Annotated in this window: 54 protein-coding genes (2 of these 54 only partly in view); 35 read left to right on the top strand and 19 right to left on the bottom strand. The window is 71.4% G+C overall.

Features of this window, described 5'->3' with window-relative positions; genetic code table 11:
• The 8 genes in view from glmS to tsaD are tightly spaced (at most 58 nt apart) and all read left to right on the top strand, a layout consistent with a single transcriptional unit that may run on beyond the window.
• A protein-coding gene (glmS, locus tag F1734_RS18850) for a glutamine--fructose-6-phosphate transaminase (isomerizing) (protein WP_017679652.1) crosses the window boundary here: on the top strand, window positions 1–1,383 show its 3' portion. The gene continues 483 nt to the left of window position 1, outside the view; 1,383 of the gene's 1,866 nt are visible here — the last part of the coding sequence; the start codon falls outside the window, past its left edge; its stop codon occupies window positions 1,381–1,383.
• Between the two features lie 20 nt (window positions 1,384–1,403).
• A complete protein-coding gene (locus F1734_RS18845) occupies window positions 1,404–2,852 on the top strand; it encodes a bifunctional ADP-dependent NAD(P)H-hydrate dehydratase/NAD(P)H-hydrate epimerase (protein WP_040272370.1) in 1,449 nt (482 codons plus the stop codon).
• Window positions 2,853–2,910: 58 nt separating this feature from the next.
• On the top strand, window positions 2,911–4,095 hold the full coding sequence (gene alr / locus F1734_RS18840; RefSeq protein ID WP_010595575.1) for an alanine racemase: 1,185 nt from the start codon (window positions 2,911–2,913) through the stop codon (window positions 4,093–4,095).
• Window positions 4,092–5,150, top strand: coding sequence for an alpha/beta fold hydrolase (locus F1734_RS18835; RefSeq protein WP_010595574.1), 1,059 nt, complete (start codon window positions 4,092–4,094; stop codon window positions 5,148–5,150). Before alr ends, F1734_RS18835 begins: the two co-directional genes overlap by 4 nt.
• Window positions 5,143–5,628 carry a tRNA (adenosine(37)-N6)-threonylcarbamoyltransferase complex ATPase subunit type 1 TsaE gene (tsaE, locus tag F1734_RS18830; RefSeq protein ID WP_010595573.1) on the top strand — a complete coding sequence of 162 codons (486 nt, stop codon included), beginning with the start codon at window positions 5,143–5,145 and terminating at the stop codon, window positions 5,626–5,628. The genes F1734_RS18835 and tsaE overlap by 8 nt, the downstream gene beginning before the upstream one ends.
• Before the next feature lie 30 nt (window positions 5,629–5,658).
• Complete coding sequence (tsaB, locus tag F1734_RS18825; RefSeq protein WP_017679650.1) at window positions 5,659–6,363, top strand: tRNA (adenosine(37)-N6)-threonylcarbamoyltransferase complex dimerization subunit type 1 TsaB; 705 nt, start codon at window positions 5,659–5,661, stop codon at window positions 6,361–6,363.
• The gene (rimI, locus tag F1734_RS18820; protein ID WP_010595571.1) at window positions 6,360–6,854 is read left to right on the top strand and encodes a ribosomal protein S18-alanine N-acetyltransferase; all 495 of its coding nucleotides are present in this window, start codon (window positions 6,360–6,362) and stop codon (window positions 6,852–6,854) included. Before tsaB ends, rimI begins: the two co-directional genes overlap by 4 nt.
• On the top strand, window positions 6,851–7,891 hold the full coding sequence (tsaD, locus tag F1734_RS18815; protein ID WP_010595570.1) for a tRNA (adenosine(37)-N6)-threonylcarbamoyltransferase complex transferase subunit TsaD: 1,041 nt from the start codon (window positions 6,851–6,853) through the stop codon (window positions 7,889–7,891). The genes rimI and tsaD overlap by 4 nt, the downstream gene beginning before the upstream one ends.
• Window positions 7,892–7,920: 29 nt before the next feature.
• Here tsaD and F1734_RS18810 read toward each other — a convergent pair whose 3' ends face one another.
• On the bottom strand, window positions 7,921–9,441 hold the full coding sequence (locus F1734_RS18810) for an Hsp70 family protein (protein WP_225223063.1): 1,521 nt from the start codon (window positions 9,439–9,441) through the stop codon (window positions 7,921–7,923).
• Between the two features lie 697 nt (window positions 9,442–10,138).
• Here F1734_RS18810 and groES point away from each other — a divergent pair.
• Both groES and groL read left to right on the top strand, forming a co-directional pair.
• Window positions 10,139–10,441: a co-chaperone GroES gene (gene groES, locus F1734_RS18805; protein ID WP_003938034.1), complete on the top strand. Its 303-nt coding sequence runs from the start codon at window positions 10,139–10,141 to the stop codon at window positions 10,439–10,441.
• A gap of 86 nt (window positions 10,442–10,527) precedes the next feature.
• A complete protein-coding gene (gene groL, locus F1734_RS18800; RefSeq protein WP_048773469.1) occupies window positions 10,528–12,144 on the top strand; it encodes a chaperonin GroEL in 1,617 nt (538 codons plus the stop codon).
• A gap of 111 nt (window positions 12,145–12,255) precedes the next feature.
• On the opposite strand, the gene F1734_RS18795 is transcribed toward groL, so the two are convergent.
• Window positions 12,256–12,549 carry a WhiB family transcriptional regulator gene (locus tag F1734_RS18795; protein ID WP_010595567.1) on the bottom strand — a complete coding sequence of 98 codons (294 nt, stop codon included), beginning with the start codon at window positions 12,547–12,549 and terminating at the stop codon, window positions 12,256–12,258.
• Window positions 12,550–13,049: 500 nt separating this feature from the next.
• On the opposite strand from F1734_RS18795, the gene F1734_RS18790 reads away from it, so the two are divergent.
• The 3 genes from F1734_RS18790 to F1734_RS18780 all read left to right on the top strand — a co-directional run bounded on the left by F1734_RS18790 (window position 13,050) and on the right by F1734_RS18780 (window position 15,652).
• Window positions 13,050–13,892: a hypothetical protein gene (locus F1734_RS18790; RefSeq protein WP_010595566.1), complete on the top strand. Its 843-nt coding sequence runs from the start codon at window positions 13,050–13,052 to the stop codon at window positions 13,890–13,892.
• Window positions 13,893–14,013: 121 nt separating this feature from the next.
• Window positions 14,014–14,592 (top strand): sigma-70 family RNA polymerase sigma factor, encoded by a 579-nt coding sequence (locus F1734_RS18785; RefSeq protein ID WP_010595565.1) that lies wholly within the window; start codon window positions 14,014–14,016, stop codon window positions 14,590–14,592.
• Window positions 14,585–15,652, top strand: a complete 1,068-nt coding sequence (locus tag F1734_RS18780) for an anti-sigma-D factor RsdA (RefSeq protein WP_010595564.1) — start codon at window positions 14,585–14,587, stop codon at window positions 15,650–15,652. The genes F1734_RS18785 and F1734_RS18780 overlap by 8 nt, the downstream gene beginning before the upstream one ends.
• A gap of 84 nt (window positions 15,653–15,736) precedes the next feature.
• Here the strand turns inward: F1734_RS18780 and F1734_RS18775 are convergent, their stop codons facing one another.
• Window positions 15,737–16,147, bottom strand: a complete 411-nt coding sequence (locus F1734_RS18775; RefSeq protein ID WP_003938028.1) for a DUF5319 domain-containing protein — start codon at window positions 16,145–16,147, stop codon at window positions 15,737–15,739.
• A 276-nt stretch (window positions 16,148–16,423) separates the two neighbouring features.
• On the opposite strand from F1734_RS18775, the gene guaB reads away from it, so the two are divergent.
• The 4 genes from guaB (at window position 16,424) to guaA (ending at window position 22,733) form a co-directional block, all read left to right on the top strand.
• Window positions 16,424–17,947: an IMP dehydrogenase gene (guaB, locus tag F1734_RS18770; protein ID WP_029540128.1), complete on the top strand. Its 1,524-nt coding sequence runs from the start codon at window positions 16,424–16,426 to the stop codon at window positions 17,945–17,947.
• An 87-nt stretch (window positions 17,948–18,034) separates the two neighbouring features.
• Window positions 18,035–19,174 (top strand): GuaB3 family IMP dehydrogenase-related protein, encoded by a 1,140-nt coding sequence (locus F1734_RS18765; protein WP_010595561.1) that lies wholly within the window; start codon window positions 18,035–18,037, stop codon window positions 19,172–19,174.
• Window positions 19,175–19,379: 205 nt separating this feature from the next.
• On the top strand, window positions 19,380–21,113 hold the full coding sequence (locus tag F1734_RS18760) for a GMC oxidoreductase (RefSeq protein ID WP_017679645.1): 1,734 nt from the start codon (window positions 19,380–19,382) through the stop codon (window positions 21,111–21,113).
• A 48-nt stretch (window positions 21,114–21,161) separates the two neighbouring features.
• Window positions 21,162–22,733 carry a glutamine-hydrolyzing GMP synthase gene (gene guaA, locus F1734_RS18755; protein WP_010595559.1) on the top strand — a complete coding sequence of 524 codons (1,572 nt, stop codon included), beginning with the start codon at window positions 21,162–21,164 and terminating at the stop codon, window positions 22,731–22,733.
• 60 nt (window positions 22,734–22,793) lie between these two features.
• Here the strand turns inward: guaA and F1734_RS18750 are convergent, their stop codons facing one another.
• Both F1734_RS18750 and F1734_RS18745 read right to left on the bottom strand, forming a co-directional pair.
• Entirely contained in the window at window positions 22,794–23,030 is a 237-nt protein-coding gene (locus F1734_RS18750; protein WP_010595558.1) for a hypothetical protein, read from the bottom strand.
• Complete coding sequence (locus F1734_RS18745; RefSeq protein WP_203010886.1) at window positions 23,023–24,369, bottom strand: PspC domain-containing protein; 1,347 nt, start codon at window positions 24,367–24,369, stop codon at window positions 23,023–23,025. The genes F1734_RS18750 and F1734_RS18745 overlap by 8 nt, the downstream gene beginning before the upstream one ends.
• Before the next feature lie 133 nt (window positions 24,370–24,502).
• Here F1734_RS18745 and F1734_RS18740 point away from each other — a divergent pair, with 133 nt between their 5' ends.
• Window positions 24,503–25,777 carry an ATP-binding protein gene (locus F1734_RS18740; RefSeq protein ID WP_010595556.1) on the top strand — a complete coding sequence of 425 codons (1,275 nt, stop codon included), beginning with the start codon at window positions 24,503–24,505 and terminating at the stop codon, window positions 25,775–25,777.
• Window positions 25,774–26,436: a response regulator gene (locus F1734_RS18735; RefSeq protein WP_010595555.1), complete on the top strand. Its 663-nt coding sequence runs from the start codon at window positions 25,774–25,776 to the stop codon at window positions 26,434–26,436. Before F1734_RS18740 ends, F1734_RS18735 begins: the two co-directional genes overlap by 4 nt.
• A gap of 7 nt (window positions 26,437–26,443) precedes the next feature.
• On the opposite strand, the gene F1734_RS18730 is transcribed toward F1734_RS18735, so the two are convergent.
• From F1734_RS18730 to F1734_RS18720, 3 genes are read right to left on the bottom strand one after another with little or no spacing between them, the layout of a single operon-like run.
• Complete coding sequence (locus tag F1734_RS18730; RefSeq protein ID WP_010595554.1) at window positions 26,444–26,929, bottom strand: hypothetical protein; 486 nt, start codon at window positions 26,927–26,929, stop codon at window positions 26,444–26,446.
• Window positions 26,926–27,993 (bottom strand): DNA polymerase III subunit beta family protein, encoded by a 1,068-nt coding sequence (locus F1734_RS18725; protein ID WP_017679643.1) that lies wholly within the window; start codon window positions 27,991–27,993, stop codon window positions 26,926–26,928. Before F1734_RS18725 ends, F1734_RS18730 begins: the two co-directional genes overlap by 4 nt.
• A gap of 39 nt (window positions 27,994–28,032) precedes the next feature.
• Window positions 28,033–29,226 (bottom strand): serine/threonine-protein kinase, encoded by a 1,194-nt coding sequence (locus tag F1734_RS18720; protein WP_026137517.1) that lies wholly within the window; start codon window positions 29,224–29,226, stop codon window positions 28,033–28,035.
• Window positions 29,227–29,389: 163 nt separating this feature from the next.
• Between F1734_RS18720 and F1734_RS18715 the strand changes: the two genes are divergently transcribed.
• From F1734_RS18715 to F1734_RS18705, 3 genes are read left to right on the top strand one after another with little or no spacing between them, the layout of a single operon-like run.
• Window positions 29,390–30,175, top strand: a complete 786-nt coding sequence (locus F1734_RS18715) for a hypothetical protein (RefSeq protein WP_026137516.1) — start codon at window positions 29,390–29,392, stop codon at window positions 30,173–30,175.
• On the top strand, window positions 30,172–31,740 hold the full coding sequence (locus F1734_RS18710) for a DNA polymerase Y family protein (RefSeq protein WP_140188718.1): 1,569 nt from the start codon (window positions 30,172–30,174) through the stop codon (window positions 31,738–31,740). Before F1734_RS18715 ends, F1734_RS18710 begins: the two co-directional genes overlap by 4 nt.
• Before the next feature lie 15 nt (window positions 31,741–31,755).
• A complete protein-coding gene (locus F1734_RS18705; RefSeq protein ID WP_026137515.1) occupies window positions 31,756–32,511 on the top strand; it encodes an alpha/beta fold hydrolase in 756 nt (251 codons plus the stop codon).
• 23 nt (window positions 32,512–32,534) lie between these two features.
• On the opposite strand, the gene F1734_RS18700 is transcribed toward F1734_RS18705, so the two are convergent.
• Window positions 32,535–32,837 carry a nucleoside triphosphate pyrophosphohydrolase gene (locus F1734_RS18700; protein WP_017679640.1) on the bottom strand — a complete coding sequence of 101 codons (303 nt, stop codon included), beginning with the start codon at window positions 32,835–32,837 and terminating at the stop codon, window positions 32,535–32,537.
• A 32-nt stretch (window positions 32,838–32,869) separates the two neighbouring features.
• On the opposite strand from F1734_RS18700, the gene F1734_RS18695 reads away from it, so the two are divergent.
• The 6 genes from F1734_RS18695 to F1734_RS18670 all read left to right on the top strand — a co-directional run bounded on the left by F1734_RS18695 (window position 32,870) and on the right by F1734_RS18670 (window position 37,568).
• Window positions 32,870–33,970, top strand: coding sequence for an HNH endonuclease (locus tag F1734_RS18695; RefSeq protein WP_017679639.1), 1,101 nt, complete (start codon window positions 32,870–32,872; stop codon window positions 33,968–33,970).
• Between the two features lie 29 nt (window positions 33,971–33,999).
• The gene (locus F1734_RS18690) at window positions 34,000–34,467 is read left to right on the top strand and encodes a DIP1984 family protein (RefSeq protein WP_203011895.1); all 468 of its coding nucleotides are present in this window, start codon (window positions 34,000–34,002) and stop codon (window positions 34,465–34,467) included.
• A gap of 505 nt (window positions 34,468–34,972) precedes the next feature.
• Window positions 34,973–35,455: a hypothetical protein gene (locus F1734_RS18685; protein ID WP_010595545.1), complete on the top strand. Its 483-nt coding sequence runs from the start codon at window positions 34,973–34,975 to the stop codon at window positions 35,453–35,455.
• A 118-nt stretch (window positions 35,456–35,573) separates the two neighbouring features.
• Entirely contained in the window at window positions 35,574–36,095 is a 522-nt protein-coding gene (locus F1734_RS18680) for a hypothetical protein (RefSeq protein ID WP_010595544.1), read from the top strand.
• 2 nt (window positions 36,096–36,097) lie between these two features.
• On the top strand, window positions 36,098–36,691 hold the full coding sequence (locus F1734_RS18675) for a YdeI/OmpD-associated family protein (protein ID WP_010595543.1): 594 nt from the start codon (window positions 36,098–36,100) through the stop codon (window positions 36,689–36,691).
• Window positions 36,692–36,695: 4 nt separating this feature from the next.
• Window positions 36,696–37,568: a sucrase ferredoxin gene (locus tag F1734_RS18670; RefSeq protein ID WP_026137513.1), complete on the top strand. Its 873-nt coding sequence runs from the start codon at window positions 36,696–36,698 to the stop codon at window positions 37,566–37,568.
• A gap of 58 nt (window positions 37,569–37,626) precedes the next feature.
• Here the strand turns inward: F1734_RS18670 and F1734_RS18665 are convergent, their stop codons facing one another.
• From F1734_RS18665 to F1734_RS18640, 6 genes are all read right to left on the bottom strand, one after another.
• The gene (locus tag F1734_RS18665; protein ID WP_203010884.1) at window positions 37,627–39,606 is read right to left on the bottom strand and encodes an SDR family oxidoreductase; all 1,980 of its coding nucleotides are present in this window, start codon (window positions 39,604–39,606) and stop codon (window positions 37,627–37,629) included.
• 32 nt (window positions 39,607–39,638) lie between these two features.
• Complete coding sequence (locus tag F1734_RS18660) at window positions 39,639–41,762, bottom strand: MMPL family transporter (RefSeq protein WP_048773463.1); 2,124 nt, start codon at window positions 41,760–41,762, stop codon at window positions 39,639–39,641.
• Between the two features lie 57 nt (window positions 41,763–41,819).
• Window positions 41,820–43,403: an ABC transporter permease gene (locus tag F1734_RS18655; RefSeq protein WP_237658102.1), complete on the bottom strand. Its 1,584-nt coding sequence runs from the start codon at window positions 43,401–43,403 to the stop codon at window positions 41,820–41,822.
• Entirely contained in the window at window positions 43,400–44,317 is a 918-nt protein-coding gene (locus tag F1734_RS18650; RefSeq protein ID WP_048773460.1) for an ABC transporter ATP-binding protein, read from the bottom strand. Before F1734_RS18650 ends, F1734_RS18655 begins: the two co-directional genes overlap by 4 nt.
• Before the next feature lie 10 nt (window positions 44,318–44,327).
• Window positions 44,328–45,863: a multicopper oxidase family protein gene (locus F1734_RS18645; RefSeq protein ID WP_048773459.1), complete on the bottom strand. Its 1,536-nt coding sequence runs from the start codon at window positions 45,861–45,863 to the stop codon at window positions 44,328–44,330.
• Window positions 45,864–46,036: 173 nt separating this feature from the next.
• Entirely contained in the window at window positions 46,037–46,744 is a 708-nt protein-coding gene (locus F1734_RS18640) for a ScbR family autoregulator-binding transcription factor (RefSeq protein ID WP_010595535.1), read from the bottom strand.
• Window positions 46,745–47,119: 375 nt separating this feature from the next.
• On the opposite strand from F1734_RS18640, the gene F1734_RS18635 reads away from it, so the two are divergent.
• The 5 genes from F1734_RS18635 to F1734_RS18615 all read left to right on the top strand — a co-directional run bounded on the left by F1734_RS18635 (window position 47,120) and on the right by F1734_RS18615 (window position 53,048).
• The gene (locus tag F1734_RS18635) at window positions 47,120–47,698 is read left to right on the top strand and encodes a carboxymuconolactone decarboxylase family protein (RefSeq protein ID WP_010595534.1); all 579 of its coding nucleotides are present in this window, start codon (window positions 47,120–47,122) and stop codon (window positions 47,696–47,698) included.
• Window positions 47,695–48,558, top strand: coding sequence for an RNA polymerase sigma-70 factor (locus F1734_RS18630; protein ID WP_010595533.1), 864 nt, complete (start codon window positions 47,695–47,697; stop codon window positions 48,556–48,558). Before F1734_RS18635 ends, F1734_RS18630 begins: the two co-directional genes overlap by 4 nt.
• A gap of 77 nt (window positions 48,559–48,635) precedes the next feature.
• The gene (locus F1734_RS18625; RefSeq protein WP_203011894.1) at window positions 48,636–51,896 is read left to right on the top strand and encodes an error-prone DNA polymerase; all 3,261 of its coding nucleotides are present in this window, start codon (window positions 48,636–48,638) and stop codon (window positions 51,894–51,896) included.
• Window positions 51,897–51,907: 11 nt separating this feature from the next.
• Entirely contained in the window at window positions 51,908–52,747 is an 840-nt protein-coding gene (locus F1734_RS18620) for a DUF4349 domain-containing protein (RefSeq protein ID WP_203010883.1), read from the top strand.
• A complete protein-coding gene (locus F1734_RS18615; RefSeq protein ID WP_010595530.1) occupies window positions 52,740–53,048 on the top strand; it encodes a rhodanese-like domain-containing protein in 309 nt (102 codons plus the stop codon). Before F1734_RS18620 ends, F1734_RS18615 begins: the two co-directional genes overlap by 8 nt.
• 35 nt (window positions 53,049–53,083) lie before the next feature.
• Here the strand turns inward: F1734_RS18615 and F1734_RS18610 are convergent, their stop codons facing one another.
• The 3 genes from F1734_RS18610 to F1734_RS18600 all read right to left on the bottom strand — a co-directional run bounded on the left by F1734_RS18610 (window position 53,084) and on the right by F1734_RS18600 (window position 54,624).
• Window positions 53,084–53,284, bottom strand: coding sequence for a hypothetical protein (locus tag F1734_RS18610; protein ID WP_010595529.1), 201 nt, complete (start codon window positions 53,282–53,284; stop codon window positions 53,084–53,086).
• Between the two features lie 229 nt (window positions 53,285–53,513).
• Window positions 53,514–54,035, bottom strand: coding sequence for an isopentenyl-diphosphate Delta-isomerase (idi, locus tag F1734_RS18605; RefSeq protein WP_040272413.1), 522 nt, complete (start codon window positions 54,033–54,035; stop codon window positions 53,514–53,516).
• Window positions 54,036–54,159: 124 nt separating this feature from the next.
• Window positions 54,160–54,624, bottom strand: coding sequence for a tRNA (cytidine(34)-2'-O)-methyltransferase (locus F1734_RS18600; RefSeq protein ID WP_203010882.1), 465 nt, complete (start codon window positions 54,622–54,624; stop codon window positions 54,160–54,162).
• Between the two features lie 163 nt (window positions 54,625–54,787).
• On the opposite strand from F1734_RS18600, the gene F1734_RS18595 reads away from it, so the two are divergent.
• Together F1734_RS18595 and F1734_RS18590 are read left to right on the top strand one after the other, a co-directional pair.
• Window positions 54,788–55,642: a bifunctional methylenetetrahydrofolate dehydrogenase/methenyltetrahydrofolate cyclohydrolase gene (locus F1734_RS18595; protein ID WP_010595526.1), complete on the top strand. Its 855-nt coding sequence runs from the start codon at window positions 54,788–54,790 to the stop codon at window positions 55,640–55,642.
• A 4-nt stretch (window positions 55,643–55,646) separates the two neighbouring features.
• On the top strand, window positions 55,647–55,949 hold the full coding sequence (locus F1734_RS18590) for a DUF3017 domain-containing protein (RefSeq protein ID WP_124258299.1): 303 nt from the start codon (window positions 55,647–55,649) through the stop codon (window positions 55,947–55,949).
• 36 nt (window positions 55,950–55,985) lie between these two features.
• On the opposite strand, the gene metX is transcribed toward F1734_RS18590, so the two are convergent.
• Window positions 55,986–56,353, bottom strand: the 3' end of a protein-coding gene (gene metX, locus F1734_RS18585) for a homoserine O-acetyltransferase MetX (protein WP_043822148.1). The gene runs 760 nt beyond the window's last position; the window shows 368 of its 1,128 coding nt (coding positions 761–1,128); its start codon lies off the right edge, out of view; the stop codon is at window positions 55,986–55,988.

Below are 56,353 nucleotides of genomic sequence, written 5' to 3'. Positions count from 1 at the left end.
GAGGGGGCGTTCACGCTGGTGTTCACCCACGCCGAGCATCCGGGCACGATCGTGGCGGCGCGCCGGTCGACGCCGCTGGTGGTCGGGGTCGGGGACGGGGAGACGTTCGTGGCCTCGGACGTGGCGGCGTTCATCGAGCACACCCGGCACGCGGTCGAGCTCGGGCAGGACCAGGTGGTGGTGATCACCGCCGACGGGTACCGGGTGTCGGACTTCGACGGGGACACCGACGTGGCGACCCGGCCGTTCGAGATCGACTGGGATCTGGCGGCCGCCGAGAAGGGCGGCCACGACTACTTCATGCTCAAGGAGATCGAGGAGCAGCCCGCCGCGGTGGGCGACACGCTGCTCGGGCACTTCGCCGGCGGTCGCATCGTGCTCGACGAGCAGCGGCTGTCGGATCAGGAGCTGCGCGATGTGGACAAGGTGTTCGTCGTCGCCTGCGGCAGTGCGTACCACTCGGGTCTGGTGGCCAAGTACGCGATCGAGCACTGGACGCGGCTGCCGGTGGAGGTGGAGCTGGCCAGCGAGTTCCGGTACCGGGATCCGGTGCTGGACCGGTCGACGCTGGTGGTGGCGATCTCCCAGTCCGGGGAGACCGCCGACACCCTCGAGGCGGTGCGGCACGCGAAGGATCAGAAGGCGCGGGTGCTGGCGGTGTGCAACACCAACGGCGCGCAGATCCCCCGGGAGGCCGACGCGGTGCTCTACACCCGGGCCGGGCCGGAGATCGGGGTGGCCTCGACCAAGGCGTTCCTGGCGCAGGTCGCCGCGAACTACCTGGTGGGGTTGGCGTTGGCGCAGGCCCGCGGCACCAAGTATCCGGACGAGGTGGCCCGCGAGTACGCCGACCTGGCCGCGATGCCGCACCTGATCGCGCGGGTACTCGAGACGGTCGAGCCGGTGCGGCGGCTGGCGCGGGAGCTGGCGTCGTCGTCGACGGTGCTGTTCCTGGGCCGGCACGTGGGGTATCCGGTGGCGCTCGAGGGTGCGCTCAAGCTCAAGGAGCTGGCGTACATGCATGCCGAGGGCTTCGCCGCGGGCGAGCTCAAGCACGGTCCGATCGCGCTGATCGAGGACGGGCTGCCGGTGATCGTGGTGATGCCGTCGCCGAAGGGGCGGGCGGTGCTGCACTCGAAGTTGCTGAGCAACATCCGGGAGATCCAGGCCCGGGGCGCGCGGACGGTGGTGATCGCCGAGGAGGGCGACGAGGCGGTGCGGCCGTTCGCCGACCACCTCATCGAGATCCCGGCGGCGCCGACGTTGCTGCAGCCGCTGCTGTCGACCGTGCCGCTGCAGGTGTTCGCCGCCGAGGTCGCCCAGACCCGCGGCTACGACGTCGACAAGCCCCGCAACCTCGCCAAGTCCGTGACGGTGGAATAGCGACCCCGGCGGGAGACCCGATGCGCAGCTACTACCCGTGTGAGCAGGTGCGGGCGGCGGAGGCGCCGCTGCTCGCAGCCCTGCCCGAGGGCACGTTGATGCGTCGTGCCGCGTTCGGGCTCGCCCGGATCGCGGCGACGGAACTGCATGCGCGCACCGGTTCCGTCGCCGGTCGGCACGTGAGCCTGCTCGTCGGATCGGGCGACAACGGCGGCGACGCCCTGTGGGCGGGCGCGTTCCTGCGTCGCCGCGGGGTCGCGGTCACGGCGCTGCTCCTCGACCCGGAGCGGGCCCATCAGGCGGGGGCCGCGGCGCTGCGTGCCGCCGGGGGACGCCTCGTGCCGGCCGATCCCGGGCGGATCGGTGACCCGGATCTCGTGCTCGACGGAATCGTCGGCATCTCGGGCCGGGGCCCGCTGCGCCCGGCGGCCGCGGCGGTCGTCGAGCAGATCACCGCGCCGATCGTCGCCGTGGACACCCCCAGCGGCGTGGACCCGGATACCGGTGCCGTGGACGGACCGGCCGTCACCGCGGCCGTGACCGTCACGTTCGGTGCGTACAAGCCTGTCCACGTCCTCGCCCCGGCCCGCTGTGGGCGGGTCGAGCTCGTCGACATCGGTCTCGACCTGTCCCCGGCGCACCTGGTGGCGGCCGAGCCGGCCGAGATCGGCGCGATCTGGCCGGTGCCCGGCGCCGACGACGACAAGTACAGCCAGGGCGTCGTGGGCATCGTCGCCGGGAGCGCCCGGTTCCCGGGTGCCGGCGTGCTCTGCGCCGGCGGGGCGGTGGCCGCGACGTCCGGCATGGTCCGCTACGCCGGCAGCGCCGCGCCCGTCGTCCTGGCCCGGTTCCCCGAAGTGGTGGCCGCGCCGTCGTTCGCCGAGGCGGGCCGCGTCCAGGCGTGGGTGATCGGGCCCGGCGGCGGCACCGATCACCAGGCGGCCGACACCCTGCGCGAGGTGCTGGCGACGGATCTGCCCGTCCTCGTCGATGCCGACGGGCTGACGCTGCTGTCCCGGCAGCCCGAACTGGTCCGCGGCCGACACGCCCCGACGCTGTTGACCCCGCACGCCGGGGAGTTCGCGCGGCTCACCGGCCGCCGGCCCGAGCCGGACCGGGTGACGGCGGTGCGAGCCCTGGCCGCCGACTGGGGAGTGCACGTACTGCTCAAGGGCCGCTCGACGCTGATCGCGAACCCGGCCGGGCACGTGTTCGTCAACGAGGCCGGCGGGTCGTGGGCCGCCACCGCCGGGGCGGGCGACGTCCTGTCCGGGATGATCGGGGCACTGATGTCCGCCGGTATGGCCCCGGACCTCGCCGCCGCGGCCGGTGCGCGGGCCCATGCGTTCGCGGCGGACACGGCCGCGCGCGGGGGCGTCGACGGCGCCGGGGCGCCGACGTCGGCGAGTGCGATCCTCGACCGGGTGCCCACGGCAGTACGCCGTCTGCGGGGCATGGCCGAATCGTGACCCGACACCGTCGACCGTGCTGCGGGCCACTTCGCCCGCAGTGGCAGGATCGGGACCCATGACCACGGCCGAACCCCGACCCCGCAACCACCTCCACCACGACCTGCCGCAGGCCGAGGCGCTGATCGACCTCGACGCCGTGGCCGAGAACGTGCGGCGGCTGCAGGAGTTCGCCGGGGAGGCGGCGGTGATGGCCGTCGTCAAGGCCGACGCATACAACCACGGTGCCGTCCCGGTCGCGCGGGCCGCCGTGGCCGCCGGGGCGCGCGAGCTGGGGGTGACGACCCTGACCGAGGCACTCGAACTGCGTCGCGCCGGGATCGACGTGCCCGTGTTGTCCTGGCTGCACACCGTCGACGCCGATTTCGCACCCGCGATCACCGCCGGCGTCGAGTTGGGGGTTTCGTCGACCCGGCATCTCGCGTCGATCGTTGCCGCAGCTCGGGAAACGGGCGTGACCGCGGTGCTCACCGCGAAGATCGACACCGGACTCAACCGCAACGGCGTGGCACGCGACGAATGGCCGGAATTTCTGCAGGACCTGGGCCGGGCCCGCGCCGAGGGCGCGATCCGGCTGCGCGGCGCCTTTTCCCATCTCGCACACGCGGACGAACTCGGTCACCCCGAGATCGACTGCCAGCGGGACCGGTTGCGCGAGGCCGTCGCGGATCTGAGCCGCCACGGCATGAGACCCGAGGTGGTGCACCTGTCGAACTCGGCAGCCACTGTCACGCGTCCTGACCTGCGTTTTGACATGGTCAGACCGGGTATAGCGATGTACGGGTTGTCCCCGATCCCCGAGGTCGGGGACTTCGGGTTCCGGCCCGCAATGACGTTGCGAACGAGGGTGGCGCTGGTGAAGAAGGTGCGTGCAGGGTCCGGGGTGTCGTACGGGCATCGCTGGGTGGCGCCCGTCGACACCACCGTGGCCCTGTTGCCGATGGGCTACGCCGACGGAATCCGGCGCAATCTCAGCGGCCGCTTCGAGGTGCAGCTCGGCGGACGTCGCCGCCCTCAGCTCGGCCGCGTGTGCATGGACCAGGTCGTGGTCGATCTCGGACCGGACGGGGACGGAGTAAAAGAAGGCGATACCGCGTTCTTCTTCGGTGACGGTCGTCACGGCGAGCCTGTCGCGCAGGAGTGGGCAGACCTGCTGGACACCATCAATTACGAGGTGGTCACCGGCGTGGGCGGGCGCACCGTCCGCACCTACGTCGGTGGCGGAGGAGGCGAGCGGCGATGACGCTGTTGGGCAGTCTGGGACTGTTGGGTGCGAGCCTGGCCACGCTCGGCTCGAACGCGGGACTGTACGCGGTGCGCACCGCGGGCCTGCCCGCGCACGAGATCTACGGCGAGGAAGACTTCGATGCGATGCTCGCGCTGCCCAAGCGCACCGTCCGCACCGAGGACGGCGTCGAACTCGCCGTGCGCGAGGTCGGCTCGGCTCTGGCGCCGCTGACGATCGTGTTCGTGCACGGGTACTGCCTGCGCATGCAGTCCTGGCACCTGCAGATGCGGCACCTGCAGGAGCGCTGGGGCAAGGACGTGCGGATGGTGTTCTACGATCAGCGCGGCCACGGGGAGTCCGGCGCGCCGAGGTCGAAGTCCTGCACCATCGCCCAACTCGGCCGCGATCTGGGGACGGTCATCGACACGGTCGCCCCCACCGGCCCGGTGGTCGTGGTCGGGCACTCGATGGGCGGAATGACGACCATCGCGCTGGCTGCGCAGCGCCCGGAACTGTTCGACCAACGCATCGTCGGCGTCGGACTGCTCGCCACCACCGCGGCCGGCCTGACCAAGACCGGCATCGGCCGCAACCTCGAGAACCCGGTGATCGACGGATTCCGGCACCTGGCCCGCACCGCGCCGGGCTTCGTGCAGTACACCCGCGGTGCCGCCAAGGCGATCATCGCGCCGATCCTGCGCGCGGCGTCCTACGGGACCGTGGTCAGCCCGAAGCTCGTCGAATTCTCCGACCGGATGCTGGCGGAAACCTCGGTGCTGACCATCGTGAACTTCCTGCGCACCCTGGAACTGCACGACGAGTCCGCGGCCCTGCCGGTGCTGGGTCGGGTGCCCGCCCTCGTGCTGTGCGGGGACGCCGACATGATCATCCCGTTCTCCGGCTCCGAGGAACTCGCGGCGGCACTCCCGGACGTCGAGCTCAAGCGGGTCCGCGGCGCCGGGCACCTGGTGCAACTCGAATTCCCCGAGGTCGTCGTCGGTGCGCTCGACCGGCTGATCCAACGCGGGTTCGCCCACGACGCCGGCAGGAGGCGCGCCGCAATTGGGTGACGATCTCGCCGCCGGCACGCACACCGAGCGCAGCGCCGAGCTGCCCACGGTCGAGGACACCGAGGCACTGGGCCGGCGCCTGGCAGAACAGCTGCACGCCGGCGATCTCGTAGTGCTGGACGGACCGCTCGGCGCCGGGAAGACCGCCCTGACCCGTGGCATCGCGGCAGGCCTCGGGGTGCAGGGCCGGGTCACCTCGCCCACCTTCGTCATCGCCCGCGAGCATCGCCCCGGCGGTCGCACCGAGGGCGAACCCGTGGGCATGATCCACGTCGACGCCTACCGCCTCGGGGACGGACCGAACGCCCTCGACGAACTCGACGCTCTCGACCTCGACACCGACCTGACCGCCGCCGTGGTCGTCGTGGAATGGGGTGAGGGACTGGTCGAGGCGCTCACCGAACGGCACCTGCGGGTGCGGCTGCGCCGCGAACCGGACTCGGACGTGCGCACCGCCACCTGGTCCTGGGTGGGGTGACCGCCGCGCTCGGCGGTACTCTGGATACTCGTGCTCGTTCTCGCCGTGGATACCGCCACCCCCGCCGTCACCGCAGGTCTCGTCCGGGTGGACGACCGCGGTGAACCAGGGACCGCCGGCATCGAGACGCTGGCCGTGCGGGTCACGGACGATCCACGCGCCCATGCCGAGGTACTGACCCCGCAGATCCTCGAGTGTCTGTCGTCCACCGGGCGCACGCCGGCCGATCTCGACGCCGTCGTCGTCGGTGTCGGCCCGGGGCCGTTCACCGGGTTGCGCGTGGGCATGGCGACCGCCGCTGCCTTCGGCGACGCCCTCGACGTGCCGGTGTACGGCGTGTGCAGTCTCGACGCGATCGCGGCCGACGTCCTGGGTGCGGACGCCGACGGTACGGGGCCGGGAGCCGGCGAGAGTGCCGGTGATCTTCTCGTCGTCACCGACGCTCGTCGCCGCGAGGTGTACTGGGCGCGGTACTCCGGCGGCGTCCGCCTCGAGGGGCCGGGGGTGTGCAGGCCGGCGGATCTGAAGGCGGAGCCGTCGCAGCGGATCGCGGGATCCCGCCCGCACGTCGACCTGTTCGAGCTGCCCGCGCATTCGGTGGCCACACCCTCCCCGGCAGGGCTGGTCGCCGTGGCCGTCGCGGACCTGCTCGCCGGGGTGGAGCCCGAGCCCCTGGTGCCCCTGTACCTGCGCCGCCCGGACGCGGTGGAGACGGCGGACCGGAAGAAGAAATGACCACCCACGACCCTCGTCCCCTCGTCGACGCGCTGCAGCCGTCCGACGTCGCCCGGTGCGCTGAGCTGGAACGGATCCTGTTCCCCGGTGACGACCCGTGGAGCGCCGACGCGTTCCGTGCCGAGCTGGCGGCACCGCAGAACCACTACGTCGCCGCCCGGGACGAGGAGGGCCGGCTCATCGGCTACGCCGGTCTCGCGCGTCTCGGCACCGCGGTTCATCCGGAATCGGAGGTCCACACCATCGGGGTGGACCCACGACAGCGGCGCCGCGGCGTCGGTGGCGCGTTGCTCGCCGAGCTGTTGCGGACGGCCGACGCCTGGGGCGGTCCCGTGTTCCTCGAGGTGCGCACCGACAACGACGCAGCGATCGCGCTGTACCGCCGGGAGGGTTTCGAGATCGTCGGGACGAGGAAGCGGTACTACCAGCCGAGCGGGGCCGACGCGTACACCATGTGCCGGCCGGACCGGCGGAAGGAGTCACAGTCGTGATCGTGATGGGGATCGAGAGTTCCTGCGACGAGACGGGCGTGGGCATCGTCCGGTGGGTCGGCGACGGCACGCTCGACCTGCTCGCCGACGAGGTGGCCTCGAGCGTCGACGAACACGCCCGCTTCGGTGGCGTCGTCCCGGAGATCGCGTCCCGCGCGCACCTCGAGGCGATCGTTCCGACCATGCGACGGGCGCTGGCTGCCGCCGGTGTCACCAAGCCCGACGCCGTGTGCGTGACGATCGGGCCAGGTCTCGCCGGCGCACTGCTCGTCGGTGTCGCGGCAGCCAAGGCGTATGCGGCGGCGTGGGACGTGCCGTTCTACGCGATCAACCATCTCGGTGGGCACGTCGCCGTGGACACCATCGAACACGGACCGATGCCACCGTGCGTGGCGCTGCTGGTCTCCGGCGGGCACACCCACCTGCTGCACGTCGAGGATCTCGGCCGTCAGCCGATCGTCGAGCTGGGCACGACGGTCGACGACGCGGCCGGCGAGGCGTTCGACAAGGTCGCCCGGCTGCTCGGACTCGGTTTCCCGGGCGGTCCCGCGCTGGACCGGGCCGCACAGAACGGTGACCGCACCGCGGTGGTGTTCCCGCGGGGGATGACGGGGCCGCGCGACGCCCGGCACGACTTCTCCTTCTCCGGGCTCAAGACGGCTGTCGCGCGGTTCGTCGAGGCGCGCGAGCGCTCCGGCGAGCCGGTCCCGCTCGAGGACGTGGCGGCCGGTTTCCAGGAAGCGGTCGCCGACGTGCTGACGATGAAGGCGGTGCGGGCCGCGCAGGACGTGGGCGTGGACACGCTGGTCCTCGGCGGTGGAGCCACTGCCAATTCCCGCCTGCGTGAGCTCGCCGAGGAGCGCTGCGCGGCCGCCGGGATCGCGCTGCGGGTGCCGCGGCCGCGCCTGTGCACCGACAACGGGGTGATGATCGCCGCGCTGGGAGCGCATCTGATCGCCGGGGGCGCCCAGCCCTCCGCGCTCACCGTCGGCACCGATCCCGGCCTGCCGGTCGAGATCGCCCAGGTGCCTGCCTGACCCGACGCTGCGGTGATCGGCGGGCGCGATCAGGCGGCCGGTGACGGTTCGATGAGAGGCGGTGACGTGCTCGTCGCCTCCTCCGCCGGGGCCGCGGTCGAGGAGGTCTCGGTCGTCGTCTCGGGTGGTGCGAACTCGGACGGCGGCGCGGACGTCGTCGAGCTCGGTGTCGTGCTCTCGGACGGCGTCGTGCCGGGCAGCGTCGGCAGCGGGACGGTCGGCAGCGGAACGCTCGGGAGGGTTCCCGGCAACTGCCACGGCCGGTCGGTGCCGGGGACGTCCGCAGGCGACTCGGGCCGCTCGCTCGTCGTCGATTCCGGTGTGCTGGGCGGCGTGGTCGTCGCCGGCGTGGTCGTCGACGACTCGGGCACGGTGGGAGTGGGATAGGGCACCGGCGTGTCCGTGCGTGCGTAGCCGTTGTCGGCAGCTGTCGTGGTGACGGCGGCGTGGGGATCCTCGGAGGGGATCTGCGTGTGTCCGGTGTCGGGGACGGCCGCCGCCGGCTGGGTCGTGGCCTGGCCGCTGGTCCCGGCGGGGGACACGGCGGTGTCGTCGGACGCGATCTGGTCGGTCGCATAGCCCGCGACGAGCGCACCGATCACGAGCGCCCCGGCGAGGGCACCGGAGACCTTGCCGCCGGGGGTGCCCGCCGTCGGGGTCGAGGCACCTACCGACGGATAGGAGGACAGTCGTGACGACGCGGCGAGCAGCGCGGCGCCGTGGGCCGCGGCGGTGGCCGGTTCCGGCACCACCGCGACGGGGCCGGCGAAGGCCGAGGTCACGGCGTCGGCCAGAGCCGGCATCGCCGCTGCGCCGCCCACGAGCGCCAGCATCTGCGGCCGCGGTTCGGTGTGGCAGACCCGCCGGGTGAACGTCGCCGCGGTGTCGCTGAGATCGGCCACCATCTCGTCGAGTTCCGTGCGGGTCAGGGGCACCGCCGGTCCGGCGTCACCGAGTTCGATCCGGGTCGTGGACGCCTCTCCGAGGGCCTCGAGTGCGCCCTGACAGCGCACCGTCAGCAGGGCGGGGTCGATCGGGATGCGGCCACGGGTACGGCCGATCCGGCGGCGCACGTGGTCGTAGACGCGGGCACGGACGGCTCCGCCCCCGACGTCCCCGGTCCGGGCCGAGCGCAGCATCGACCCGGACCGTCGGTCGACGACGGAGACGGTGAATCCCGACGCCCCCAGGTCGGCGACGGCGAGGGTGTCGGCGGTGTCGACGAGCCCGGTGCTGTTCAGGTAGGCGAGCACGGCCGTCGTCTCCGGAACCAGATGGACGATGTGGCCGTCGCGCACCGACGCGGAGCGGATCGCCTCCGCGTGCTCGGAGGTTCGATAGGCCACCGCCACCGCGTCGGGGACGGCGTGTCCGTCGATCTGGGTGCTCATGAGGGAGAGGGCATCGATGACGAGGTCGCCCAGGTCGCCGGCGGTCTCGGGATCGGCGGCGAGAAATCGGTACTCGGTGGTGTGCTCTCCCGGCCCCTCGACGACGAGGGCCGAGCCCACTCCGGAAGCGCCGGTGGAAATTCCCAGCGACGTGCGCATAGTTCCCCTCCCGTGCGTGACCGGCGGACAGGGACGCGGTCGAGCCGCAAAGTCACCGAATGGTCACGCGTTCGGTCTCCGTTATCCGAACGTAACAGACGGGGGTGTGCGGGCGCGCGCCGAAAACCGCCGATCTCGGCCCGCCCGGCGGCGCGGCGGCGCGGCGTCCCTGTTCCGCCACGCGCGCCCGACGTCGGTGCCGGGCGCGGGTGGTTCGTCCGTTCGGCCGCTGTCGTCCCAGCTCGGAGCCGTACTCTCGGAGGGCGGCGCGAGTGGAGCGTCGTGGGCACGGGTGCCGAACGGACGTCATCTCGGCAGGGGAGCACCCGCGGCTCGGTTCCGGGTACGAATGGTCACAGTTCGGTCTCCTCGGTTGCGGACGCGACGGGCACGTGCGGGGTCGGCGGCCCGCGGTGGGTCCGGAGCCCGACGAACGGGGTGCACTCGTGCGGAGGTCGCCCGGGTGGGGGCCCGCTCGTCGCGGTCGTGGTGCGTCCGAGGCGACACGAGCGCATTCAGCACCCTCTGCCCTTGAGCGCTGGCACTCGCGTGTATAGAGTGCTAGTCGACGCCGAGCGTGTTCCGGCACCCGCGACGACGGGACTGCGCGCGGAGTCACCGTGGTGACTGAACAAACCCTGTCCGAGGACGACAAGAGGCCTCGGACCATCGAACCCCTGAAAGTGGAGGGCTCATCGTGGCGAGCGTGAACATCAAGCCGCTCGAGGACAAGATCCTCGTCCAGGCCAACGAGGCCGAGACGACGACTGCCTCCGGCCTGGTCATCCCGGACACGGCGAAGGAGAAGCCCCAGGAGGGCACCGTCGTCGCCGTCGGCCCCGGCCGCTGGGACGACGAGGGTGAGAAGCGCATCCCCCTCGATGTCAAGGAAGGCGACGTCGTCATCTACAGCAAGTACGGCGGAACCGAGATCAAGTACGCCGGCCAGGAGTACCTGATCCTGTCGGCTCGCGACGTGCTGGCCGTCGTCGCCAAGTAAGCCGCACGCATTCCGCCCCGGAGTTCCGCCTCGGACCCGGGGCGGAGTCCGTTCCGGATCCTTCGTTCCAGGAGTAGTCGGAGAACATGTCCAAGCAAATCGAGTTCAACGAGACCGCGCGGCGGGCACTCGAGCGTGGCGTCGATCAGCTCGCCGACGCCGTCAAGGTCACCCTCGGCCCGCGTGGGCGGCACGTGGTGCTCGCCAAGGCGTTCGGCGGCCCGACCGTCACCAACGACGGTGTCAGCATCGCCCGGGAGATCGAGCTGGAGGACCCGTTCGAGAACCTCGGCGCCCAGCTGGTCAAGAGCGTGGCCACCAAGACCAACGACGTCGCCGGTGACGGCACCACCACCGCCACCGTGCTCGCCCAGGCCATCATCAAGGCCGGCCTGAAGAACGTCGCGGCCGGCGCCAACCCCATCGCACTCGGCAACGGCATCGGCCGGGCCGCCGAGAAGGTGTCGGAGGCGCTCCTTGCCGCCGCCACCCCGGTCGAGGGCAAGGAGGCCATCGCCCAGGTCGCCACCGTCTCCTCGCGCGACGAGGAGATCGGCAACATGGTCGGCGAGGCCCTGAGCACCGTCGGCAAGGACGGTGTCGTCACCGTCGAGGAATCCTCGACGCTCCAGACCGAGCTCGTCGTCACCGAGGGCGTCCAGTTCGACAAGGGCTTCCTGTCGCCCTACTTCATCACCGACATCGACGCACAGCAGGCGGTGCTCGAGGATGCCGTCATCCTCCTCTACCGCGACAAGATCGGCTCCCTGCCCGATTTCCTGCCGCTGCTCGAGAAGATCGCCGAGAACGGCAAGCCCGTCCTGATCATCGCGGAGGACGTCGAGGGGGAGGTGCTCTCCACCCTCGTGGTCAACTCCATCCGCAAGACCCTCAAGGCCGTCGCGGTCAAGGCGCCGTTCTTCGGTGACCGCCGCAAGGCGTTCCTCGACGACCTCGCCGTCGTCACCGCCGGCACCGTCATCAACTCCGACGTCGGGTTGACCCTGAAGGATGCCGGTCTCGACCTGCTCGGTTCGGCCCGCCGGGTGGTGGTCACCAAGGACAGCACCACGATCGTGGACGGTGCCGGTACGCAACAGGACATCGAGAACCGCGTCGCGCAGCTGCGTCGCGAGATCGAGGCCACCGATTCCGACTGGGACCGGGAGAAGCTCGAGGAGCGGCTCGCGAAGCTCTCCGGCGGCGTCGCGGTGATCAAGGTGGGTGCAGCCACCGAGACCGACCTCAAGGAGCGCAAGTTCCGTGTCGAGGACGCTGTCAACGCCGCCAAGGCCGCGGTCGAAGAGGGCATCGTGCCCGGTGGTGGTTCGGCGCTCGTGCAGGCCGCCCGGGAGCTGGACGCGCTCGAGAACTCGCTCTCGGGTGACGAGGCCACGGGTGTCGCCGTGCTGCGCGCCGCGCTCGCGGCCCCGCTGTACTGGATCGCCGCTAACGCCGGCCTCGACGGGTCGGTCGTGGTGAACAAGGTGTCCGAGGCCCCCGCCGGGTCCGGGTTCAACGCAGCCACCCTCACCTACGGTGACCTGCTCGCCGACGGTGTCGTGGATCCGGTCAAGGTGACCCGGTCCGCGGTCGTCAACGCGTCCTCGGTGGCGCGGATGGTGCTGACCACGGAGAGCGCCGTCGTCGACAAGCCGGAGGAGGCGCCCGAGGCCGGTCACGGCCACGGTCACGCTCACTAGCGAGCCGGGTGCCCGGCCGCGGAGTCGGCCGGGTACCCGGGAACTGCGAAGCCCCGCACGGAACAATCCGTGCGGGGCTTCGTCGTCTCGTGGTGTCGTCCGGCGGGCCGGTCAGACCGCGATCCGCCGTCGTCGGTGCCGCGCGTACATCTCCCGTTCGGTCTCGGACATGCCGCCCCAGATGCCGTACGGCTCGGACACCGCCAGAGCGTGCTCCCGGCACTGCACGAGCACCGGGCACTGCCGGCACATCTCCTTGGCCCGGCTCTCGCGCTGCGCCCTGGCCCGGCCGCGCTCACCGTCCGGGTGGAAGAACATCGAGGAGTCCACCCCACGACACAGTCCGTGCATCTGCCAATCCCAGACGTCCGCGTTCGGTCCGGGCAAGTGGTGTGGTGCAGGCATGGGTACTCCTTTGCAGCGTGCTCGCCCGAGGCGAGCGGACCGTGGGCGGAAGGTCTTTCCCCCCAAAGCAGTTGTTCAGGCTTCGTAACCGTAAAGGTGGCGAGGAAATGGAGTCAACACTTTCGCGGAGTGGCAATTTCCATATCCCGATCTGCGAGAATTAACCGCCGAAATATTTACATCGTGGCTGATCCGTGATTGTGTCCTGAGGGTGTGCGCCTCCACGGTGCGTGCCGTCCTCCGGTTCCCGGAATGGCCCCGATCAGGGACTATAGGCCCTGCGCTGGGTGCCGGAAGGCATCCGTCCGGTTCGCCGGGGCCGAAAATTGCCACGGCGTGCGCATCTTTCGTACCGACACCGTGTCTGTAATTAACAAAACGTAAACCGGATGTTCAACCGGCCGAAGCACGGAAGTAATTGATGCGCCGGCGGTGCATATTTCTCGGAATGCACTCCACCTCCCCGCCGGACGGAGGCGAAGGGGTGCGATCATGGCCTCGTGCCCGTCACCGCCCTGCCGTCCGACACGTCCACGCTCGCCTCGGCGGCATTCGGTGCCCGGCCGGACCTGTTCCCTCTCCCGCCCGGCGGGGATCGCGTCGCGTCGTGGCACCGGGCCGTCGCCCTGGGCGGTCAGGGTCGCTACGCCGCCGCCCGCGCGGAGCTGACCCGGCTCCGCCGCGCCACGGGTCCGGACGGAGCGCTCGCGTCCCTGGCGGCGAGCACCGAGGCGTCGCTGCTGCGTCAGCTCGGCCGGCACCGCGAGGCCGCCGTCCTCGACGGACGGGCGGCCGCGGCGCTCGCCGACGCCCCGCGGTATTCCTCGTGGACCGTCGAGGCTCGGTGCGACGCCCTCACGGGGCTGGCGGCGGACGCGCTCGGGTGCGGCCGGATCCGGCCGGCCGTCCGGCTGCTGGACCGTTGCGCTGCCGCTCTCGACGCCGCCGAAGGCGTGCACGGCGCGGTGTTCCGGCGCCAGCGTGTGCGCCTGCACTGGGTCTGCGCGGAGACTGCCCTGGCCTCCGGGGACTTCGCCACCGCCCGTCGGCGTTCGGCTGCGGCCGCGGCCGAGGCCGAACGCAGCGGCTCGGTCCGGCACCTGGTCAAATCCGATCTGCTGCGGGCCGCCTCGTGGACCGGGGAGTCCGATCTCACGCCCGCCCGGGACCTGTGCCTCGACGTACTCGACCGTAGTACCGCGCTCGGTCTGGTCCCGCTGCGCTGGGCGGCCGCGATGCTGTGGGACGGGCTCGGGGGCGGGGAGGCGGCTCGGCGCGTGCGCGACGAGTCGGCGGCACTCGTCGTCCGGCGCGGTGGGAGATTCGCAACGATCCGGGTCTAGAAGCCATCCGTGCGTCCGTTCCGTCCGGTCGTGTCGCTAGTCTGGGGATGTTCCACTGCAAGTGGAAGCACACCCGGCCGGGGGGTCGTGTCACTTTGTAACGCCAGGACTTGCGCAATCGATGACTGTCATGGGTGAGGAGTTGGACTCCGCTGTCGCTGCGGCTGCGCAGGGAGATCGGACGGCCCTCGCTCAGGTTCTGAGAACCATCCGGCCCTTGGTCGTCCGGTACTGCCGGGCACGGGTCGGAGCCGCGGAGCGTGGCCAGCTCTCCGCGGACGACGTAGCGCAGGAGGTGTGCCTGGCCGTGATGACGGCGTTGCCGCGGTATCAGGACCAGGGACGCCCCTTCATGGCATTCGTGTACGGGATCGCGGCACACAAGGTCGCCGACGCGCACCGCAGCGCCGCCCGCAACCGGGCGGATCCGGTCGCGGAGGTACCCGAGTCGATGTCGCTGGACGACAGTCCGGAGGAGCAGGCGCTCAATGCGGAGACGAGCCGGCAGATGAAGCAGCTGCTGGGCACGCTTCCGGAGAAGCAGCGGGAGATCTTGGTCCTGCGGCTCGTGGTGGGCCTGTCCGCGGAAGAAACGGCAGCAGCGGTGGGAAGTACGGCAGGGGCCATTCGAGTGGCGCAGCACCGTGCCATCGCCCGACTGAAGAAGGAAGTGACGAGAGCAGGTGAGAGAAATGGGTAGGAAGCACGGCGCGGATGACGATTTCTTCGCCGATCTCGCCGACGACGGCACCCCCGTGGACATTGCGGCCGTGCGCCGTGACGACGCCCTCATCGACGCGATCTCCGGGGACGGACCGGTGCCCACCGAGACGACCGAGGAATACGAGCTCGCCACCCTTCTTGCGGGCTGGCGTGCCGAGATCCTGGCCGATCCGCTTCCTTCCGAGCCGGATCTCGACGAGATCGTCGCCGCGGTCAACCGGGAGATCGGTGCCCGCGACGCACTCGCCGAGCGCCGCTCCCGCGCCCGCACCCAGCTCCGCCTGATCCGGCCCATCGCCGGCGCCGCCGCCCTGATCGCCATCGCCGTCGGTGGTGCGACCGCCGTGTCCTACCAGGCCGAACCCGGCGACCCGCTGTGGAGTGTCAAGCAGGTCGTCTTCAGTGAGCAGGCCGAGTCGACGGTCGCCCGGATCGACACCGCCTCCACGCTGCAGGAGGCCGAGCAGCGGCTCGCCGTCGGCGACACGGAAGGCGCGCAGGAACTGATCCAGTCGGCGCAGCAGCGGTCCGGATCGGTCACCGACGCCGGCCAGCGGGACCAGCTGGGTGACTGGGTGCAGCGGCTCACCACCGAGTTGAGCAAGCTCCTTCCGCCCCCGCCTCCGCCCGTGCTGCCCGCGCCCCCGGTCCAGTCGACGCAGGTGATTCCCGCGCCGGTGCCGACCACTCCGACGACCCCGTCGACCGTGGACCCCACCATCGCCGGTACGACACCCGGTACGGGAACGGTCCCCCCGGCGACGTCCACTGAGGCACCCGGCGTCGATCTGGTGCCGCCGTCGTCGCAGCCGGCACCCAGTCCGGAACCGTCCCCCGTCACTCCGCCCCCGTCCACCGGACCGACGAGCCCACCGGTGACGCCGGAGCCCACCACCGCGCCGACCGCTGCGCCGACCACGACCCCGTCGGCGTCGGCACCGGCGCCGTCCACCTCGCTGGAGCAGCAGTCGATCAGCCAGACGATCACCGCGGTGCCCGCACCTTCGGAGTACACGGTGCCCGCACCTTCGGAGTAGACGTGACGAGAAGGGCCCGCCGGACGTGTGTCCCGGCGGGCCCTTCCCGTGGTGCGGAGGCTTCTTCTGGTGCGGAGGCTTCTTCTAGGAGTCGAGGCCGTACGGGTCGACCGGTAGCGCCTCGTTCATCGACGCATCCGCGTAGCCGCGGCAGTAGTCCCATGTCACATAGGCATCGGGGGAGGGATCGTAGGCCGGCTCGTGCGGCCGGACCGTACCGTCGACAAGCAACTGCAGCAGGTTCGCCCGCAGCATGTCCCAGTCGTGGTAGTGATCCTGATGGCAGTCCTCGCAGCACACCACCAGGCCGCGGACGCCGCGCGGCGACAGCAGCGCTTCGTACACCGCGAGGTCGGCAAGATCCTCCTCGACGGCCAGCCGCTCGGCAGGGTCGAGCGGCTGACCCGGCTCGATGGCGTCCAGTGCGGCGGACGGATCGTCGGGATCTCCAGCGAATGGGTCCGGTGGCAGACCGGGAGGCAACTGATCACGCACGACTCCACGGTACGCAGTCCGACGGGGTCCGCGCCAGCCGTCACACCGTGGACTTCCCGCGGACCTTCGTGTACGCGTGCGGATGCGCGTGTGTGCCGGTCCCGGTGAACCGATACGATAGTTCACGAGCAGGGCATCGTTGTTCGGAGCGTCCGGGGAACGGTGCGCACCGCTCGCACCATTGTCTTTCACGACATTGTGTTCCGTAATCACCGATGCCGGGCCGGGGGCCACCCGCCCGCACCGTATCGACGCGTCATGGAGGGTCCGAACCGCATGAGGAGTACCGGAGGGCACGTGCATACCGGCGGTGACGACCCGGACAAGGTCGCCATGCTGGGTCTGACCTTCGACGACGTGCTGCTGCTGCCGGCCGCGTCGGACGTCATCCCGAGCCAGGTGGACACGTCGAGCCAGCTGACCCGGGACATCCGTCTCCGGGTTCCGCTGGTCAGTTCCGCGATGGACACCGTCACCGAGTCGCGCATGGCCATCGCGATGGCCCGCGCCGGGGGTATGGGCGTCCTGCACCGCAATCTGTCCGCCGAGGCGCAGGCCGCGCAGGTCGAGACCGTGAAGCGGTCCGAGGCGGGCATGGTCACCGACCCGGTCACCTGCAAGCCGACCGCCACCCTCGCCGAGGTCGACGCCATGTGTGCGCGCTTCCGCATCTCGGGGCTGCCCGTCACCGACGACGAGGGCCAGCTCGTCGGCATCATCACCAACCGGGACATGCGGTTCGAGGTCGACCAGAACCGCCCGGTCGCGGAGGTCATGACCAAGGCGCCGCTGGTGACCGCCCAGGAGGGTGTCACCGCCGAAGCCGCCCTCGGGTTGCTGCGCCGTCACAAGATCGAGAAGCTGCCGATCGTCGACGGGCAGGGTCGCCTGACCGGACTGATCACCGTCAAGGACTTCGTCAAGACCGAGCAGCACCCCGACGCCACCAAGGACCGCGACGGTCGCCTGCTCGTCGGTGCCGCGGTCGGCGTGGGCGACGACGCGTGGTCCCGGGCCATGACCCTGGCGGACGCCGGGGTGGACGTGTTCGTGGTCGACAGCGCCCACGGTCACTCCGCGGGTGTTCTCGGGATGATCGCCAAGCTCAAGGCCGAGGTCGGCGATCGGGTCCAGATCATCGGCGGCAACGTCGCGACCCGGGCGGGTGCCGCAGCGCTCATCGAGGCCGGTGTGGACGCCGTGAAGGTCGGCGTGGGTCCCGGCTCCATCTGCACCACCCGCGTCATCGCGGGCGTCGGCGCGCCGCAGATCACCGCCATCCTCGAGGCCGTCGCCGCCGCCAAGCCCGCGGGCGTCCCGGTCATCGCCGACGGCGGCCTGCAGTTCTCCGGCGACGTCGCCAAGGCGCTCGCCGCCGGCGCCTCCACGGCCATGCTCGGCTCCCTGCTGGCCGGCACGGCCGAATCGCCGGGTGAGTTGATCCTCGTCAACGGCAAGCAGTTCAAGAGCTACCGCGGCATGGGTTCGCTCGGCGCGATGCAGAGCCGGGGCGCGGGCAAGTCGTACTCGAAGGACCGTTACTTCCAGGACGACGTGCTCTCCGAGGACAAGCTGGTGCCCGAGGGCATCGAAGGTCGTGTGCCGTTCCGTGGTCCGCTGCAGCAGGTCACGCACCAGCTGATCGGCGGCCTGCGGGCAGCGATGGGCTACGCCGGTGCCGCCACCATCGAACAACTGCAGGAGGCGCAGTTCGTGCAGATCACGGCGGCGGGTCTGAAGGAGAGCCATCCCCACGACATCACGATCACGGCCGAAGCGCCGAACTACGTGGTTCGGTAGAGCAGTGGTTCGGTAGAGCAAGAGTCCGCGATCGGCCCCCGCCGGAGTGTCCGGTGGGGGCATCTACCTGAGAAGAAAGGGACGCGCGTGCGCGACCTGGTTGAAATCGGCATGGGGCGAACCGCCCGACGCACCTACGAGCTGGACGACATCAACATCGTGCCGTCCCGCCGGACGCGCTCCTCGAAGGAGGTGTCGACGGCTTGGCAGCTCGACGCGTACCGATTCGACATCCCGCTGCTCGCCCATCCCACCGACGCGCTGGTCTCGCCGTCCTTCGCGGTGCAACTGGGCAAGGCCGGTGGCCTCGGCGTCATCAACGGTGAGGGCCTGTGGGGCCGGCACGCCGATGTCGATGCCGAGATCGAACGCCTCGTCGGCATCGCCGAGTCCGACCCGGACCCGGCAGCGGCGATCGCGCACCTGCAGAAGCTCCACGCGGCCCCGCTGCAGCCCGACCTGCTGGCCGCCGCGATCGCGCAGGTGCGCGATGCCGGCGTGACCACGGCCGTGCGGGTCAGCCCGCAGAATGCGCGGGCGCTGACTCCGCACCTGGTGAAGGCCGGCCTCGACCTGCTGGTCATCCACGGGACCATCATCTCCGCGGAGCACGTGGCGCACGGTGAGAGCGAGCCGCTGAACCTCAAGACGTTCATCTCCGAGCTGGACGTGCCGGTCGTCGCGGGTGGTGTGAGCGATCACCGCACCGCGCTGCACCTGATGCGCACCGGAGCGGCGGGCGTCGTCGTCGGCTACGGCTCGACAGCGGGCGCCACCACCACCAGCGAGGTACTGGGCATCGGAGTGCCCATGGCGACGGCGATCGCCGACGCGGCCGCCGCCCGTCGCGACTACCTGGACGAAACCGGTGGCCGGTACGTCCACGTCATCGCCGACGGCGACATCGAGACCTCGGGCGACCTGGCCAAGGCCATCGCCTGCGGTGCCGACGCCGCCGTGCTCGGTGCCCCCCTCGCGGTATCGGCCGAGGCCCCGGGCCGGGGCTGGTACTGGCCGTCGGCGAGTGCGCATCCGTCCGTGCCGCGCGGCGCGCTGCTGCAGGTCGCCTACGACGAGCGCCCGAGCCTGGACCGCGTGCTCACCGGTCCGTCCGACGATCCGTTCGGCTCGCTGAACCTGGTCGGCGGTCTGCGCCGTGCGATGGCGAAGTCGGGTTACTCGGACCTCAAGGAGTTCCAGAAGGTCGGCCTGACCGTCCGCGCCTGACCCGCCGCTACCCCCTTACCCGCTGTGGCCGAATGTCACATCGCGTCGATTCGATCGAAGCGGTGTGACATTCGGCCACAGCCGTTTCCAGCCCTCACCTGCGGTTTATGGAACTCATGGTTACAGTTAGGGCGCCCTTGTGGCAATGGTCACAGCAAGCCCGTGCATACTGGTGAGTAACAACCAGCTTCATGGAGGTGTTTCGGTGGGTGAGCAGCGCGCGACGGACTACGACGTCCTCATCGTCGGATCGGGGTTCGGTGGAAGTGTGACGGCCCTGCGGCTCGTGGAGAAGGGGTACAGGGTCGGCATCCTCGAAGCGGGCCGGCGCTTCGCCGACGCCGACTTCGCGAAGACCAGCTGGGATCTCAAGCGATTCCTGTGGGCACCCAAGCTGGGGTGCTTCGGTATCCAGCGGATCCATCTGCTGCACGACGTCCTCATCCTCGCCGGAGCCGGCGTCGGCGGTGGCTCCCTCAACTACGCCAACACCCTCTACAAGCCGCCGGCTCCGTTCTTCGAAGACGGCCAGTGGGCACACATCACCGACTGGAACGACGAGCTCAGCCCCTTCTACGACCAGGCACGTCGCATGCTCGGCGTGGTGCAGAACCCGCACATGACCCCCGCGGACGAGATCGTCAAGTCCGTCGCCGCGGACATGGGCGTGGGCGACACCTTCATCCAGACCCCGGTGGGGGTGTACTTCGGGGAGCCCGGGCGTACCGTCGCCGACCCGTACTTCGGCGGTGTCGGCCCCGACCGCACGGGCTGCATCGAATGCGGCGAGTGCATGACCGGATGCCGGCACGGCGCCAAGAACACACTGCTGAAGAACTATCTCGGGCTCGCCGAACGGGCCGGCGCCGAGATCGTCCCCCTCACCACGGTCACCGGCCTGCGCCAGGCCCCCGACGGCACGTGGGACGTCGACACCGAGCGCACCGGCGCGTGGAAGCGGAAGAACCGTCGTACCTACACGGCCGGGCACGTCGTCCTCGCCGCCGGCACGTGGGGCACCCAGCATCTCCTGCACCACCTCAAGGACACCGGCGCCCTGCCGGAACTGTCCGACCGGCTGGGTCATCTGACCCGCACCAACTCCGAGTCGATCGTCGGCGCCGGGAAGATGAGCGTCGACCCGGACCTCGACCTCACCCGCGGTGTGGCGATCACGTCGTCGTTCCATCCCACTGCCGACACCCACATCGAGCCGGTCCGCTACGGCAAGGGTTCGAACGCGATGGGTCTGCTGCAGACGTTGATGACCGACGGCGGCGGCCGCACCCCACGCTGGCTGAAGTTCCTCGGCCAGGTGGTGAAGAACCCGGTCCAGATGGCCCGGATGCTCAGCGTCAAGGACTGGAGCGAGCGCACCATCATCGCCCTGGTCATGCAGAACCTGGACAACTCGATCGTCACCTACACCAAGAAGGGCTTGTTCGGTCGCCGCAAGGTCACCAGCCGGCAGGGCCACGGGCACCCCAACCCGACGTGGATTCCCGTCGGCAACGAGGCCACCCGCCGGATCGCCGAGAAGATCGACGGCGTCCCGGGCGGCACCTGGGGGGAGATCTTCAACGTCCCGCTCACCGCGCACTTCCTCGGTGGCTGCGTGATCGGCACCGATCCCGAGCACGGCGTCATCGACCCGTACCACCGCGTGTACGGATACCCGACGCTGAGCGTCGTGGACGGGGCCGCCGTCTCGGCCAACCTCGGGGTCAATCCGTCGCTGACCATCGCGGCGCAGGCCGAGCGCGCGGCGGCGCTGTGGCCGAACAAGGGGGAGCAGGACCTGCGTCCCGGCCAGGGGGAGGGCTACCGCCGGCTGGACCCGATCGCCCCGAACAAGCCGGTCGTGCCGGCGGGCGCTCCGGGCGCGCTGTCGCTGCCGATCGTCGAGGTTCGCACCGGGTCCGCGTCCGGCGTCGCCTGACCCGAACCGCCGTTCGTTGGACGAGGACCGGACCTCTAGACTGTTCGGGTGTCGCAAACCCAGCAGTCCAGGCCGGTCCTCGTCGTCGACTTCGGAGCCCAGTACGCGCAGCTGATCGCCCGCCGCGTCCGCGAAGCCAAGGTCTACTCCGAGGTCGTGCCGCACACCACGCCGGTGGAGGAGATCGCGGCCCGCGACCCGCTCGCCGTGGTGCTCTCCGGCGGCCCCTCCAGCGTCTACGCCGAGGGCGCACCGCAACTCGACCCGAAACTGTTCGACCTGGACGTCCCGGTGTTCGGCATCTGCTACGGCTTCCAGGCCATGGCCCAGGCGCTCGGCGGCACCGTCGCGCACACCGGCAACCGCGAGTACGGGCGCACCGAGATGTCCGTCACCGGGGGTGTCCTGCACGACGGACTGCCCGCGACGCAGCCCGTGTGGATGAGCCACGGCGACGGAGTCACCGCCGCGCCGGACGGCTTCGAGGTGACCGCCAGCAGTCCCGGCGCGCCCGTGGCCGCGTTCGAGGACCGCGCGCGCCGGCTCGCCGGCGTGCAGTACCACCCCGAGGTCCTGCATTCCCCGCACGGCCAGCAGGTGCTCAGCCGCTTCCTGCACGACATCGCCGGTATCCCCGCCGCCTGGACGGCCGCGAACATCGCCGAGGCCCTGATCGAACAGATCCGCGAGCAGGTCGGTGACGGGCGCGCCATCTGCGGCCTGTCCGGCGGGGTCGACTCCGCGGTCGCCGCAGCCCTGGTGCAGCGCGCCATCGGCGACCGGCTGACGTGTGTGTTCGTCGACCACGGCCTGATGCGCGAGGGCGAACGACAGCAGGTCGAGAAGGACTTCGTCGCCGCGACCGGGGCGAGGCTCGTCACCGTGGACGCCGCCGACACGTTCCTGCGGGAACTGGCCGGCGTGACGGATCCGGAGACCAAGCGCAAGATCATCGGCCGCGAGTTCATCCGCAGCTTCGAAGGTGCCGTCTCGGAGGTGCTCGGAGAGAACGCCGCCCACGGCGACACCGTCGAGTTCCTGGTGCAGGGCACCCTGTACCCGGACGTCGTCGAGTCCGGTGGCGGCACCGGCACCGCGAACATCAAGAGCCACCACAACGTCGGTGGCCTGCCCGAGGATCTGCAGTTCGCGCTGGTCGAGCCGCTGCGGCTGCTGTTCAAGGACGAGGTGCGGGCAGTCGGGCGCGAACTCGGCCTGCCGGAGGAGATCGTCGGCCGCCAGCCCTTCCCCGGCCCGGGCCTGGGCATCCGCATCATCGGCGAGGTCACCCGCGAACGGCTCGCGATCCTGCGTCGCGCCGACTCCATCGCCCGGGAGGAGCTCACGGCCGCCGGTCTCGACAAGCAGATCTGGCAGTGCCCGGTGGTGCTGCTCGCCGACGTGCGGAGCGTGGGCGTCCAGGGCGACGGCCGTACCTACGGCCACCCGATCGTGCTGCGCCCGGTCTCCAGCGAGGACGCGATGACCGCGGACTGGACCCGCCTGCCGTACGAGGCCCTCGAGCGCATCTCCACCCGCATCACCAACGAGGTGCCCGACGTCAACCGCGTCGTCCTCGACGTCACGAGCAAGCCGCCGGGCACCATCGAGTGGGAGTGAGACGCGGCTGCGCCCTTCGGATCGGATCCGAAGGGCGCAGTGCGTTCCGGGACGGTGCGGTCAGCGCTTCTTCTTGCCCGGCGCGAACACCAGGGCGGCGCCGACGACCACGGCGAGCGCGACGAGCAGCCAGCGGAACTCGACGTTCGCGAGCGGCTCGAGGGAGAACGGCCCGATCAGCGCCCATGCGCTGACGGCCAGCGCCGCGATCGCGGAGAGCAGCATCAGGATCGACGGGCCCCGTCGCCGGGCGCCGGACGTCGGCTCGGTGGGGTCGGTGTAGTCGGTGTCAGCCACGGCGCACCTCCGAGTTGCCGAATGCGGTGTCGAGATTCAGGGTCAGGACCGGTCCGCCGACGCCGTCGTCGCCGCCGTCGAGGCCTTGGATCGTGCACGGGTTCGAAGCCTGCTCGGTGCAGACGACGTCGACGTCGAGGTTCTGCGGCAGCAGGATCTCGGTGGCGCCGAATCGGGTCTCGACGGAGACGGTCTCGTCCTCGGTGAGTTCGAGTCCACGCAGGTCCAGTTGCAGAGCGCCCATCTGCACCGAGTACGCCGGTTGCAGTTCCGCGGCGGTGCGGGGCGAGTACAACTGTTCCCCCCACGACGAGGTGTCGATCGGTCCGACGAGGGAGGCGAGCACCACGAACCCGAGCAGGGGACCCGTCACCACCAGCAGTCCGTAACCGCGGTGCAGGAACGCCCCGACGAGCAGGCCGAGTCCGATCACCGCGAGCGCGATCGCACCGATCCGCGCGGGGGTGAGCCACGCGACCTCGCCGGCGGACGCCACCGCGCCTGCGGCCGCCGCGGCGAGCACCGCCAGGCCCAGCACGGTCGTGGTCAGCCGGGAACGCGGCTGTTTCGCGGGCACTACGGCCGTCGTGGGCGTCGGCTCGGGCAGGTCCCATGCGAACGGTGCGACACCGAGCGGATCCCACGACGGTGGCGTGGGGCGCTGCAGCAACGGATCCTGCGGGGGTGCCGGTTCCGGCCCGGGGGACTGCGCACCGGTCCGGGGTGATTCCGGTTCCGGCTTCGTCCAGAAGTCCGGGTCCGCCGGTGCGGGCCCGGGGGCGCCGGTGTGCTGCGCGAAGGGCGCCTGCTGGTACTGACTCTGCTGGTACTGACTCTGCTGGTACTGACTCTGCTGGAACGGCGCCTGGAAGGGGTTCTGGGGGAACAGCTGCGGTGCCCCGGGCAGGACCGGTGGTTCCGGCCGGCGTTGGTACAGCAGCCACAGACCGCCGAGCATCAGCACCATGCTGACGAATCCGGAGCCGCCCACCCCGGCGCCCAGCGGACCGAAGGCACTCGCCGCGACGGCCAGCACCACCAGCAGCACCACGACCTTGGTGCTCGATTCGGAGCTCTGGCCGCGGCCGACGAGGGATTCGGCGGGGGAGACCTGATCGCCGTAGCGCGGCAGCAGCAGCCAGCCCGCCAGATACAGCACCAGGCCGGCACCGCCGAAGAAGGTGGACACGACGAACGCCACGCGGATCAGCACCGGATCCACGTCGTATCGCACGCCGATGCCCGCGCACACCCCGGCGACGTGGCCCTGTCGTGGCAGCCGGACCGGACGGGTGCGCCACATGTCCGAGAGCTGCTCGGGGAAGCTTCGCGTGTTCATGAACCACATCCTTCTGGACCGCCGCCCCGTCGCGCATCAGGGACCGACCCTGATTTCCGCGCCGGTGGGCGGTCGCCGGTTCAGGGTTCGTCCCCGATGCCCGGGACGGGGTAGGCGTGCCAGTATCGAAGGTATGCAGCCGGTTCCCTACCCACCCCTGCCCACCCCCCGCCTCGAGCGCCGGGTCGGTGGCCGGGTCGTGGGCGGCGTGGCCGGCGGTCTCGCCGACCATCTCGGGGTCGACGTACTCAAGGTGCGGGTGGCGTTCACGGTGCTGGCCGCGCTCGCCGGCCTGGGCATCGTCGCCTACGGGTTGCTGTGGGTCCTCACACCGCAGGGCTCGGACACCGAACCGCCGTCACCGACCGAACGGCGCCGGGCCCTGGGCCTTGCGGTCATCGGAGTGGGCCTGGCCGTGGGGCTTTCGTGGCTGCTCAACGGGGGCGTGGGCTCGGTGATCGCACCCGTCGTCGTGGTGGCGGTGGGCGCCGCGCTGGTCTGGCGCGAGTTCGACGCGGAGGGACCGCGTTCGGTGCTGGGCCTGCCCGCGCGCCCGACCGTGCTCACCTGGGCGCGGGTGGTCGGCGGCGCCTCGCTCATCGTGCTCGGGCTCGGCGTCGTGATCCTCGCGCAGGTCGACGTGGCGGCCCTGCGCTCGTCGGTGCTGGCGGTGCTGGTGACACTGGTCGGGGCCGGCCTGCTGTCGGTCCCGCTGTGGGTGCGGATGTGGCGCGCGCTGGAGGCGGAACGCGCCGCCCGCGTCCGCAACGAGGAACGCGAGGAGATCGCGTCGCACCTGCACGATTCGGTGTTGCAGACGCTCGCCCTGATCCAGAAGCAGGCGGACGACTCGCAGGAGGTGCTGCGCCTCGCACGCAGCCAGGAGCGCGAGTTGCGCCGCTGGCTGTTCGGCGGTGGCGAGACCCCGCACACCAGCCTGGCCGAGGCGCTGCGCACCATCGCCGGCGAGGTGGAGGATCAGTACGGGGTGTCGGTGGCGCCGGTGATCGTCGGCGACGCGGTACCCGGCGACGACGAGGACCTCACCGCCGAGTCGTTCACCGCCCTGCTCGGTGCCACCCGGGAGGCACTGGTCAACGCGGCCAAGCATGCGCGGGTGGACAGCGTGGACCTGTTCGTCGAGGTCGAACCCGAACAGGTGAGTGTCTTCGTCCGGGACCGCGGCGTCGGCTTCGACGAATCCGCGGTTCCGGAGGACCGGCAGGGCCTGGCCCGTTCGATCCGGGGCCGGGTGGAGCGTCGCGGCGGCCGGGTCGTCGTGCGCTCGAACCCCGGCAAGGGCACGGAGATCCGCATCCACATGCCCCGTGCCGGTACCGGGGCGGAGCGCACGACGACCCTAGAGTGGGAGGGCACCGACGCCCGTTCAGAGGAGCAGCCCACTTGACGTCACTCGACGCCTCCCGCCGTTTCCGTGTGTTCCTGGTCGACGACCACGCCGTGTTCCGGTCGGGGGTGCGCGCCGAGCTCGGGCGGGAGGGCGACATGGAGGTCGTCGGCGAGGCCGGCACCGTCGCGGAAGCGGTCGCGGGAATCGACGCCACCCGCCCCGACGTGGTCCTGCTCGACGTCCACATGCCCGACGGGGGCGGGGTGGCGGTGCTCGGACGGATCGCCGACGGGCCGGTGTGCCTGGCGCTGAGCGTGTCCGACGCCGCCGAGGACGTCATCGCCGTGATCCGGGCCGGCGCCCGCGGGTACGTCACCAAGACCATCTCGGGAGCCGAACTGGCCGACGCGGTGCGACGGGTCGCCGGCGGGGACGCGGTGTTCAGCCCGCGTCTGGCCGGTTTCGTCCTGGACTCGTTCACCGGCCGCTCGAGCGTGCCGGAGCCGCCGCTCGACCCCGAACTCGATTCCCTCACCCCTCGCGAGCTCGAGGTGCTGCGCCTGCTCGCGCGCGGCTACACCTACCGCGAGATCGCCGAGGAACTGGTGATCTCGGTCAAGACCGTCGAAACGCACGCGTCGAACGTGCTGCGCAAGACCCAGCAGTCCAACCGCAACGCCCTCACCCGGTGGGCGCACCGGCGGCGGATCGACTGACCGGAGTTCAGTGCGTGGGCAGCCGCGCGGTCGAGCCGGTCGCGAGTGCCGCGGCGACGTGCTCGATCCCCGCGCGTACCGTGCGGCCGTACCCGTCCTCGGGCAGGATGTCGACGCAGTCGCGGGCCGCCGTCAAGTGCTCCGTGGCTACCGCGAAGGACCCGAGACGCCGGTAGTCGTCGGCGAGATTCAGGTGCAGCGACGGCTGGAAGGCCCGCACCTGCAACGCGGCGTCGTGCCGGGCGAGCCGGTCGTCGTCGAGGGCCGCGGCCGCGTCGAGGGCGCGGAGGTCCCAGGTGAGGGAGACGGCGGGATCGTCGTACAGATCTGCCAGGTAGTGGGCCAGGGCGCAGCGGTGCAGGGGATCGCCGTGCGGCCCCACGCTCGCCCACAAGGCCACCAGCCGAGTCCGGGCGGTGGGGTCGTCGCCGGAGCGGGCGGCTGTGACCGCCTCGGTGACGGCGGCCATGATCGGGTCGGGATCGGTGGTCACGGCCGTTCCTCCCGGCGGACGGGCATGGCCAGCGTGGTCAGGTCCCCGGCCGCGGCGGAGCGGATCACGACGGGCCGGTCGTAGGAGGCGATGTCCAGCAGCACCTCCGGTCCGACGGCGGTGTCGAGGGCGGCTCCCAGCCCGTCCCGGTCGAAGGCGAGATCCAGGTCGGCGCCGGTGACGTCGGCGGGCAGCACGCGGTCGTGCCCCCGGTGGCCGACGGTGAGTGCCGTCGCCCGCACGCGAAGGTCGATCGGGCCGGCCGCAGCGTCGCGCACGGCCCCGGCCAGGGCGTCGCGGTGCACGATCGCCCGCGTGACCGGCGGGGCGAGGGCGCCGAGCATGCTGCGGTAGTCGGGGAAGGTTCCGTCGACGGCCGGGCAGCGGTGCCGCTCACCGTCGGCGCCGGTGAGGGTGAGCGCGCCCGAGTCGTCGAGAGCCAGGCCGACGTTCTCGTGTTCCCGCAGCCACGTGGCGGTCCCGCGGAGCGCGGAGCTGTCGGCGACGGTGCGGAACGGGTCCCCGGTGCGGGCCGCGGCCGTCACCGAGCCGGTGGTCAGCCGGTAATGGTTCGTCGCCGTCAGGACCACCGCCCCGGCCTCCACCTCGACGAGAACGCCTGTCAGGCAAGGAATTTCCGGATCCATGGCGACGGACGGAAGAACGCGTTCGACGGTGCCGGCGAGGAGCCGGCCCGGCACGACGACCGCCGGCGGTGCCGCGAAGGCGGTGAGGCGGGACTTGACGTCGGAGGCCAGCCGGGTCGCGCGCTCGGCCCGGCGATGCAGTTCGGCGACGTGTTCGTCGAGCAGCGCGGCACCGGACTCGGCATCGCCGTCGAGGATCCGGCCGACATCCTCGAGCGGGACGTCGAGTTCGCGGAGCTGACGGATCGTCACCGCTCGTTCGCGTTGGTCGACCGTGTAGTACCGGTAGCCGGTGACGGGATCGACCAGGGCGGGCACGAGCAGCCGGCAGTCGCCGTAGAACCGCAGCGCTCCGGGGGTGAGCCCGCTGAGCCGGGCCATGATGCCGATCGTGATCAGGTCTGGGGAGGGGGTCACGGCACCATCATCGAGCTTCGGCCGACCCGAAGGTCAAGCTCAGCTGACGGCGACCGCGACGATCAGGGCCACGATCAGCGCGAGAACGATCACGGCCACCATGACCGCCATCGCCATCGGCGCGAACGCGACGACCTTCTCCCGTGTGGTGCGCGGCGGGGGGCCGGTGGGCTGCAGCCGGCGCAGCAACTCCGCGGGGCGGGGTACGCCCCGCAGCGAGACGGGCTGGGGAGCGGCGGGCAATCCGGTGAGGGTGCCGCCGGCGCCCGCGGTGCGCCGGGATCCCACGACGGGGGCGGTGGCGCGCCGCGCCCACACGGGGACGGTTCCGTCGGCGGACAGGATCGGACGGCCGCGGAGCAGTTCCGGGTCGGCGTCGGCCCCGAGGACGACCGCGGCGAGACGATCCCGGGCCTGCTCCATCGTCGGGCGACGGGCGGGGTCGGGTTCCAGCATCGCGAGCAGGACGTCGGTCAGTGGGCCCGTGCGGGTAGGCGGGATGATCTCGGCGCGGGCGACACGGTGCAACAGGGCGATCGAGTCGGGATCGATGCCGAACGGCGGCTGACCCTCGATCGCGGTGTAGAGGGTCGCGCCCAGGGAGAAGACGTCGCTGGCCTCGGTGGGATCGCTACCGCGGGCCACTTCGGGTGCGAAGAAGGCAGGGGTGCCGGTGATCACGCCGGACCGGTCGTGGTCGCCCTTCGCGCGGGCGATGCCGAAGTCGCTGATCTTGACCGTGCCCAGCTCGCGGCCGCGCTCGGCGACGAGGATGTTGCCCGGCTTGATGTCGCGGTGCACGATCCCGGCTGCGTGGGCGGCGGCGAGCGCATCGGCGACGTGTGCGCCGATCTGCGCCACCTCGAGCGGCGGCAGGGTGTCGGCGATGTTCATCACCTGGGCGAGGCTGCGGGAGGGAAGATGCTCCATGACCAGCCACGGCTCGCCGGAATGGAGGGCGACGTCGTACATCGCGATCGCGTGCTCGTGGGTGAGGCGGGCGGCGATCCGGCCCTCACGCAGCGTGCGGCGGCGGATCTCCTCGGCGGCCCCCGTGGGCAGGCCCACGGTCGAGGTGACCTGTTTGACGGCCACGTCCCGATCGAGCAGGGTGTCGTGGGCGAGCCAGACCGCCCCCATGCCACCGCCGCCGAGTTTGGAGACGAGCCGATAACGTCCGGCCACCAAGTGATCCGGGCCGACGACGCTTGCCGCTCGCTCCTGTTCCGACACCTTCACGAGGGTAGTGGATGCCGCGGGGGGCAGCGCTTGACGGGCGCCCCCGGAATCGGGTCTACTGAAGCTGTTCGAATACATGTTCGAACAACCGCGTCTTCCCCGCGGTTTGTCGGTGGGCCGTGTTATACGCGGCCGGCGCAGGGCGAGGGGAGTTCGTGTGGGCGAGGTGGCCGAGTTTCGGGTCGAGGGTGGGTCGCAGGATCCGGTGGGTCCTTCCCGGCAGGAACGGCTCGAGGCGTTGCGTCGGCAGATCGCCGCGATCCCCGCGAGGGGGGAGAGCGCCCGTCCCCGCCCGGCAGAACCCGCCGCGTCTCCGGTCCCGGCCGATCGGTTGCTCCCGGTGCCCGAGCCTCTCGCCCGGCTGCTCCCGGACGGCGGCCTGACTCGTGGATCCGTCGTAAGCTTTTCGGGAGCAACGTCTTTGCTGCTCGGTGTGCTGGCCTCGGCCACCGCCGCCGGTGGGCATGCCGCCGTCGTCGGCCATCGCCGCCTGGGTCTGCTGGCTGCCGCCGAGATGGGGGCCGAGTTGAGCCGGATCGCGCTGATCCCCCACCCGGGGCCGGATCCGGTGGAGGTGGCCGCCGTCCTGCTCGACGGCATGGACCTCGTCGTTCTCGGTCTCGGGGGCGTCGTGGTGCCGCCGTCGCGGGCCCGGGCGGTGGTGGCTCGGGCCCGGAGCAAGGGTGCAGCCCTGGTGGTCACCGACGGCCGGTGGGACGGAGCGCACGTGCGGCTCGAGGCTGCGGTGCACGGTTACCGGGGGCTGTCGGCCCCGGCCCGGGGCAGACTGTGCGGTACCAGGTTCTCCGTGCGTGCCCAGGGACGGTCCTTCCAGCCTCGGTCGGCGCGAATGGACCTGTGCGCCGGTCGAACCGGGGTGGAGTGGCGGCCGGGCGGACCGGCGCAGGTCGGCAGTCCCCGGCCTGCCGAGGTGGCGCTGTGAGCGAACCCCGCCCGGCCCGGGTGGTGGCCCTGTGGTGCCCGGACTGGCCGGCGATCGCTGCCGCCGCGGCCGCCGACCTGCCGCCGACGGCACCGGTGGCGGTGATCTCGGCCAACCGGGTGGTGGCCTGTTCCGCACCGGCCCGGGCCGCCGGCGTGCGACGGGGCCTGCGGCGCCGGGAGGCTCAGGCTCGGTGTCCGGATTTGTATGTTGCCCAGGATGATCCGGGTCGCGACGCGCGGTTGTTCGAACCGGTGGCGGCGGCGATCGATGCGACGGCGCCGGGCGTGGAGGTGCTGCGTCCCGGTCTGGTGGTGCTCGCCGCGCGCGGCGTCGTGCGCTGGTTCGGTTCCGAGGAGGCGGCGGCCGAGCGGCTGATCGACGAGGTGGCCGCCACCGGCGTCGAATGCCAGGTCGGGATCGCCGACGAGTTGTTCACCGCGGTGCTCGCCGCCCGCCACGCCCGCCTCGTCCCGCCCGGAGGGGACGAGGAATTCCTTGCGCCTCTGGGTATTTCGGAGATCTGTCTGGAGCCGTCCCTGGCGGCCCCTGAGCGCGTCGACCTGGTGGACCTGCTGAAACGGCTCGGTCTGCGCACGATCGGGGCGTTCGCCGCGCTGTCGCCGACCGACGTCGCCTCCCGCTTCGGCCCGGACGCCGTCGCCGCGCACCGCGACGCACGGGCACGGCCGCAACGGCCGCCGTCCGGTCGTGCCCTGCCGCCCGATCTGGTGGTGGAACGTCCCTGTGATCCGCCGCTCGAACGGGTCGACTCGGCCGCCTTCGCCGGCCGGGCACTTGCCGCGGTGCTGCACACCCGGCTGGCCGCGGCGGGCGTGGCCTGCACCCGGCTGCTGGTGGCCGCCCGCACCGGCAACGGTGAGGAATTGGCCCGGACGTGGCGCTGCGCCGAGCCGCTGACCCCGGACGGCACCGCCGATCGGGTGCGCTGGCAACTCGACGGCTGGCTCACCGGGCACAGTGCGGCCCGCCCCACCGCCGGGATCGTCCTGCTGCGGCTCGAACCGGTGGAGGTGGTGGCGGCGGGATCGTTGCAGCTGGGTTTGTGGGGCGGGGTCGGCGACGAGGACGAGCGGGCCCGGCGCGCCCTGGTGCGGGTGCAGGGACTGCTCGGTGCCGATTCCGTGTTGGTGGGGGTGCTCAGTGGTGGACGTGGCCCGGTGGAACGGGTGACCCTCGTGCCGCTGGGGGAGGAGTCGGTGCCGGCGACGGATCCGTCGGCGCCGTGGCCGGGCCGGCTACCGCCGCCCGCCCCGGCTGTGGTGCTCACCACCCTGCCTCCCGTTGCGCTCGAGGATGCGGCGGGCACCCCGGTGACGGTGACCGAGCGTGGTCTGCTCAGCGGCAATCCCGACCGGCTGAGCTGGGGCAGCCGCAGCTGGCGGGTGCGCGGGTGGGCCGGGCCGTGGCCGGTGGACGAGTACTGGTGGGATCCGGTGGCGGCGCGGGCGGTGGCACGGCTGCAGGTGCGGCTCGAGGAGTCCCGGGCCCTGCTGGTGATCCACGTCGACGAGCACTGGCATGTGGAGGGCGTCTACGAGTGAGTACGCTCGATGGACGTGGAGACCAGTGTGCTGACGGCCGCGCCGAACGGGGTGGCGATCGCCTACCGGGATTCGGCTCCCAGGACGGGCCACCACCCCGTGCCGGTGCTGCTGGTGCACGGGATGGGCGGCGACGGCCGCACGTGGGACCGGTTCGCCCGGTCACTGCTCGCGGCCGGCCGGCGGGTCGTGGCGGTGGACCTGCGCGGCCACGGACGCAGTGCCCGTGCCGCGTCCTACCGTTTCGACGAGTTCGGCGCCGACGTGCTCGGGCTCTGCGAGCACCTGGGCCTCGAGACGGTCGACCTCGTCGGGCACTCCCTCGGCGGGCACACCGGATCCCTCGTCGCGCAGCAGCGCCCGGGCCTGGTGCGCCGGCTCGTGCTCGAGGAGGCCCCGCTGCCGCTGCGTCCGGGCGATCCGCCGCCGGTGCTCGGTGGGCGTCTGCCGTCGCCGGGCGAACTGTGGCACGCCTCGACGAGCCTGCTGCGCAATCCGCGCGCGACCTTCGCCTTCGACCGCTCCATGACCGGCTCGGCCATCACCCAGTTCCGCGCGCCGAATCCGATGTGGTGGGAACGTCTTGCGCAGATCACCGCGCCGACGCTGATTCTGCGGGGCGGGCCCGGCAGCATGGTCGATCCGACCCGGCTCACGGCCGCGGTGGACGTCCTCGGCGACGTCGCGGTCCACGACTTCACCTGTGGCCACAGCATCCACCGCGACCGGCACCGCGAGTTCGAGGCCACTGTGCTGCCGTTCCTCACCTGAGCACTCGTTCCGCAACGACAGAGCTATTCCAGCCAGATGCGGCGATCGAAGCCGCCGCGTTCGGCGCGCTTGGCGGCAGCCGCGGCAACCACCTCGTCCGCGGTGATCCCGAATGCGGAGAGCGCAGCCGTGAACACCTCGTGCATGTCGGCGAGTTCGCCGAGCCGCTCGTCGTCGCCCCGCGCGTGCCGGAGTTCGTGCGCTTCCTCCACGAGTTTGTCGAGCAGGGCGCAGCGGTACTCGTCCCGATCGAGTATCCGAGTGTGCGCCACCCGACCGTCGGCTTCGATGATCTCGGGAATCCGGTCGCGGACCAGCTTGCCCATCGTGGTTCCTTCCGCTGCGCTACCGTCGCGGGGTGGACGGTACCGGACCACCGACGGATCCTCTCGCGCTCGGTCAGCGCGTCGTCGCCGTCCTCGAGACCGGTGCGCGCACCGCCACCTACAAGCTGGCTGTCCTGTCGGCGCTGGTCGGCTTCTGCGTCGAACACCTGCCGGCGGACCCGGCCGCGGCACTCGACGTGCCGATCGACGCGCTCGCCGAGCGTGTGATCGACCTGTACTGGCCCCAGGTCCGCCCGTTCGACGGGCATCGGCTCCGGCAGTCGTCGCAGCCCAGGGCTCGGATCCTGACGGCCGTGGAGGCACTGCGCGGCGCCGTGAACGCCGACGGGGTGGCCGGTCTGTCCCGCGCGAGATCGCGGAAGCCGGACCTGTACCGCGAGACCGTCGCGGAGGTCGCGCTCACGCTCGCGCAACAGCCGCTGTACCGGCTGCAGCGGGTGCCGGGCGGACGCGGTGAACCGTTCCTCTACGACGACTCCTGGCTGCACTCCGGGATCACCCGGGCGGCGATCGTCCGGCACGGCGGCGCGATCCGTCTGTTTCCGGGAGTTGCGGCGGCCCTGGCGCGCCTGTCCGGTCTGCTCACTCCGACTCTGGAGATCCTGTGGGTACAGGACGTGCGCCGGTACAACGCCTTTCTCGACGTTCCCGACATTGCGGGGCACCTGTTCGGTCGCGAGCGCGTCTCGCTCACGAAGCCCCGGGTGGCGCTTCGTGAGGCGTTCGGAGCGACTTGCTTCTATTGTGCGGCAATACTTTCCGAGGGTAGCCCGGTCGACCACGTGCTACCGTGGTCCCGGGTACCCCTCGACGGACTGGCGAATCTCGTACTCGCCTGCGGAAGGTGCAACACCGACAAGCGGGACTCGCTGCCCGCACTCGCCCACACCGAACGGGCGTTGAGCCGGGATCGCGTCGTTCTCGAGCAGCTCGCCGCCGACATCGGCTGGCCGACCCAGTACGACCGCACCCTTGCCGCCGCCCGGGGCCTGTACCGCAGCTCACCCGCGGGCACGCCGACGTGGCAGAGCCGTTCGCGGACCGGGACGTGGGACACGGTTTTTCCGCCCGGATGGGTGGTCTCGGCGGTGCCGGAAACCGGGTACGCATGAACTCGATCGCTCGTCTACGATTCGACGTCATGCGGCTGGCGGAGGCACTCGCCGAACGAGGCGAGCTGAAACGGCGGATCGAGCAGCTCGGCGCCCGGATCGTGGCCAATGCCCGATATCAGGAAGGGGAGGAGCCCGCCGAGAATGCCGGCGAGCTTCTCGAACAACTCACCGACGCCGTCGATCGGCATGCTCTGCTGATCGCCCGGATCAACAAGACGAACACCGCCACCCCCGTCGGAGACCGGACCCTCACCGATGCCCTGGCCGAACGGGACGCTCTGCAGACGCGGCACCGTGCGCTGACCGCGGCCGCGGACGCGGCCTCGGGTGGCAAGGATCGATACGGGCGACAGCTCCGGTCCGAACTGGCATACGTCTCGGCGCTGTCGGTCCGGGACCTGCGGCGCACCGCCGACGATCTGGCTCGCCGGATCCGGCGGGTGGACCTCGAGATCCAGCGCGTGAACTGGGAGGTCGATCTGATCGACGAGTGATCGTGGGCAGCAGGTACCCGGATCGGAAGCGAGCACACGCCGTGGGTCGCGGTGAATCGACCCGTCTGTATCCTCCGGCGCGCGGAGGGCAGCGCAGCGGGTTCGAGTCCCGCACACGGAGCAGCCCTGCACGACGCACGAGGACACGGTGCACGCCGGCACGGTTCATCACCACGTGCTGATCCGAATCGGGGAGGGCGGGGACGGGGCACCCACGAGCCGTCGGCCGGGTGAAGTGCAGACGCAGTCAGTGTGATGCAAATCACAGTCGCGTCCTCCGGGGTGCCGGCTGCGCCACCGGCGGCACGGAATCCGCAGGACAGGACGCTGTCGAGGCATCGTTGCGGTGTCGGTTCGCCGACAACGGTTTGACTCCCGCGGACGGCGGGAATGGTGTCTGGTTGCCGTCCCCCCGGCTCCGGCGGCGATTGGCAACGACGGGTTGCACGGCCGAAGATGATTGATACCGTCCGAAACACCTACTTCTTCGACGAGAGGAGCGCACATGCGCAGCACGACGAAACGACTCGCTGCCACCGTGATCGCTGCGGGTGTCGGCGTGGGGCTCGGCGGCGGTGTGGCCGCGGCCGCGCCCGAGGGCGGAAAGCACGATGGGCCGGTGCGGTACTGGGCCGACGGTAAGGACGACTGCTCCGTCGACTTCACGATCGAGAACGACACGGCCCTCGAGAACTTCACCATCGACTTCGTCGTCGACGACGAGGTGCCCACCGGCACGGACTACGGCACCGGGCCCACCGGTCGCCTCGCCGGACTGAAGTCCGTCCCCAATGGCACCGTCACCCACAACGTGCGGCTCGGTACTGTCGAGCAGCTTCCGACGTTGCCGAATCCGTTGGCGGACTCGCACGTCGTGAAGTACCGGATGATCCTCGGGCCCGAGCAGGACTACATGGATATCGGCACGTGGCACCAGACGACAATCCGCGGCTGCAACCCGATCACCAGCGGCTCCGCCGGCCTGTGACGGATGCCCCCGCAGCGCGAGCGCGCTGAGCGCCGACCACGTGAAGCGGGTGCCCGGCCGGACCGATCGAGCGGTCCGACCGGGCACCGCGCTGCCGGCCGGACGTTAGGATCGCCGCATGGCACGGACCGCGCACGACCGTCGCCTGCTGGTCGCCGCAGCGGTATTCGCGGTGTCGCAGGCCAACATCGCCCGAGTGCTCGGCCCCGCCGCGCCGGCAGTCGGACGGATCCAGACCGCCTTCTCCGCAGCGGCGTACCGCCGGGTTCTCGACGGACTCGATGCGGACGCTGTCGCGCGGTATCGCCGACACTACTACTGGGACCTGGTGCATCCCTTGATCTTTGCCATCGCACTGCGGGCCGGGGCGCGATCGCTCGCCGACCACCGGCCCGTTCCTGCGCGCATCCGCCGCGCCCTCGCCCTCGCCCCGGCGGTGGCCGCGTCCGCGGACTACGTCGAGAACGTCGCGGGTCTGTACCTGCTCGACCACCGGGACCGCATCACCGACACCACCGTCCGGGCGGCGACAACGGTCAGCACCGTGAAGTGGGTGCTCGCGCTCGGCTCTCTCGCCTACCTCTCCCAGAGCTTCCTCGGTCTGTGGACGCGGTCCGGCCTGCGCCGGCTGGGGAGATGACCATGGCCGACGAGTTGCCCGTCGAGTACTTCCCCGACCGGGAGTCCTTCGCCACCTGGCTGCGTGAGCACCACACCGATTCGCCGGGCATCTGGGTCGCGCTCGCCAAGAAGGGATCGGCGCATCCGTCGGTGAGCTACGCCGAGGTGGTCGAGGAACTGCTGTGCCACGGCTGGATCGACAGTCAGGCGCGCAGGCTCGACGACGACTTCCGCCTCCAGCGCATCACGCCGCGCCGGGCCCGCAGCCCGTGGTCGCAGCGCAACCGCGAACTCGTCGAGCGCCTCGAGGCCGAGGGCCGGCTGAGCGCAGCCGGGGCCGCGGAAGTCGCCCGCGCCCGCGCAGACGGTCGCTGGGAGCGCGCCTACCCCGGCCAGGCGACCGCGCAGATGCCGCAGGACTTCCTCGACGCCCTCGCGGGCAATCCCGCCGCGCGGGCCTTCTACGACACGCTCGACGGTCGCAACCGCTACGCGATCGTCTATCGGTTGCAGGCCGCGAAGCGCCCGGAGACCCGTGCACGCCGCATCGAGGCCTTCGTGCGGCAACTTGCCGAGGGCCGTCGCTTCCACGATCAGCCCGGACGGACACAATGAGCGGGTGAGCCCTGCATTTCCTCCCACCTGCTCCGCGGCCTCTGCGCTCGACGAGCCATTGCCCGGCACCGCCGCCACCGCTCCGGGCTGGGTGTGCCTCGAGATGCCGTCCGGCTGGGGGCGCGACGTCCTCGACGGTACCGCTCTCGGTCCCGACCTCGCCGGCGAGTTCTCGGCCGCGGCCGACGCCGCCGGCGTGCGGCTGCTGTTCATCCGGCGACCCGGACGCGACACGTCGCGTCCCGGCGGCGCCCGCACCGTGTTCCTGGCCCGGTCCGATCCGGGCAGCAGCTGGTGTGAGCGGCTCGAGGTCGGGGAACCGAAGGAACTGCTCGATCTGATCCCGCGCGTCGTCGCCGGTCCGGCACCCGGCCTCGGCCGCGCGGTGAGCCGGCCCGTCGCGCTGGTGTGCGCCCACGGCAAGCGGGACCGGTGCTGCGCCGTGCTGGGGCGTCCTGTGGCGGCGGCGCTGGCCGCGGAGTTCGGCGAGGATGTGTGGGAGTGTTCGCACACCGGCGGGCACCGGTTCGCACCCTCGCTGATCCTGCTGCCCACGGGCTACACCTACGGCCGGCTCGACGTCGCGCAGAGCCGGGACGCCATGGCGGCCGCCGCCCGCGGCGAGGTGTACCTGCCGGGGCTGCGGGGGCGCAGCAGCTGGTCCGCGGCCGGGCAGGTCGCCGAGATCGCGGTGCGCGAACGGGTGACCGCGGACGCCGATGCGTTCGTCGTCGACGAGAGCGACGCCGCAACGGTGGTGCGGCACCGCGACGGCCGTCACTGGCGCGTGCGGGTCGAGGCCCGGCAACTGCCGCCACGCCCGGTCAGCTGCGGCGCCGATCCGAAGCCGGTGCGACCACTGGTGGCGATTCTCTAGCGGTGTGCCCTTTGGGCGGTCCCAGCCGCCCAAACGGCACACCGGCGGCGCAGCCGCCTCACCAGTGCACGCCGGGCAGCAACCGGCCGACCCGGCGCAGCACCGCGGGGTTCGGCAGCATCGGACGGGGCAGCGTCCGCAGCTGCGGGGGCGTGTCGGACTTCTCGCCGCGTGCGGCGGGCGCGTCGGGGTAGGCGTGGTAGTAGAGCGCGAACATCCGATCCCGCAGAGCCGGGGCGAAGAGACCGGCGAACTCACCGACGGTGCCGATCGGCACGTCGATGCGTTTGGGCCGCTCGACGAGGGCCCGGATCACCATCTGCGCGGCGTCCTCCGGGCTGATCGCCGGTCCCGGGTTGTACGACCCGGTGGGCTCGATCATGGGGGTCCGCACGAGAGGCATGTGGAGGGTGGTGAACGTGATTCCGTCGTCCCGCGTCTCGGAGGCGGCGACGTCCGCGAATCCTTCGAGCGCGGACTTCGAGGCGATGTACGCCGCGTATCGCGGGGTGCGGGCCTGTACCCCCGCGGTGCTGATGTTCACGATGTGTCCGAAGCGGCGCGCCCGCATGTGCGGCAGCAGGGCCAGGGTCGCCCGCACCGCGCCGATGTAGTTGACCGCCATGGTGCGTTCGAAGTCGTGCAGTCGGTCCGTCGAGTGGTACAGCCCGCGCCGGATCGAGCGGCCCGCGTTGTTGACCAGCATGTCGATGCAGTCGTGCTCGGCGAGGATCGCCTGCACGGTGTGCTCGACCGCAGCCGAGTCGGTGACGTCACACGGATAGGCGTACGCACTGCCGCCGTCCGCGCGGATCGCGGCGACGACCGCGTCGAGTTCCTCGGCGCGACGGGCGAGGGCGAAGACCACGGCACCCTCGCGGGCCGCGGCGATCGCGGTGGCGCGTCCGATCCCCGAGGAGGCACCGGTGATCAGCACGTGCCGTTCCACGAGCGGTCCGCGCGGATCGTCGCGGCGGGCCCGGTCGGGGTCGAGGTGCTCGCGCCAGTAGCGCCACAGCAGCGGGGCGTACCCGGCGAACTCGGGCAGCGTGATCCCGCTGCCGCGCAGGGCCTCCCGGGTGTTCCGGTCGGTGAACCGGCTCGGGAAGGTCAGCTGGTCGAGCACGACCGGGGGGATGCCCGCCCGGCGCAGCACGAGACGACGGACGGCGTCCAGGCCGGGAAGCGCGCTGCTCGACAACAGCGGACGCACCAGCGCGCCGGGCACACCGGCGACGGGAACGGGGGCTCCCGCCGCGGCGGCCAGCGCCGCGAACACCTCGCGCACCGGCTGTGGGCGCGAGACGAGGTGGAAGGTGCGCCCGTCCGATCCGGGACGGTGCATGAGTTCGACGATCGCGGCCGCGACGTAGTCGACCGGCACCAGGTTGGTGTCGCCGAGGTCGGGCAGGACCAGTGGCAGCCGGGACGGCAGCGCCGCCAGCGCGGCCAGGGCGGGAAAGAAGTAGTAGGGACCGTCGATCTTGGTGATCTCGCCGGTGGTGGAACTGCCCACGATCACCGACGGCCGGTAGATGCGCCGGCGCACCGGGCTCGCCCGGACCGCCTTCTCGGCCTCGAACTTGGTGCGGTGATACGGCGACGGGAAGCGCTGGCCCAGGTCGAGGTCGTCCTCGGCGAACGTGCCGCGGTGATCACCGGCGACAGCGACTGACGAGACGTGGTGCAGGGTCGCGTCCAGTTCCAGTGCGAGCGTGATCACCGCGCGCGTACCTGCGACGTTCGTGGTCGCCTGTTCCTCGCCGACGGTCAGGTCGTAGATCGCGCCGAGGTGCAGGACGTGCTCGGCCGGCGGCACCGTGGCGGGGTCGAGTCCGAGTCCCGGTTCGGTGAGATCGCCGAGCAGCGCGTGCAACCGGGACCCACCGTCCAGGCGCCTGCGGAGGGCCTCGAACTTCGGCAGCGACGCCGGCCGGACCAGCACATGGATGTCGGCGTCCGGCCGGGTCCCGAGCAGTCGGCCGAGCACGTGCGTGCCGAGGAAACCGGTGCCGCCCGTGACGAGGTACGTGGCCATGGCCCGAACCTACTGCAAGGTAAGAACGGATTCTAGTGTCCGATGCCGACCTTCGCGTGCGCCCGTTTCATCCACGCCGGTGCCCACCAGTTCGCCTCGCCCATCAGCTTGACCAGCGACGGCACCAGCAGCATCCGCACCACGGTCGCGTCGATGATCAGCGCGAGGATCATCCCCACCCCCAGGAACCGCATGATCGACAGTCCCGAGATCGTGAACGCGCCGGTCACCACGATCAGCAGCAACGCCGCCGAGGTCACCACCCGGCCGGTGCGCTCGGTGCCGAACCGTACCGCCTCCTCCGTGCTCGCCCCGGCGGCCCGGGCCTCCACCATGCGCGACATCAGGAACACCTCGTAGTCGGTTGACAGGCCGAACACCACCGCCAGGATCAGCACCACGAAGCTCGGCTCCAGCGGGCTGGGGGTCACGCCGAGCAGCTCCGCTCCGTTGCCGAGCTGGAACACCCAGGTGAGCACGCCGAACGTGGCGGCCAGGCTCAGACCCGCCATCGCCACCGCCTTGAGCGGGAGCACCACGGACCCGAATGCCAGGAACAGCAGCACCAGGGTGGAGAGCACCATGACCGCGATCATCGCGGGCATCGAGCGGGCGATCGCGGCATTGCTGTCGTCGACCATCGCCCGGCCGCCGCCGACGAGCAGGTCGGTGCCCGGCGGGGGCGGCAGATCCCGTAGCTCCCGGACGATCTCGCTCGCCTGCGGCGTCTCCTCCACCCCCTGGGCGTACAGCGCCTGCAGGACCACGACGTCGTTCCGCGCGGCGACGGTGACGGTCTGCGCGATGCCGTCCACGTCCGCCGCCGCGCGGGATACCGCCGTGACCGCGACCGCGGCGGGTGCGGAACCGTCGTCGCCCCGCAGCACGAGCGTGACGCCGTTGCCGGTGGAGGGGAACTCGTCGAGCAGTGTCTGGGTGGCGGCACGCGCCGGGTCACCCGCGGGCAGGGCGGTGTACTCGATCTCGCCGAAGGAGGCGCGCAGCAGCGGCGTGGCGAGCAGCAGCAGACCGGCGGTGATCGTCACCGCCACCAGGGCCGGCCGGCGCATCACCTTCGTCACCACCGACCCCCAGAAGCGCCGGGCCCGGGCCTCGCCCCGCCGCGCGGCGCCCTCACGCCACGTCAGCGCGTTGATGCGGTGCCCGAGTATCGCCAGCAGCGCGGGAATCGCGGTGAGCGAGAGCACCGCCGCGCTGAGCACGGCGGCGATCGCGCCGAGACCCAGGGACCGCAGCAGCGCCTGCGGGAACACGAGCATTCCGGCGAAGGCGCACATCAGCAACAGCCCCGAGAACATGACCGTGCGGCCCGCGGTGAGCACGGTGCGACGCGTCGCGGAGGCCGGGTCGGCGCCGGAGTCGAGTTCCTCCCGGAAACGGCTGACGATGAACAGGCCGTAGTCGATCGCCAGGCCCAGACCGATCAGCGACGTGACGTTCAGCGCGAACGAGCTCACCTCCGTGTACATCGTGAGCAGACGCAGCGTCGCCAGAGCGCTGAGGACGGCGAGGACCCCGACGAACACCGGGACCGCTGCCGCGACGAGACCGCCGAAGATGAACACCAGCAGCACCAGCGTCACCGGAAGAGCAATCGCCTCCGCGAAGAGCAGATCGCGCTCGAGCCGGGTGGTGAACGCGACGCCGACGACCGAGTTCCCCGCGAACTGCGCGTCGACACCGGGGACCTCGAGTTTCGGGAGCAGACCCTGGAACGTCGTGACGGTGATCTCCGAGCCGGGCTCGAGGGTGACGGCCGCCGCCGCGCTGCCGCCGTCCTTCGACAGCAGCAGCTGCTTCGCCGGTGGCGTGGCCGACCAGTAGGAGTCGACCGAACGGGTGGGTACCTCGGCCGCGAACCGATCGAGCACCGCGGTCACCTCGGGTCCGATGTCGGCGACGGTGCGCCCGGGTGGCGGGGTGTAGATCGCGATGATGTCGGCGGTCTGGGGACCGAAATTGTCGTCCACGATGCGCTGCACCTCGGCCGATTCGCTGCCGGGGTCGTAGAACCCGCCCTGCGAGAGTCGGCCGAACACCCCGGTGCCCCAGACGCCCGCGAGCACGACGACGACGACCGCCAACCCGAGCACCCACCAGCGCCGGTCGACGACGAATGTGGCCCAACGGTTCATGCGGTGCTCCGTTCCCGGTGACGACCCGATGCTCCGCGACTGTAGTGCGACCGGTCCTCAGCCGACGTCCCGGCGCCGGAACCCCGCGAACCCCGCCGCGGCGAACAGGGCGGCCACGGCGGTGAGCACGGCGAGCCCGAGCCACTGCGGTGGTGCCGCCGTCACCACGGGCACGTGCCGGAACGGACTGATTCCCAGAATCCAGTTCCACAACCGGAACAGCGGGCCCAGGATCGTCAGCGCGAAGGCGGCGACCACACCGAGCCAGCCGAGCATCCGCGCCCGGGGCCGGGCGCCGATCACCGCGACCGCGAACCCGACCAGCACCCACACCGCGGGAATCGTCACGAGCGCCTGGCGGATCAGATCCCCGGCCGCGATCCGTCCACCCCGCGCCGACGAGACGTACGCGAACAGCGTCGCCCCCACGAGCAGCGCCGCCGCGGGGGCGAGCAGCGCGATTCCCGCGTGCGACGCGAAGTACCGGGTCCGGGTCAGGGCCCCGGCCAGCACCGGTTCGACGCGCAGCGCCAGTTCCTCGGCGCGCAGCCGCATCATCACCTGGACCCCGAACACGGCGGCGACGATGCCCATCAGCTGCAGCATCGTCACCACGAAACCGAAGACGAGCGAGCCGCGTCCGCTCCCGAGCAGCGAGCCGAGCGCCGGGTTGTCGGCGAAGACCTCCGTGAACGTGGTGGACATGAAACCGAACACCACCCCGAGCGCCACGAACACCGTCGTCCACGCGGCGAGCGCGCCGCGGTGCAGACGCAGCGCCAGGCCCCACACGTTCGTTCCCGCCCCGCCTTCTGCGGGCCCCGGCGACGGCGCGATCACACCGACCCCGAAATCGCGCCGGGCCTGCAGGACGAACGCGATCAACAGCAGTACCGCGGTCAGCACAAGGCAGGCCGCCAGGGGCCACCAGTCGTTTCCCGCCGCCGGGCGAACCTGCTGCACCCAGCCCAGCGGGGTCGTCCAGATCGCCCACCCGTCGGGGGCGACCACGTCGACGTAGGCGCGGACCAGCAGACAGGCTCCGAGCACCCCGATCGCCAGGGTGGTGGCGGTGGGCGCGTAGGACCCCAGCTGGGCGGTGACCGCGGCGAGCGCGCCGAACACCAGCCCGGACGCGGTGAACGTCGCGGCCAGCGTGATCGAGTCGGCGACACCGCCGCCGACGAGGATCGTCGCGCCCGCACAGACGACACCGAGCACGACGGAGGCCAGCGACGACCACGCGACGGCCGTCGCCAGCCGGGCCTGGCGGCCGACGACGCCCGAGGCGACGAGTTCGGCCTGACCCGAATCCTCGTGGGCGCGGCTGTTGCGGATGACGGCCAGGATCGCCATCAGGGCCGTGAAGAACGCGCCGAGCGCCCCGGCCCGCCACGCGTTGAATCCGTCCGCGTAGGTCAGGTCGCGCGCCGGGCCGAACACGACCCGCAGTGCCGGGTTCGCGCCGAGGGTGGCATCGAGGGTGCGGCGGCTCGCCGCGTCCGGGAACACCCAGCCGTAGGCGAGGACCGACGACACCGACAGCGCCGTGACGAGCACGATCCACGGCGCGACGTTGCCGCGGTCCTGCTCGGCGGTGGCCCGCAGCAGCGGCCGCATCCCCGTCCACGAGGCCCTCACGTCGGGGTCTGCCCGTCGCGGCCGTGCCGGTGATAGTGCCGCAGGAACAACTCCTCGAGGGACGGTGGCGAGACGGTGATGCTGCGGATGTCGTTGCGGCCCAGAGCCGCGAGCACCGGGCCGGCGTGGCCGTGCTCGACCGCGCAGTGCACGCGCGGGCCGTCGATGCGCACGTCGTGGATCCCGGGCAGCGCGGTCAGTGCCGCCGGGTCGGCCACGGGGGCGGCGAGGACAGCGTCGATCGTCGAGCGCAGATCCGCACGCATGTCCTCGAGCGTGCCGGTCTCGACGACCCGGCCGTCGCGGATGATGCTCATCCGGTCGGCGAGCGTCTCGACCTCGCTGAGCACGTGGCTCGACAGCAGGACCGTCCGTCCGCGCCGCTTCTCCCGGGTGATCTCGTCGTGGAACACCGCGGACATGACCGGGTCGAGCCCCGAGGTCGGCTCGTCGAGCAGCAACAGTTCCACGTCCGAGGCCAGGGCCGCGACGAGCGCCACCTTCTGCCGGTTGCCCTTCGAATAGGTGCGGCCGCGTCTGGTCGGGTCGAGTTCGAACCGGTCGAGCAGGGCCGCGCGGCGCCGCCGGTCGAGTCCGCCGCGCAACCGGCCGAGCAGATCGATCGCCTCGCCGCCGGTCATTCCGGGCCACAGGCTCACGTCGCCCGGCACGTAGGCGAGCCGTCGGTGCAGGCTCACCACGTCGCGCCAGGGGTCGCCGCCGAGCAGCCCGACGTGCCCGGCGTCCGGCCGGAGCAGACCCAGCAGGACCCGCAACGTGGTGGACTTGCCGGCCCCGTTGGGGCCGAGGAAGCCGTGCACCTCGCCCGCGGCGACCTCCAGATCCAGGCCGTCGAGCGCAGTGAAGCGTCCGAATCGCTTGACCAGTCCCTCGATCCGGATCGCGGACGTCATGGGACGCACGCTACTCGTGGACGACGGTGTGGGCGGGCGGTTCGGGTGGCGGCGCCGCATCCGGGCCGACGACGACGAACTGCCCCATCATGCCGTCGTCCTCGTGCCGGAGCAGGTGGCAGTGGTACATGTACGGCGTCGCGGGATCGGGGTGACCGGTGAACCGCATCAGCAGCCGGACGGTGCGCCCCGGTGCGATGTAGACGGTGTCCTTCGGGCCGGACAGGGCGGGGTGGCCGTCACCGAGAACGCGGAAGCTCGTCCCGTGGACGTGGAAGTTGTGGATCGTGCCGCTGCTGTTGCGGACCTCCCACACCTCCGTGGCGCCGGCGGCGACGGTCTGGTCGATCCGGGACATGTCCGTTTCGCGGCCGTCGATGGTGCCGGAGCCGGTGAGGTCCAGGTGCCGGGTGACGTCGGGGGGACCGGGATCCTCGTGGGTGACCGGTTCCCCCTGCACCTGCGCGCTGGGCGTGAGCGTGCGCGCGGCGCGCAGCTCGAGGATGTCGAACTCGTCGTCACCGCCGGAGAACCTGGTCTGCCAGAAGTCCGCACCCAGGTCCGGCGGGGTACTGCGGAGCACGGTCGTCGCGCCCGCGGGCAGCGCGACGACAATCTCGGCGCGCTCGCCGGGGGAGAGCTGGATGCGGCGCATCGGTGCCGGATTCGTGAGCGGGCCGCCGTCGGTGCCGACGAGCAGGAACGGCAGACCGGTGTCGAAGGAGAAGTTGTACACGCGAGCGTTGGAGGCGTTGAGCAACCGCAGCCGGATCCGCTCGGCGGTGACGTCGAGGTAGGGCCGCGGGGTGCCGTTGACGACGATCTCGTCGCCGAGGAGGCCGACGGCGGCGAACATCGCGCCGTCGGTGGCGAGTTGGTCACGGTCGAACCGCTTGTCCTGCACCACGAGTGGGATGTCGTCGATCCCGTACCGGTCGGGCAGGGGTGGACCGCCGGCCGGGTCGTCGAGCAGGAACAGTCCGGCGATCCCGCGGTAGACGTGGTCGGCGGTGGTGCCGTGCGGGTGCGGGTGGTACCACAGCGTCGCGGCCGGCTGGTCGACCGTCCACTGCGGACTCCACGTCGCCCCCGGGGCGATCGGCTGGTGCGGGCCGCCGTCCACGGCGGCCGGCAGGTGCATGCCGTGCCAGTGCAGGGTGCTCGCCTCGTCGAGCTCGTTGGTGACGTTCACCCGGACCTGTTCGCCGCGGCCGGCACGCAGCGTCGGCCCGAGGTACGACCCGTTCACGCCCCAGGTCCGGGTGCCGGGACCGTGCCCGAGGTCCGTGGTGCCGCGCTGCATGGTCAGGTCGAACACGCGGACCCCGTCGGGTGCGATCGTGCTCGTCGCGAGCGGCGGGATGCGCAGCGCACGGTCGAAGGTGACCCGGCCGGTGGTGTCGACCACCGCCGAGTTCCACGCGTGCGCGACGAGGCCGCCCGCGATCGCCGTGAGGACGACGATCACGGCGACGAGCGCGCCGGAGAGTTGCAGCAGGACCCGCTTCACGAGATCGATACTGCTGCGGCGGGCGGGGCGGCACATCCGGGCACACACCGGAAATCGGACTGGGGGACAACCCCGAAAGGACCGGTGTGCGCGGGTGCTCCCGGCGGACCGAACGGGGGGGTTCCTCTGACGAGCGGGTGGTTGCCGGGCCCGAGGCTCGGCCGGTGCCGCGGGAACCGCCTTCTCGTCGCGAACCGGCAGGGGACCCGTCAGCGCGCAGAGCGGATCGCCGGGATCCGATCGTGCCGATCGGCCCGGACGATGCTGGGGAGCAACAGCTCCCACATCTGGTCGAGGCGGGCCTCGAGGTCCGCGCGGTCGGCGAGAACCATCGACAGCAGGTACACCCCCGCGACGGAGGAGACGAGGAACCGGGCGTGCGCGGCCGGGTCCAGTCGGGCGCTCAGTTCCTCTTCGTCCGACGCACGCCGGAACAGGGCTTCGAACACCGTGATCCAGCTTCGGTAGGCCTCGCGGTCGGCGCGTTCGTACTCGCCGGTCAGCCGCAGTCCGGCCTGGACGATCAGATCTTCGCTGAACAACCGTCCGAGCGCATGGGTGAGCGCGACCAGCTGCTCGAGGGCGGGGCCGTCGGCGTGCAGGACGGTGCCGATCGCGGCACGGGTGCGCTGTTGCTGTTCGCTGATCAACGCTTGCACCAGGGCGTCCTTGGTGGGGAAGTGGAAGGTCAGCGCTCCCTTGGTCACTTCGGCCGAGGCTGCGGCCTCGGCGAGGGCCGTGCCGTGCACGCCGTTGTCGGCGAACAACCGCGCGGCGGCGAGAAGGATCTGCTGTCGGGTCCGGATCGCGCGCTGCTGGGCCGGGCGCCCGACCGCGGGAGCCTCGGACGGCGGATTCGCAGCGGCCGGAGTGGCTGCCGGCTCGACGGTCGGTGCACCGACGCAGTCCCGGGTCATCTCCACTCCTCGCATTGTCGGCCGCCCTGCGTGACCGGGTGCGGACCGGGGGTGGTCCGTTCGGGCCGGCCCCCCGAGCCTGCCCGAACGGACCCTCACCCCTCCGCTCCCTGCGGTGCCACCAGAGGCCCGTCCGTGCCGCGGCACAAGGCACGTCCCGGAGGTCTGTCTCTGGAAGCGCTCCCAGCATACCACCGAAAAACCAGTCGTCCGGTTTTGGCGGCACCCACGCCGGTGGAGTGCTCGACGGCTGTCCCCTGCCGGGAGCCGTCCCTCGGCAGCGATTTCCGGCCCGGTGAATTCCGGCTCGAATGTCACATTCGATTCGTGGCCGGTGTCTCCATGCCGAGAGAGCAAGCAACCGAAGGAGGAATCATGACCAGCAGCACCAGGATCCCGAAGGCGGAGCTGACCGGCATCTACGGCGCGCTCGTCGAGCGGATGTCCCGGAAGATGCTCGGGGACGTGCCCGAGGGGGTGGGGGTGATGTGGCACAACCGGAAGGTGCTGAACTTCGGCTTCGGGGTCGGTCGCCGGATCCAGAAGTGGGACCGGTGTGACGAGAACCTGAAGTCGTTCGCCCACATGGCGGTGGCCAGCCTGGTCGGGTGCAGTTTCTGCCTGGATCTCGGCTACTTCCATGCCCACAACAAGGGGTTGGACGTGGCGAAGGCGCGTGAGGTGCCACGGTGGCGTGAGTCGGATGTCTTCACGCCGCTGGAGCGCGACGTCATGGAGTACGCCGAGGCGATGACGCAGACGCCGCCGACGGTCACCGACGAATTGTCGGCCCGGCTGCTGGAGGCACTCGGCCCAGCCGCGCTGGTGGAGCTGACCGCTTACATCGCGCTGACGAACTTCATGACCCGCTCCAACACCGCGTTCGGCATCGAGTCGCAGGGGTTGTCCGCCGCCTGCAATCTCGAGCCGCTCGCCGTAGCGTCGAAGTCGTGACCGACGACCCGTTCGTCGCCCACCGCAACCTGCTCTTCACCGTCGCCTACGAGATGCTCGGCTCTGCCGCCGACGCCGAGGACGTCGTCCAGGAGACGTGGCTGCGGTGGGCGGATGTGGACCGGACGCAGGTGTGGGACGCGCGGGCCTATCTGGTGCGGATCGTCACCCGGCTGGCGCTCAACCGGCTGCGGGCATTGGCGCGGCAACGCGAGGAGTACGTCGGGGAATGGCTGCCCGAGCCGCTGCTCACGACTCCCGACGTGGCCGAGGACGCCGAACTCGCCGAGAGCGTCTCGATCGCGATGCTCACCGTGCTGGAGACCCTCGGTCCGGTCGAGCGGGCAGTGTTCGTCCTGCGTGAGGTGTTCGATACGCCCTACGACGAGATTGCCGAGGCGGTGGGCAAGACCCCGGCCGCGGTCCGGCAGATCGCCCACCGTGCCCGCCGGCACGTCGCGGCGCGGCGACCGCGGATGCGGGTGGAGCCGGCCGAGCAGCTGGCGGTGGTCGAGAAGTTCATGACGGCCCTCGCGACGGGCGATGTGCAGGGCCTGATGGAGGTGCTCGCCCCGGACGTGGTGGCGATCGCCGACGGCGGCGGGGTGGTGCCGGCGGCCCGGAAGCCGATCGCCGGAGCCGAGAAGCTGGCGGCGCTGCTGATCCGCCTCGCCCAGGCCCCGGGCTTCGTGGCGGCCGGTGCCTGGCTCAATGGGATGCCGGGCGCACGTTTCGAGGTGGAGGGCGCAGCCGCTGCGGTGAGTCTGGTGGTGGAGGACGGCCGGATCACCCGCCTCTACGCGGTCAACAACCCCCACAAGCTGGGGCGGCTGGGAACGTCGGCGGAACTGCGGCGGTGACCGTCCCGCCCGGCGGGCCGCGCAATTCGAACATATGTACGATGAGCGAGGACGGTCGAGCCGAAGGCGGTGCGGGGATGGGCTGGGGGAGTGGGCCGCCGACCTGGTCGGAGCTCGAACGCGTGTTGTCGGGCCGGCCCCGACGCGACGTGGAATTCCCCGGTGACGGCAGCGACAGTCCCGCCTGGTCGCGCACCCGCGGAGAGTACGAACCGCGCGTCCGGCCGCCCGACGGGCCCGTCGTGCCCTACGCCGAACTGCACGCCCACTCGGCGTTCAGCTTCCTCGACGGTGCTTCCGGTCCCGAGGAACTCGTGGAGGAGGCGGTGCGTCTCGGCCTCGAAGCCGTTGCGCTCACCGACCACGACGGTCTCTACGGCGTCGTGCGCTTCGCCGAAGCTGCCCGCGAACTGGGGATGCGCACCGTGTTCGGCGCCGAACTCTCCCTCGCCGCCGGAGCGCCGGACGAGACGCACCTCCTGGTCCTCGCGCGCGGGCAGGAGGGGTATCGGCGGTTGTCCCGCGAGATTGCCGCCGCGCATCTGATCGGTGGGGAGAAGGGCCGGCCGCGCTACGACTACGACGCGCTCACCGATGCGGCCGGCGGGCACTGGCAGATCCTCACCGGCTGCCGCCGCGGGCACGTCCGCCGAGCCCTCGAGGTCGGGGGCCCCGAGGCGGCCGAGACGGCCCTGCGCGACCTCGTCGAGCGCTTCGGCGCCGACCGGGTCACGGTCGAGCTCACGCACCACGGCCTCCCCGAGGACGGTGAACGCAACGCGTTGCTCGCGGAACTCGCCGATCGCCGAGGTCTTTCGTGCATCGCCAGCACCGCGGCCCACTACGCCACGCCGGACCGCCGGCGACTGGCGACAGCGCTGGCCGCCATCCACGACCGGCAGAGTCTCGACGAAGCCGCGGGCCGGCTCCTCCCGACCGGGGGCGCCCACCTGCGTTCCGGCGCGGAGATGGCGCACCTGTTCGCCGCCCACCCCGGTGCGGTCCGCCGGGCCGCCGAACTCGCCCGGGACTGTGCGTTCGACCTGCGGCTCATCGCCCCGAACCTGCCCCCGTTCGACGTACCCGAGGGGCACACCGAACTCAGCCGGCTGCGCGAACTCGCCCTGCACGGGGCGCGGCACCGTTACGGCACCCCCGAGGACGATCCGGCGGCCTACCGGCAGATCGAGCACGAACTCGATGTCATCGGCCGGCTGAACTTTCCCGGCTACTTCCTCGTGGTGCACGACATCGTCACCTTCTGCAAGGACAACGACATCCTCTGCCAGGGGCGAGGTTCGGCCGCCAACTCCGCCGTCTGTTACGCCATCGGCATCACCAACGTCGACCCGGTCCGCAACGAGCTGCTCTTCGAACGCTTTCTGTCCCCGGAACGCGACGGACCCCCCGACATCGACATCGACATCGAGTCCGACCGGCGGGAGGAGGCCATCCAGCACGTCTACGCCAAGTACGGGCGGACCCACGCCGCTCAGGTCGCCAACGTCGTCACCTACCGCGGCAAGTCCGCCGTCCGCGACATGGCGCGGGCCCTCGGCTACGCGCAGGGCCAGCAGGACGCCTGGAGTCGCCAGGTCACCAGGTGGCACGGCGTGGAACAGGAGCCCGACACCGACATCCCCCCGTCCGTCCTCGCACTCGCCGCACAGGTCGAAGGACTGCCGCGCCACCTCGGCATCCATTCCGGCGGGATGGTGATCTGCGACCGTCCCGTCGCCGACGTGTGCCCGGTCGAATGGGCCCGGATGGCGGGCCGCACCGTGCTGCAGTGGGACAAGGACGACTGTGCCGCCGCGGGACTGGTGAAGTTCGACCTGCTCGGACTGGGCATGCTGTCCGCGCTGCACTACATGATCGACCTCGTCGCCGAGCACGAAGGAGTCACGGTGGATCTCGCTCGTCTCGATCTCGCGGAGGAAGGGGTGTACGAGATGCTGCGCCGCGCCGACGCCGTCGGGGTGTTCCAGGTCGAGTCCCGCGCGCAGATGGCCACCCTCCCGCGCTTGAAGCCACGCGTCTTCTACGACCTGGTGGTCGAGGTGGCGCTCATCCGGCCGGGTCCCATCCAGGGCGGGTCCGTGCACCCGTACATCCGGCGCCGCAACGGGCTCGAACCCGTCACCTACGACCATCCCTGCCTCGAGAAGGCCCTGAAACGCACCCTCGGGGTGCCGCTGTTCCAGGAGCAGCTGATGCAGATGGCTGTCGACGCCGCCGGGTTCACGGCGGCCGAGGCCGACCGGCTGCGCCGGGCGATGGGGGCCAAGCGTTCGACCGCGAAGATGGAACGGCTGCGCGGCCGGCTCTACGACGGCATGCGCGAGCGGCACGGCATCACCGGCGACGTTGCCGACCGCATCTACGAAAAGCTCTATGCCTTCGCGAATTTCGGTTTCCCCGAGAGTCATTCGCAGAGCTTCGCGGCCCTGGTGTTCTATTCGGCGTGGTTCAAGCTGCATCATCCGGCGGCATTCTGTGCGGGCCTGCTGCGCGCGCAGCCGATGGGGTTCTACTCCCCGCAGTCCCTCGTCGCCGACGCCCGCCGTCACGGTGTCGTGGTCCACGGACCGGATGTGAACGTGAGCCTCGCCCAGGCCACCACCGAGAACCGCGGCCGGGACGTGCGTCTCGGCCTCGGCGCGGTCCGCCACCTCGGTGACGCGCTCGCCGAACGGATCGTCGCCGAGCGCACGGCGCACGGCCCCTACGCGTCGTTCCCGGAACTGTCCCGGCGGGTCGAGCTGAGCACCGTCCAGGCCGAGGCCCTCGCCACGGCGGGAGCCCTCGGGGGCCTCGGTATCACCCGCCGGGAGGCGCTGTGGTCGGCGAGCGCGGCTGCGGCGCAACGGCCGGACCGGTTGCCCGGCGTCGGCGCGTCGACGCAGGCCCCCGCACTGCCCGGCATGAGCGATGTCGAGCTGGCCGCCGCGGACGTGTGGGCGACGGGGATCTCCCCGGACAGCTATCCCACCCAGTTCCTGCGCCCGCAGCTCGACGCGCTCGGCGTCGTGCCGGCGGCGCAGCTGCTGCAGGTCGCCGACGGGGCGCGGGTGCTCGTGGGGGGCGCGGTCACGCACCGGCAGCGACCCGCGACCGCCGAGGGCGTGACCTTCCTCAACCTCGAGGACGAGACCGGGATGGTGAACGTGGTGTGTTCCGTGGGGCTGTGGGCGCGGTACCGCACGCTCGCGCACACCGCACCGGCGCTGCTGGTACGCGGACGGGTGCAGAACGCGGAGGGAGCGGTGACGGTGGTCGCGGACCGGTTGCAGCGCATGGATCTGCGCATCACCGGAAAGTCCCGCGACTTCCGTTAGCATCCTGCGGCATGCGACGCCCGCTGGTGATCCTGCTCGCCCTGCTGTTCCTCGCCGGATGCGCCGGAGGCGGCGAGGGGGCGGGTGACGGAACCGCGGCCGCACCACCGCAGCCGTCCCTGTCCGACGGCACCCGCGAATCGGCACCTGCGGACGCGCAGCCCACTTCGCGCAAGGAGATCGTCACCGGGCACCTGGTGCTGCGTGCCGGCGATCCGGTCGCTGCCGGACGACAGGTGGTGACGCTCGTCGAGGCGGCCGGCGGCCGGGTGGACTCGGTCACCGAGCAGCCGGGCGCCGCCAGTGTGCTGACCGTCCGGGTGCCGGCGGACCGGCTCACCGGGACGATCGAGGACATCCGCGGGCTCGGCGACGTGACCAGCCTGACCACCACCCGCGAGGACGTCACGCTCCAGTACACCGATCTCGAGGCGCGGATCGCGGCCCTGCAGTCGTCGGTGGACCGGTTGCGCGCGCTGATGGCCTCGGCCGCGACCACCGCCGACCTCATCGAGGCAGAGAACGCGCTGGCGCAGCGTCAGAGCGAACTCGACGGTCTCGTCGCCCAGCAGCGCTACCTCGCCGACCAGATCGAGCTGTCCACGCTGACCGTGGAGATCTCGGCGGAGCGCCGGGCGGACCGGGACAGTTTCGTGGACGGGGTCCTCGCCGGATGGGGTGCGTTGCGCTCGGCGCTGGCCGGGTCGGTGGTCGCTCTGGGGGTCGCGTTACCGTGGGTGGGGTTTCTCGCCGTGTGCGCAGCCGTCGTCTACGTGGTCGTCCGGCTCGTCGCGCGGCGGGGCAGACTGGAACCAGTCCCGAACCCGGAGAGGAACGACCAGGATGCGTGAGGTCGGCCTGGCCACCCTGGACACCGCGCTCGCCGCCGGTGCCCCCGTCATCGACGTCCGTGAGCGCGACGAGTACCTGCAGGTGCGGGTGCCCGGGGTGACGCTCATCCCGCTCAGCGAGTTCGTCGCCCGCGCCGACGAGATTCCGGACGCGGACACGGTCTACGTGATCTGCGCGGTCGGTGGACGCAGTTCGCAGGCCGCCGGCTATCTGGTCGGACGTGGCATCAACGCCGTGTCGGTGACCGGCGGAACCGTGGCCTGGCAGCAGTCCGGCCGCGACGTGGAAGTCGGGGTCTGACCGGGCGCGCTCGCACGGGAGCGTCCGGCCTGCCGTCAGATCGCGGCGGCGACGATCGCCACGGCGCCTGCCACGATGGCGGCGAGGGCGACGGCCAGCAGCGCGGAACCGACCATGGCCACGGCGACGAGCGCACCCACGACCGTGAGGACGCCCGTGAGGGCGACGCCTGCGTGTGGATCCTCGAGCAGTGCCGACGGATTCTTCGGACGGTGGGGAAGATGTGGTGCCGCCATGTCTGTTCTCCGAGTCGTTCGTCCGACTGCCGGGCGGCGAGCGCGTCGCCGGGTGCCCCGGAATCGGTCCGGATACCGAGAGTCCCCGGCGCCGGTGTCACGGCCGACGCGGGAAAATCACGAAATGATAACGACGTATAACGATTCGATGCGGAGTCCGTTCTTCGTGCAGCGCAACGAGAGGCGGGACACCGACGTCCGGGCCGTCGCCCGGGACGGAGCCGCCGGCCTACCGGGCCAGCGACGGTAGCACCGCGCCGAGGACGTGCGGCATCCACGGCGCGAACACCTGGGGGGACTGCTCCACGTCGCGCACGACCTCGGTGAGGGACTGGAACCGCACCTCGGCCACCTCGCTCGGGACGGGACGGGGCGCCGTGTGCACGCGTCCGACGACGACGTGGTCGAATTCGTGCTCCATGAGCGACGAACCCGGATCGTGGGCGGAGTAGACGACCGAGGCCACCTCTCGCAGGCCCGACGGGTGCACACCCAGTTCCTCCCAGCTGCGCCGGGCCGCGGCCTCGAGCACGCTCTCACCCGGGAGCGGATGCCCGCAGCAGCTGTTGGCCCACAGGCCGGCGAAGTGGTATTTGTCCAGGCTCCTGCGCTGCAGCAGGACGTTGCCGTCGGCATCGAGCAGAAACGCCGAGAATGCGCGATGCAGCGGAGCCGGAGGGCGGTGGGCTGCCACCTTCTCGGCCGTTCCCACTTCCCGACCGTCGCGGTCGACCAGCACGACAAGAGTCACGACGTCTCCACCTCCCCGTTCCACGTTCCCACAGTTGCGGCGTTTCCCCACGACGAGGCTCCGCGCGGCGTCGAAGGGGATTCGGGGCCGTCCCCGGCGTGGATGGGTCCGTTGCCCGGCCGGTTCAGACGGCCCCCGCGAAACCGTGCTGACGCCACGCCTCGTACGTGACCACCGCCGCCGCGTTCGACAGGTTCAGCGAGCGCCGGCCCGGCAGCATCGGAATCCGCACCCGGGTCGTGACGTGGGGATCGGCGAGCACCTCGTCGGGCAGTCCCGTGGGTTCCGGCCCGAAGAGGAACACGTCGCCGGGCCGGTACTCGAGCGCGGCATACGACACGCTCGCATGTGCGGTGAATGCGTACACCCGCTCCGGCCGCAGCGCGGCCCACGCGACCTCGAGGTCCTCGTGCACGCTCACCGACGCCAGATCGTGGTAGTCCAGGCCCGCACGCCGCAGTTTCGGCTCGGAGAGATCGAATCCGAGCGGCTCCACCAGATGCAGCTCGCAGCCGGTCCCGGCCACCATGCGGATCGCATTACCGGTGTTGGGTGGGATGCGCGGCTCGTAGAACATCACTCGGAACACCGATTCAGCTTGCCAGCCGCACCTCCGGCGGTGCCGCCGGGGACCGTCCACGCCCGGGGCGGACGGCCGTGCGGTGCCGGACGCGCGGCTGTCCGGGTACGCGAGCACCTCCGCCGGTGAGGCTGCGTCCGACGTTGCCGGGCGACCTGAGACAATGGTGGCCGTGACTGCGACGATCCTGGACGGCAAAGCGACCCGCGACGAGATTTTCGAGGACCTGAAGGCCCGCGTGGCCGCGCTGAAGGCGAAGGGCATCACCCCCGGGCTCGGCACCGTGCTCGTCGGCGACGACCCCGGATCCGCGGCGTACGTGCGCGGCAAGCACAACGACTGCGCCAAGGTCGGCATCAACTCGATCCGCCGCGACCTGCCCGCCGACACGACGCAGGAGCAGCTCGACGCGGTGATCGACGAGCTGAACGCCGACCCCGGCTGCACCGGCTACATCGTGCAGTTGCCGCTGCCGAAGCACCTGGACGAGAACGCCGCGCTCGAGCGCATCGATCCCGACAAGGACGCCGACGGTCTGCACCCGATCAACCTCGGCCGCCTGGTTCTCGGCAAGGAGGCGGCCCTGCCGTGCACGCCGCGCGGCATCGTGCATCTGCTGCGCCGGTACGAGGTCCCGATCGCGGGTGCCCACGTGGTGGTGGTGGGCCGCGGCGTCACCGTCGGCCGCCCGATCGGGTTGTTGCTCACCCGCCGCAGCGAGAACGCGACGGTCACCCTCTGCCACACCGGCACGAAGGATCTCGCGGCGGAGGTGCGGCGTGCGGACATCGTCGTCGCCGCTGCGGGTGTGCCGGGACTGATCACCGCGGACATGGTCAAGCCGGGTGCGGCGGTCCTGGACGTGGGGGTGAGCCGGACCCCGGAGGGCCTGCGCGGCGACGTGGCCGCCGACGTCGGCGACGTGGCCGGGTTCCTCTCGCCCAATCCCGGTGGCGTCGGCCCCCTGACCCGTGCGTTCCTGCTGGCGAACGTGGTCGAGCGAGCCGAACAGCTCGCCGGCCGCTGAGCCCGTGGTGCACCTGGCCGGCGCGGAGCGCTGGTTGCGGCTGGCCCGGCGGAACCTGCCGCTGCTGGCGGTGACGGTCGTCATCGCCGCGGCGGTGATCCTCGTGGTGGCGGACCGGTGGCGTCGTGGCGCGTTCGTCTTCGGCAGCGCCACCCTGCTCGCCGGTCTGCTGCGCCTGTGGGTCCCCGAGGATCAGGTCGGGGTGCTCGCCGTGCGCAGCCGGGCCTTCGACGTGTCCGCGCTCCTCGTCGTGGGCGGACTCGTCATCGCGCTGGCGGTCTCGATCGATCCGCTCGGCACCGGATGAGCCGCCGGGCCGCGGCGGCCCGGCGGCGCGCGGCCCTCAGCCTCGTGCGAGGGTGACGAGCTCGGTCAGGAGTTTGGCGACGGCGCCGGCCTCGGTGAGGAAACCGTCGTGACCGTCCCGGGACTCGAGGACGCGCAGCCCGTCGCAGCCCGGCAGGCCGTCGGCGATCTCCTGTTGCAGGCGCAGCGGATACAGGCGGTCGGAATCCACACCGGCGACGATCGTCGGTACCGGGGTGGAGCCGAGTGCCGCGGCCACACCGCCCCGCCCGTGTCCGACGTCGTGCCGATTCATGGCCTGGGTGAGCGCGACGTACGTACCGGGGTCGAACCGCGCGACGAGTTTGTCGGCCTGGTGCTCCAGGTAGCTCTGTACCGCGTATCGCCCTCCGTTCCAGGGGTTTT

Source organism: Rhodococcus ruber (assembly GCF_016804345.1).
GTDB lineage: Bacteria > Actinomycetota > Actinomycetes > Mycobacteriales > Mycobacteriaceae > Rhodococcus > Rhodococcus ruber.
This window is presented reverse-complemented; position numbering and strand designations above follow the sequence as displayed.

What these genes read in the sequence shown, in the direction of transcription:
- F1734_RS18780 (WP_010595564.1), top strand. Translation starts at nt 14,585, where the DNA reads ATGGGTAGGAAGCACGGCGCGGATGACGATTTCTTCGCCGATCTCGCC.
- F1734_RS18610 (WP_010595529.1), bottom strand. Translation starts at nt 53,284, where the DNA reads ATGGCGGCACCACATCTTCCCCACCGTCCGAAGAATCCGTCGGCACTG.
- F1734_RS18690 (WP_203011895.1), top strand. Translation starts at nt 34,000, where the DNA reads ATGCGGCTGGCGGAGGCACTCGCCGAACGAGGCGAGCTGAAACGGCGG.
- F1734_RS18615 (WP_010595530.1), top strand. Translation starts at nt 52,740, where the DNA reads ATGCGTGAGGTCGGCCTGGCCACCCTGGACACCGCGCTCGCCGCCGGT.
- F1734_RS18700 (WP_017679640.1), bottom strand. Translation starts at nt 32,837, where the DNA reads ATGGGCAAGCTGGTCCGCGACCGGATTCCCGAGATCATCGAAGCCGAC.
- F1734_RS18745 (WP_203010886.1), bottom strand. Translation starts at nt 24,369, where the DNA reads ATGAACACGCGAAGCTTCCCCGAGCAGCTCTCGGACATGTGGCGCACC.
- F1734_RS18660 (WP_048773463.1), bottom strand. Translation starts at nt 41,762, where the DNA reads ATGAACCGTTGGGCCACATTCGTCGTCGACCGGCGCTGGTGGGTGCTC.
- F1734_RS18675 (WP_010595543.1), top strand. Translation starts at nt 36,098, where the DNA reads ATGGCCGACGAGTTGCCCGTCGAGTACTTCCCCGACCGGGAGTCCTTC.
- groL (WP_048773469.1), top strand. Translation starts at nt 10,528, where the DNA reads ATGTCCAAGCAAATCGAGTTCAACGAGACCGCGCGGCGGGCACTCGAG.
- F1734_RS18785 (WP_010595565.1), top strand. Translation starts at nt 14,014, where the DNA reads ATGACTGTCATGGGTGAGGAGTTGGACTCCGCTGTCGCTGCGGCTGCG.
- F1734_RS18665 (WP_203010884.1), bottom strand. Translation starts at nt 39,606, where the DNA reads ATGGCCACGTACCTCGTCACGGGCGGCACCGGTTTCCTCGGCACGCAC.
- F1734_RS18680 (WP_010595544.1), top strand. Translation starts at nt 35,574, where the DNA reads ATGGCACGGACCGCGCACGACCGTCGCCTGCTGGTCGCCGCAGCGGTA.
- F1734_RS18640 (WP_010595535.1), bottom strand. Translation starts at nt 46,744, where the DNA reads ATGACCCGGGACTGCGTCGGTGCACCGACCGTCGAGCCGGCAGCCACT.
- F1734_RS18645 (WP_048773459.1), bottom strand. Translation starts at nt 45,863, where the DNA reads ATGTGCCGCCCCGCCCGCCGCAGCAGTATCGATCTCGTGAAGCGGGTC.
- F1734_RS18685 (WP_010595545.1), top strand. Translation starts at nt 34,973, where the DNA reads ATGCGCAGCACGACGAAACGACTCGCTGCCACCGTGATCGCTGCGGGT.
- rimI (WP_010595571.1), top strand. Translation starts at nt 6,360, where the DNA reads ATGACCACCCACGACCCTCGTCCCCTCGTCGACGCGCTGCAGCCGTCC.
- F1734_RS18810 (WP_225223063.1), bottom strand. Translation starts at nt 9,441, where the DNA reads ATGCGCACGTCGCTGGGAATTTCCACCGGCGCTTCCGGAGTGGGCTCG.
- guaB (WP_029540128.1), top strand. Translation starts at nt 16,424, where the DNA reads ATGAGGAGTACCGGAGGGCACGTGCATACCGGCGGTGACGACCCGGAC.
- F1734_RS18740 (WP_010595556.1), top strand. Translation starts at nt 24,503, where the DNA reads ATGCAGCCGGTTCCCTACCCACCCCTGCCCACCCCCCGCCTCGAGCGC.
- F1734_RS18795 (WP_010595567.1), bottom strand. Translation starts at nt 12,549, where the DNA reads ATGCCTGCACCACACCACTTGCCCGGACCGAACGCGGACGTCTGGGAT.
- F1734_RS18845 (WP_040272370.1), top strand. Translation starts at nt 1,404, where the DNA reads ATGCGCAGCTACTACCCGTGTGAGCAGGTGCGGGCGGCGGAGGCGCCG.
- F1734_RS18625 (WP_203011894.1), top strand. Translation starts at nt 48,636, where the DNA reads ATGGGCTGGGGGAGTGGGCCGCCGACCTGGTCGGAGCTCGAACGCGTG.
- F1734_RS18635 (WP_010595534.1), top strand. Translation starts at nt 47,120, where the DNA reads ATGACCAGCAGCACCAGGATCCCGAAGGCGGAGCTGACCGGCATCTAC.
- alr (WP_010595575.1), top strand. Translation starts at nt 2,911, where the DNA reads ATGACCACGGCCGAACCCCGACCCCGCAACCACCTCCACCACGACCTG.
- F1734_RS18650 (WP_048773460.1), bottom strand. Translation starts at nt 44,317, where the DNA reads ATGACGTCCGCGATCCGGATCGAGGGACTGGTCAAGCGATTCGGACGC.
- F1734_RS18620 (WP_203010883.1), top strand. Translation starts at nt 51,908, where the DNA reads ATGCGACGCCCGCTGGTGATCCTGCTCGCCCTGCTGTTCCTCGCCGGA.
- F1734_RS18835 (WP_010595574.1), top strand. Translation starts at nt 4,092, where the DNA reads ATGACGCTGTTGGGCAGTCTGGGACTGTTGGGTGCGAGCCTGGCCACG.